Consider the following 57,671-nt stretch of genomic DNA (forward strand, 5'->3'; position numbering starts at 1 on the left):
CAGAGTAAACCAGATCAGGGATGAAATATTCACCGTCAGCAAAACGCCTGCCGACAACCTCCATCGCACTGCGGGCGTCATCCAGAATTTTAGCGGGGTCTTCATTGGCGTTAAGACGTTCTTCTACAATCTTTAACACCTCGTCTTCCTTGAGTTCCGCCATCAAACTGATCAAATCTCCTGCCATCGCAATTCTCCTTCCTTATCTAATTATGGTTATTATCTGATTGACCTTACAAATACATCGTTTTCGGAATACAATAGCGAAGCTTAGCTCCGCCGTTGTATTCCGAAAAAAACAGAAGCTCTGAGGCCTCACTCGCACTTATATTTGACAACCGGCGCTTTTGGATCCGCCGTCCATTCCTGTATTGAGCCGTCATATATCTTTACATTAGTATATCCCAACACTTCATGCAACTCAAACCACAATGTGCCCGCATATCCACCAACGCCACAATAGACAATGATCTCTTTGGATTTATCCTTACCAACCACATTTAGAGCCATTTCCCTTGTTATATTGGCATCTTTCCATGTTCCGTAAGTGACCGCGCCACTTTTATCTTTTGTTAAATTCCAGAACCAGGGTGTCGCCAGACATTTTGCCCCGGGGATATGCCCTGGTCTCTGTGCCCAGGGTTCCTGTATCAGCCCAAAATAAACATCGGCATCTCTGGCATCAACTAAAAGGGATTTTTTGGACCTTTTCTTCACATAGTCCTTTGAGACAAACATTTTTTTAAGTACTGCGCCGGCATATGTTACCGGGGTTGGCGTAACGACTTCGGCAGAGGCAGCTCTCCCTTCTGCCGCCCACTTGTCGTATCCTCCATCAAGGATGGCCACGTTTTTAACACCGGCATACACTATCGTGGCTGCAACCCTGGCAGCATCGGCCATAGCATAGACCCCCATTGGATCAGCAGTTCTGCCTACAACAACTACGATGGAATTGCCGGTTATCCCCGTTTTGCCCATGGTGGCAAAAAGGTCTTTCTCTTCAGGCAGTTCCATCCAGGGGAATTCCTTGCCGAAGAGATTTAAATACCAGTTGCCGAGACAGGGAACATTTACCGCGCCGAAAATATGACCTTTTGCATATTCGTCGGGATTTCGAACATCAAGGATGAGCAGGTTTGGAAAACCAATATTATCTGATAACCAATTAGTGGAAACAATAGGGTCAATCATGGATCGGGATGTTTGGGAAAAGCAATTATTACCCAGGGGCAAGACGATAAGTGCCAAAACCACCAAGCCAAACAATACGTCCTTTTTCATTTTCTTTCCTCCTTTCAAAGACTCATCAAATGGATAGAATGTGATCAAACGATCAAACGGGAAACGCCCCTGTTTGTAGAGCTTGATAACTTTTTATAAAAATTCCTTTAAAGACCCAAATATGCCTTTTTTATCATCTCATCTTGAAGGAGCTGCTTACTTTCTCCGGACAGGGTCACGCGCCCGTTTTCCAGCACATAGGCCCGATCTGCTATCTCCAGCGTCTGTTGTACATTTTGCTCCACCAGGAAAATTGAAATGCCTTCGTCCCTAAGCCTCTGGATGATGCTGAACATTTCCTCCACAACCAGCGGCGCCAGTCCGTTTGAGGGCTCATCGATGATGAGCAGTTTCGGTTTTGACATCAAGCCCCGACCGATGGCAACCATCTGCTGCTCGCCGCCGCTCATTGTCCTGGCCAATTGTGACTGTCTTGCCTTTAATCTGGGAAAAAGCTGAAAGACCTGTTCCATGGTCTGCTCCTTTTGATCCCAGACGCGCCGGAGATAGGCGCCCATCTCCAGATTCTCGCGGACCGACATTTCGGGAAAAAGCTTTCGCCCCTCCGGTATATGGGAAATCCCCAACTCCACGATAACATTAGGCTTAAATCCATCTATTCTCTTGTCCTGGAATTCCACACTCCCGGATGCCATGGGCAGCAAACCGGTTATTGCATTGAGCAAAGTGGTCTTGCCGGATCCATTGGTGCCAACCAAGGCGACTATTTCCCCCTGCCTGATGGTTAAAGAAACATCCCACAACACCTGAATCTTGCCATAAAAAACACTGACGCTGTTAACTTTTAACACGGGCCTTATCCCCCAGATATACCTTGATAACTTCTTCGCAGACAGCAATTTCCTCTGGCGTTCCTTCAGCAATCTTTGAACCATGGTGAAGCACAATGATCCGCCCGCACAGGTTCATGATGGCTTTCATGACGTGCTCAATCATAATAATGGTAATCCCCCTGCACCTGATTCTCGTGATCAAATCCATCGCCTGAACGACCTCGGTCTGATTTAATCCTGCCATTATCTCGTCCAGCAAAATGAGTTCCGGATCGGTTGCCAACGCCCGGGCAACTTCCAGCCGTTTCTGATTGCTCAGAGTGAGATCCCTGGCGGGGGTTAATATCGCCCCGGATAACCCGACAAATGCCAAAATTTCCGATGCTTTTGCAACGGCATCCGCTGATGACAGCCCGGGCGATATCCCAAAATAGGATCCCAACATAACATTATCAAGAACGGACATATTCGCAAAGACCTTGACAGTCTGAAAGGTCCTTGCTACTCCCATTCTGCATATCTTATAAGGACTTACACCGGCGATATCCTGGCCTTTAAATTTAATGCTTCCTGATTTCGGACTTAAAGCGCCCGATATCAAGTTAAACAACGTCGTTTTGCCTGCCCCATTGGGACCAATGAGCCCAACCGTTTCATTTTTTTCTACATGGAAGTCCACACTGGAAACAGCAGTCAGTCCTCCAAAATACTCGGTCACTCCTTGACCTTCAAGTATCGGCATTTTTCCTCTCCGAAATTCTTTTCCATGTTTTTTGTACCAACCCGACAATACCCTCCGGCAAATACAGGATCGCGACCAGCAGTATGACGCCAAAAATGAGCATGTAGTAATAGGGGAACCTGGTTATTAAAAATTCTTCCAGGTAGGTAAAGATAGCGGCGCCAATGACAGGGCCCAACAGATGTCCCATACCGCCAAAGATAGCCATCAGGACCGGCATGAAAGAAAGAATCGGGTTGAAGGCAATTCTCGGATCAATGTACGTCCATCTTGTCGCCATGATTGCCCCCGCCGTTCCCATAAAAAAGGCGCTGATCGCAAACATGGAGATTTTCAAACCCGTTACATTGATGCCGGTATGAGCCGCTGCCTCCTCATATTCCCCGATACTCTGCAGGGCTAACCCGAATCTGGAATTTTTTATAAAATGGGCGACAAGTATCAATATCACAAAAATAGCGAGCATATAGTAATAGACCGTGGTGTTGTCCGTGGTAGGAACCACCCTCCCGGTCGTGCCTGTTATATTTACTTCCCACCAAAGGACAAAATGGAGGAGGAATTGAACAAGCCCAAAGGTGAACATGACAAAATATATGCCCTTCAGGCGCAGGGTCAAAGCCCCAACCAGGATCGCCAGACAAAAACTGACCAGCCCGCCGATCACGACAACGACAGGCAAGGGTAACACAAACCCGAGCAGGGCCGACGTATACACGCCTGCCCCGAAGAAGGCCGCAGGGGCCAGTGAGACATAGCCTGTAGGCCCGGAAAACATGACCCAGCTTACCGTAATGATAATATACATTAAAATGCTGGTCAGCAGTATGACCGAATACCGGGGGGCATAGAGGGGTGACGTAATCAGCAGGATCAGGAAAATCAAAGATAAAACCAATCCCAGGTATTTTTTGCAGGCAACTTTCATAATATCCATTTTTCTATTTTCCCCAGATGCCGGTTGGCCTTGCCAGGAGCATAAGCATGAAGATTACGTAATAGGCAACCAGTGACAGACCTGGCTGGATAGAGGTTACAATGCTGCCCACGAGTCCCAGCAGAAAACCCCCGATGAAACTTCCCGGGATACTGCCCAACCCCCCCAAAACGATCACAATAAGGGCAATCATGGTGTATTCGAGCCCCATCGTCGGTTGAATCTGGAAGGACATGCTGATAAGTGAACCGCCCAACCCCGCCATCAAGGCGCCAAAGCCGAAACAGATGGCCAGCACCTGGTTGATGTTCACACCCATGAGTTCGGCTGCCGATGAATCCTGAGCTGCGGCCCTGATCGCTTTCCCGAAACGGGTACGGGCCATGAAAAGGTAAAAAACCAAACCAATTACCACTGCAAATCCCAAGGTTATCAGCCGATTAGCCGAAAACTTCGCTCCCCAGAAATTAACTGAAACAGCCAGGAAGGAGTAGCCCTTGATGTCGGCTCCCCAGATCAGGATGGCGACGTTCTGAATGATAAAAAGCAGGGCGAAGCAGGCCAGCATGGAGTTGCCCTCATAGGCGGCCGGGGTTGCAGCCGAAGTTCTGAGGCGTGTGAACAAGGTTCGATAAAGTATAAAACCAATGATAAATGTTACAGGTCCTGAAAAGGCCAGGGAAACCAGGGGATTGATCCCCCAAAGGGTGTACAGAGCCCAGGTGGTGAAGGCGCCGAGCATGATAAATTCGCCGTGGGCGATATTCAGCACCCGGGCAACCCCATATTGCAGACTTAACCCTACGGCAATAAGAGCATAGATGCCGCCCATCAGTAAACCGGCAATCACTACGTCCAGGATTCTTACAATCATTATGATGGTTCCCAGGTTCTATAAGTTGCGGCTGCATATTGTTCAAAAGGGGGATATAAACCCTCGGCGGGAAAACTTGCCACCGGGGTTTTTTTACCCCCTTTTGACACACTGCCTGCCATCAACGTTTTTAAGTCGTAACCTAAAAGTGCCCGCTTGTGTTAATTTCTTTACTTAGGCCACGCCGGTTTGGGGTATAAGGGCGGCGCAGTGCGCTTCTTTCCGACATCGATCACTTCAAATACGCCCTTTTGCCACTGGCCGATCTCGCCGGGATGATTTACGAAATATCGATCTTTATCGTACCAGAACGGTCCCAACGCCGTGTCAAACCTCTCTTTGGCCATGATATCCCTGATCTTTTTCTGATTCAGAGTTCCCGCTTTCTCGATAGCCTGCTGGAAATGCTGTAGCGACGACCAATAATAAAGACCTCCCCAATAGTCAGGTTCCACCTTAAATTTTGCCACATGCTTGGCTACGAGCTCTTTGGCGCCGGCAGAAATTTTTGCATTCCAGGCGCCTCCCCCCATGACTCCCTCCACCACGTTCTTGCCGAACGTATCTCTGTAGAGATTGGGAGAAAAGGGCAAAACAGTGATCAAGAAGGAGTTGAAGTTAATGCCAAGCTCCAGGGACTGCTTGGTCAGAAGCATGCCTTCATCAGGATAACCGGCAACAAAAAGGGCATCGACACCAAGCGAACTGGCCTCTTTCAAGAGTGGCGACAAGTCCTTGATGCCAGGGGGAAAGCTTTTCTTCATTTTGACTTCAATGCCGGCCTTTTTTAAATACGGGGCTGTGGCATTGCCATACTCTATGCCATGGAGGTCTCCCCGGTATATAAGCGCCACTGACTTCACGCCGACTTCTTTATAAATGTCGACGATCGCCGGGGCCTGAGTATCGGAAAAATTCAAAACCTGGAAGAAGTAAGGCAAACTGAGTTTCTTGAGTTCCAAGGCTCCGCCCGGTCCGCCGATCAGGATATAGCCGTATTTGTTGGCAACGGGAGCGGCGGCAAAGAGCCAGCCGGTGCCCCAAGGAGGGAAGATAAAATCGACCTTATCTTCCAGAATCAACTTTTCCAGCAAGTTAGTCATTGTGCCTATATCGCTTTTATCATCATATCTTTTAAGTTCAACGGGCAACTTTTTGCCATACTCCTTCACATATATTCCGCCTTTTTTGTTGACCTCCTCCACCCATAACTCGTAAATTGGACCACCCGCTATCGCTACCGCACCTGCTAAGGGACCGGAAAGAGAAATCGCCTGGCCAATGACTATTTTATCCTTGGCTCCGGCGGCGCCAACCAGAGACACCACAACAAAAACACACACAAACAAAACCAACAATACCCTTTTCTTCATTTTCTCCCTCCTTTTTAGAAAGTCTAAAAAATGATTTTAAAGTCTTGTCACCACAAATCGGCTCTCCGGCTCCCTTGGCATCTGCCCTTCGTTATCTGCTAAACATCAGTAATTCAAGACCCCATCAAGCTCTATCGGTTTAACATCGAATACAGCTCCTGTTGCCGGGGATTTTTCAGTGAGGAAGAATTCCGGCAGACGATCGCTTTCCGCTGCAAGCCCGGCAGCGACATTAAAGGCTTTTTCCCTTAAAAGGGATTGCCTCCCTATATCGAGAATCTTGTCAAAATCCCACTCCCCCCCGTAAACGCTGGCCACCAATTCCGGTATGGTTTCGGGCGAAGCGGCAGAGAACCAGGCAAACAGGCACATGAAGCTGTCCGCAGCGGCAGAAAAGGCTTGCATCATGGCGGAAGCGGCTGCCTGGGCTAACGGAGAAAGCGGATCAATTGGCGCTTCAAGAGTCAGGCCGGCTGTATGATCGGCTCCCATAGGCGAGGTGGCATAGGTAACACCTGTCCCCTTTAAATTTCTCGGGTCGTATGCAGCCATACCCTGCCCTTTTACGGTCGGGATTCTTTTTACTCCCAGAGCCTTGCCTGTTACAAAAGTACCTTGTCCCAACAGCTTGCCCAGTTCGGTTCCAGAGATCATCTCCTCGATCAGTCCGATGGCCGCTTTGCCATCTCCCCAGGGGATCTTCCCTGCTTCCATGCAAACGCCTATGGTTGCCCCCATCTCAATGGTATCAATCCCAAAATCATCGCACAACCGGTCCATACGAGCGATTACATCGAAATCGGCTATTTCACAGTTAGCGCCGAAAAGGGCGATGGTTTCATATTCCAGACTGGATGTTTCGTATTCTCCCTTGGCATCATTATAATGATTGGAGCAGCGTATAACGCAGCCTGCCTGACATGGCTCACCAGTTTTTCCGCCATTTTCTTTCAGCTTGTTCAAAAATCGTTCCGCATTTATGGAAGCCAGCTTGTCATAGAATTTTCCGCTGTAATTGCGGACGGGAAGAATTGCCCTGGAACCTGTAACATCAACGAGTGCGGGCGTGCCAATCTCGCGCAGCCATCTCATTCCTTCATTGTTCATCGCTATATTTGCAAATTTTTTTCTGGCAGCCTCATACCGCTTCTTGTCGGCGTATTGGAATACGCAAGGCTTTTCACATTTTTCAATTACTACGGCTTTTATTTTTTTTGAACCCATGACTGCGCCCATTCCGCCCCGGGCCAATGCACGAGATGGATAACCTGTGGTTGCATCCAGATTCTGCACTGTTGAGTTCCTGCACATCATTTCTCCCGCCTTACCTATGGAGATCACTCCGATCTTCTTGCCGTAGCGTTCCTTTAATTTTTCAACCAGCGGATAATTTGTGAGTCCCACGTAATCATCGGCGGGCACAAGTTCCGCTGTCCCGTCTTTTCCTATTTTCAGCAACTGCCACTTCTTGGAAGCCGGGAGGCCTTCCAGAATAATCATTTTAATGTCATGCTGTCCCAGCATGGTCGCAAAGGTGCCGCCCGAATTAGCTTCCTTGATCCCACCTGTAAGTGGACTTTTTCCCCCAATGGAGAGCCGGTGGGCTGTCGTCACCGTAGTTCCGGCCAGCAGCGTCGTACAGATAATCAGTTTGTTCCCGGCGCCCAAAGGATCGCAGGTTGGATCTACTTCATCGCTCATTACTTTAGAGATCAGGCTTCGGCCACCCAACAGCCGGTATTCTTTTTTCAGTTCCTCCTGCGAGATCGTCTTTTTCTTGACATTAACCCTGTATACTTTTGCCATTGCTATTCCCTCCTCTTTCTTAATATTTGTACACTTCCTTCAGCATAGACAATACCTGTTGGGCGGAAGCCCGTTTAGGTCCAAACATGGCGCCATCGTCTGTCAGGACGCCTCCGACTATTTTTTCCAGCGAGGCCTCCTTGATCTTAAATTCTTTCAAGCTGGGGATACCCACCTCCCGGTTCAAACTACGGATAGCTTCGGCAACCTTAGCGCCCAATTTTGCGGGTGAAAGTTTTTTAGAAAGTGAAAGACCCATAGCTTGAGCAATCCGTTCTACCTTTTCAGGAACGGCATCAGCCACGAATTCTATAGCTGCCGGCAGCGCCAGAGCGCAGCCTATGCCGTGCGGAATGTGATAATGGGCGCCGAGAGTGTGGGCAATGGCATGCCCCCAGTGGATCAGCGAATCGTTAAAAGAGATGCCTGCAATCAGCGCGGCAAAGGCCATGTTTGTCCGGGCTTCGAGATCACTGCCGTTTTTCACGGCCTTGCTGAGATTCTGGATAACAAGCACGATCGCTTTTTCAGCCAGGACATCCGACATAGGGTTCATTCCCTCAGAGGTCAAAGCTTCTGCCGCATGGGCAAAAGCATCCATCCCTGTAGATGCGGTGATACCGGGGGGAAGCCCCAGCATCAATTCCGGATCCACAATAGCCAGCGTTGCAACGGCAGCAGGGCCTATTACCCCTTTTTTGCTATTGCTCGCCGTATCCGAGACAACAGTAACCCCTGTCATTTCGCTGCCAGTCCCTGCAGTTGTGGGGATTAAAACAGTTATTTTCCCTGGTTTGTGCGGGGCGCCCGAGCCTACATAATAACGGCTGATCGGTGGCGGGTTGGTCAGCAGCACATTTATCCCCTTGGCGGTGTCCATCGAACTGCCTCCACCGACCCCCACGACCCCGTCAACTTTCCATTTATTGGCAATTGCCGCCGCCTCGTTCATCAAAGTATCCGGCGGATCTGCCTGTACGCCGTCAAATAGAACGATCTCAATCCCTGCGGCCTTTAAATTGTCGATAATTTTATCGCTGATCCCGGCACTTGCAACCCCCTTGTCATATACACACATGACCTTTTTCGCGCCCAGTTCCCTGACTTTCATTCCCGTTCTCAGCGAAGCTCCCGGCCCAAAAAGGACAGGCACCGATCTACTGAAACTAACAATCATTACTTGTTCCTCCTTTCCAAGATAAACAAAAAGTCGTTACCGAAAAGTTCGGTTTTCATACTCGGCGGGAACAATCTGTCAGATATTGTTCCCAATGAATGCACGCCGGTATCTACCCAATACCTAAAGCGTTTTCAGGCAGGATATAATATTGGTCTGTATTGTAATCAATTCGTGAACCATAGTTATACCGCACGATACATGCCAAAAAAGCATTACCCCTTGCATTTATCCAAATAATTGATATTAAAGAGTATCTCGGTATGGCGCGGCTGTGACAAAAAAGAAAATGTATCGCTCAGACTGCCGGTCTGGCAATATTTTGCCATATTGGCAAAAAGCAGGTTATGAGGTTTTCACTTATCTTAAATTGTAATGCAGGCATGAAAATGGAGGTTGTGCCGTCTACCGTATGCTGAAAGCTTTCATTTTTCTGTAGAAGGTACGCAGGGGAATGCCGCACGCTATGGCTGCCGCTTTCACGTTCCCGTGTTTCTTCAACGACTTGATCATAATATTTCTCGTTATCTCGTCTATATCCTGCCCCGAAACATCCTCTTCGGCGGATTCGCAGGGCAATACATCGGCAAGATCTTTAAGGGTAATGACATTGCCAGTACAGAAATTGAAGATGCCTTCCAGGCAATTTCTCAGCTCACGAACGTTTCCCGGCCATGAATACTGAAGAATCAACTGGAGTGCATCCGGCTCAATCCCTTGTATTGTCCGGTGAAATATGCCGTTCATCTGAAAAATGAAATGATTCACAAGGGCAGGGATATCCTCCTTCCTCTCTTTGAGGTTGGGAATTCTTAACCTCACTACATTTAACCTGTAAAGCAGGGCTTGAACAAACCGGCCATTCAAAGCCTCTTCTTCAAGCTTCACTGAACTTGCCGCGATGATGCGGATATCCAATGGCAGGGAACGTTTGCCGCCAATTCTGATCACGTTCCGATCCTCGATGACTCTGAGGATTTTGCTTTGCGCCGACAGATCCATTGCATGAATCTCATCCAGAAAAATGGTACCCCCGTTGGCCTGTTCAAATTTGCCGCTGTTGCCCCCTCGAAAGGCGCCTGTGTAAGCGCCCTTTTCATAGCCAAACAGTTCACTCTCTACCAGTTCGCGGGGAATAGCAGCGCAGTTGAGCGCAACAAAAGGTCCTTCGCGAAAGGGACTTTCATTATGAATGGCATGGGCAAACAGCTCTTTCCCCGTACCGGTTTCCCCCTCGAGCAGAACAGTCGATCTTCCCTGAGCTACTTTCTTCGCTTTGCCGATAACGTCAGCGATAGCGGGACTTGTTCCGATTATACTGTCAAACGTATACCGAGGCGTGTTCAACACGGCCTCTGGGATCGCCGCCTGGTAGATCTTCTGCTTTTCCTCCAATTTCAGCAAATAGACGACGCCATTGCCGGATTGGTCAGGGATGGGAATGGAGTCCACATGGAAATGATGGGAACAGCCTGCATCGAAAGACATCCCCACACCGCCACCGGAACCTCTCAGCAGGGATTCCACTCCTTGCGTTACCCCCAGCACATTCCTTATATCCTTGTGTTTCGTATTTTCCGAATTAATCCTGAAGAATTCCAGAGCCCGTCTATTCAGATCAATTATCTCACCCTTCGCGTTTACAAGCATGAGGATGCTTTGGGCGTATTCAAATGTTGAACGATAGTATGACTGAAAAAGCCGAAGCTGGTCCAATTTCATTTTTGAAGAGAGTTCAAACTGGATGGAATTGGCAGCACTCAGCAAAACCGGAATAAATCTTCTGAGCTTCTCGGCGTCATGAAAAGGAACGGTAAAATCGAGACAGCCCAGTAAATTCTGTTCGTAGTCAAATACGGGCGTAGCGATGCAACTGGCCCAGTGGATTCTCTTATTATAGTGTTCCTCGGCAGTGATGCAGGCAAAACGCTTTTCTTCGAGGGATATGCCGGGGGCGGTGGTGCCGACAATATGTTCCTTTATGGAACTGCCGATAAGATCGGTCGGCTGGCTCTCCTTCATAAGCCTTAATACCCTTTCGTCACCGGCAATGGAGAGGATATAGCCATCCGCATCGGAGAAAAACATAGCAAGCGGCTGAAAGGAAAAATATTTCTCGATATCCTTGTAATGAGCCTGGAGAATATTATGAAGATCAGGCTGTCCGTTAATTCGCTTGCTAATCGAGTTTTGATCGATCTCCATAAGAGCCATTTCGTTACAGAGGTTTACATCGGCTTTTTGACAACGCTCCCATGATGATTTAATGTGGGCCGGGACGTTTTCGCTGTCTCCGGTTGAGACAAACCTGTCCCACACTCTATAGAATTCTGTCCTTTCCGATAGTCTCCTGGACATAATGTCTCTCCTGGATCCACGTCGAGACTGAACGCAACACATTTAAACAGCTATCCCGAGTGTGTCCGAACAGCTTTATTGCAAGGACCCCGAATTACCGAGGCGGGGCAATGCCCAGCTCAATCAGCACACTTTTGACAAATTCCAGTCCGTCCGGTTTATACGCGGGAAGGATCCATGGCATTTCCTGCAAGGTCTGCAGGAGGGAGGGCAAAATGTCAAAAGGTATGGCGACGAGTTGATGGCCTTCCGGAAACAGGTCTCTTCGCTTCATGCCATGACCAAAGCCACAGGTGGTATAGTTCAGTTTCCCTGTCAAATAGGGATAAACATAAAGCCATGCGCAACCGATTGCGGCCGACATCTTACTCGACCACATTTCGCCGGTTCTATAGCTCATCGCGCGCAGCAGAATTTCTGATTGGCTGGCCCTGGCAAGGATAATCAAAACATCCGGATCGAAGGAAAGTTTGTCCAGCGGGGAAAAAGCAACGTAGTGAGCCACATTTTCCTTTATTCTGGGAATATATGAATACAGCCTGCTTGCGGCCCGCGACCCGTCGAAGATTTGCAGCCCGGCGCCAAATTGACCGCTTATAAAAGGTTCTGGAGCATCCGCCTGACCCAATACATACGTTCCAGCTTCACAAGTATGGCTCTCCTTATCGGCATAAAAGACATTCCCTGCCTGCGCCTTCTTGAGCATTTCGCACAGGGCCATTTTTTCGTTGAGTCTCTCGATATCTTCCGGTCGTTTGACAAGGAATTTAACGCCTACCGGCTGCACCGGAAATTCAAATTTGGACAGGATTGCAAAGTCTTGTTTAGTTAGTGTCATTATACCCCCTCTTTTCTGCTCCCCTCTGCCTATGAAAACATAAATTTTGACCCGACACTGTTAAGAACGAAAGCATCGGGGAAAGCTTCCGAGAAACGATGCATCGCCTTCCATCCCGTACAGTGCATGGGGACGATGAACTTTGGGCCAATTTTTAGAAGAGCGGAAACGGTGTCCTCGATAATCGGCTCAAAAAATGGCCCGGTAAGATGAAACCCGCCGAGAATCGCATAAACTTGTTCAATCCCGGTTATCTTTCTCGAATGGAGCACTGTATTGACGATTCCTGAATGAGCGCACCCTGATATTACCACCAGACCCTTCCCTTTCAAACAGACAACAAGAGCCTGATCATCAAGGATCGGGTCGGGAACCAATTCACCGTCCTGCACCAGCTTTGCAATAGGGAATCCCTTTTCAAAAGCTGTCGTTCGTTCTACCTCTCCGGTCACCAGGATCGTGCCGTTTGCCAGAGGCACAGGCATCCGGGATTCCACAATTTTGCCTCCCCGCTTCATCAGCTCTTCCCTGACCAAGGTATTCGGAAAGCGTTCCATGTGTCCGTCAGGAAATTTCAAAAACCGTGGGGCTGTAAAGACCGCAGGATGAACCACGAGAGGGACCGACCAGGAAAGTTTTTCCATGAGGGGATAAAGGGCGCCCGTATGATCCATGTGCGCATGACTAAGCACAACCGCCTCAACGGCGCCGATGTCGATACCCAGGATCTTCAGGTTGTAAGGAACGCCTGTCTTATTATGACCGGTATCGAAAATAATGCTGTGGGACTCTTCACCCTGAAAAGTTTTAACAAGCATGGACATCCCATGCTCGGCAATTACCGTTTCTCTTGAGATCTCGTCCCCGGTTCGAAAAACTGGGCGGGCAACAACGTCAGTGCTCCCCAGCAGGACATCGACATAATTATCCATGAGGACGGTTATCTCAACTCGATCAACCGCCTGGAGTGTTGCGGGCAATAAAGATACGCTTTTTTCTTCCATTGGGCCGCTCCCTTTATCCTATTTTGAGTAATCAGGCCACAGCGGGAAAAGTGAAGCCCCTCGCTAAAAATATTGCGGATATCCTCAATCATATCAAGGGTAAAGAAGAAACCGGAGGGCAAAAGCCCTCCGGCTAATAACTATTAATGTTTATAAATGTTGCGATAGGGCCAGACGCCTAACTTGACGACCTTGCCCTTCTGCACCTGATCCACACGTACCTTATCAACTCCCTCGATCCTGCCTGGGGCGTAAGTTATCGGCACACTGCTTATACCGCCGGTATCAAGGTTCTTAATCCGGTAAAAACCCTGTTCCAGTACATCAGACGATTTCAGCTTCTCAAAGGGCACCTTTTCCAAGGCAAGCCGCAGTGCTTCAACCTGGATCATTGCCTCAAGCATTCCCCCCATATACATGATATTGTTTGCCATTTTGTTGGGGTGATACTTCTTTTGGAGATCCAACTCGAACTTTACCCCCTCGCTGGTGTCGTCCCAGTTGGGGAAACTGCCGGCGCAGACATAACCATCGCCCAGTTCGCCCATAGAGGAAGCCAAGATAGCCGCATGACCAGGCGCACTCGTGCCAAAGGTCATCTTGTAGGCCAGATGGGGTCCCATCCCCAGTCTGACCATCTCTTTTACCGTAGGCTGTGAACCGGGGTTAATCATAACCCCAAGCGCCAGGTCAACTTTATTGTTCTTCAGCCACATAAGCTGGGTGGTAGGCGGCGCTGTAGGCACGAGAGGCACATACTGGGTGCCGACAAATTCATACCCTATCTTCTCAAGATAAGCCTTCATCTCCGGGATCTCAATTGACCTGCCCATGGCGTTATCCGCGGTAAGGTAGGCAACCCTTGGTTTCCTTTTTTCCTTCCAGTTTTCTTTGAACCAATCGGCGATGGCCGCCAGTTCATCGGTGTAGAGGGGATAATATGTGAAAACGGTCCCTGGCGGCGTCAACAGGTAAGGTCCTGTGGCCATTGTGGTTGCGCCCATTTTATCTGCCTTCAGCCTGTCTTTCAGCGCCAGGGCTATCGGCGAGCCGGAACATCTGTAAAGCAGTATTCCCTTGGCCTTCAGCTCCTCATAGATAGTCAGAGCCTTCGCCGGCTTGAGCTCATCATCCCGCCAGAGCACCTCCAGGGTGACATCGGCCGGCCACATATCCTTCCGCCAGGGCGCCAGTTTTTTTGTCTCATTTACATATTTGGCATAGTCCTCGAAGGCGGTCAGAACCGCTGCCGAATCCTCCGCAAATGGACCTGTAAGAGACTGAGTTCCTGAAATATACAGCTTTTTTTCAGCCTGAGCGCTGGCAGGCAGCAGCAACAGCGCCCCCATGACAACAATCACAAAACTTACCAACCATCTTTTCATCTTATCCATTTCTGTTTCTCCTTTCTTGTTGACAGCCAACAACCCCCGCCCGAGGGCGGCTTATGCTCCCGCTTCCTTTGGCACCTATGGGACAATTTCTTCTTCTTCGCTTTACAACACGCCAGGAAGAATTCCCCTTATCCGCTTCTCCATTACTTTATAGATATTGCAAGTCTGGTTTTAACCATGAATCTGGGAGTCTGTCGAGTAACGCTCCCGCAACTCGCGTTTCATGATCTTTCCCGCTGCGTTTTTGGGCAATGCCTCAACAAATTCTAATGATTTTGGAGCCTTGTAGCGTGCTATCTTTCCCCGGCAGAAGTCTGTAAGTTCTTCTGCTGTAACGTTCTCTCCGGGCCGCAAAACTACCACCGCATGCACCCGCTCTACCCAATATGGATCAGGCACGCCAATGACCGCAACCTCTAAAACAGCAGGATGTTGATAGAAAATATCCTCCACCTCCCGCGGGAAGACATTCTCGCCGCCCGAGATAATCATATCCTTTTTTCTGTCAGCTATGTATATATATCCCTCTTCGTCATAGTAGCCCACATCGCCGCTATGCAGCCAGCCGTCCACAATGGCCTTCGCGGTGTCCTCCGGCTTATGCCAGAATTCCGCCATGATCTGCTTGCTTTGAACTATTATCTCTCCTACTTCGCCAACCCCGACATCATTGCCTTCCCCATCCACAATCCTTACATGCACCCCCACATCCGGCTGGCCGGTGGACATGAGTTTTTTCTGTTCCTCCGCTGTTTTATCCAGAACATTGTGATCCTCTTTCGACAAGTGAGAAATCATTGGGCCACTTTCGGTCTGACCATAACCCTGGTTAAAAATCGGGCCGAAAACCTTCACGGCTTTCTTTATTACCACCAAAGGCATCGGGGAGGCAGCATACCAGATTAGCTTCATAGAGCTTACATCATACTTGTCAAGATCAGGCAGATTAAGCATGGCCACTATGTGGGTCGGCACAAGCTCTATCTGGGTGGCCCGCTCATCCTGGATAATCTGCAGCGTGGCTGCGGGGTCATAGAATTTTACGATAACGCTGCATCCGCCGCTGTATATGGCAGCCCGTAAATAGGTATTCCCCGCAATATGGAAGAGCGGCGATACTATAATATGTCTGTCCCCAGGCTGCATGCCTGTATCTATAATCCGCGTTTTACTGTCTTCTATGAAGCGACGATGAGTATATAGAGCTCCGCGAGGCACGCCAGTCGTCCCGCTGGTGTAAATTATGGAAACAGGATCGTCCTCTTCAACCTGGGTATCAGGCTCCAGCCCGGAATGCACTGCCAATAAATCATCGTAAGCTGTCATGCCGGAGGCAGCGCCTTCCATGGAAATAAAATGCTTAACCTTCGGCAGCCGCTCTCTCAAAGAACTGACCACCTCTGCTAATTCAGGCCCGACAAAGAGGATCTGGGCGTCTGAATAGTTAATGATATATTCCAATTCGCTTGCCTGCAGCCGGGGATTAAACGGCGAGGCAATAAATCCCCCTTTCATCGCCACCCCGTAAAGATCAACAAACGCCAGGCAATTCCATGACAAAATGCCTATTACATCGCCCTTTTGTACTCCCATACCGTGCAAGGCATCAATAAGCTTATTTATTCTCTCATTGTAAGCGGAAAAAGTCACCCTTGCCTCTCCGTACACGAAGGCTTCTTTATCTGCATATAAGAGTGCATTTCTATAGATAATGTCTGCAAAGGTGCCTATTTTGTATCGGCATAGCTCCTTTAGTAGATTTTTTGTAGCCACTTATTACCTCCACTCCCGGTGCTACTGTAAGGGCTAATTACCTGGCATGGATGTGTGATGAAGCGGAGACAAAACGTCCCCCATAAATTTCATTCTTCATGTGAGAAGGGCCATAGCTTGAAATACGCTTTGACGCTTCCCCAGAGGTGAGCCAGTCCTCTTGGTTCAAGAATAAGAAATATTATGATGACTAAACCGCGCACAATTAAAGCCATTGAAGCGGCGGCCTGCGCGGCAATGAACGCGGAGAAAACCGGGCCAAAAAAAGTCACAAGTTCATCGAGCAGCTTCAGAAATATTGCGCCAAGGATACCCCCGATAATGCTCCCCATACCCCCGACAATCAGCATGCCCAAATACCAGACGGAGTCCATGAAGGGAAACTGATCGATACTGGCAAAGCCAAAATAGTGAACCAGCAGCGCTCCGGCAACTCCTGCATAAACACAGCCGATAAAAAATGCCTGCAGCTTGTAGCTCCACAGGCTTATTCCCATAACCTCTGCAGCAAGGTCGTTATCCCTGATTGCAACGAAGGCCCTGCCGGCCCTGGTTCTCACGATGTTTACAGCCAGAAGCGTGGCCAGACAGGCAAATGTCATGACAAGATAGTAATAACTGGCCTTGGACTCAAACGCGAAACTGCCTATCCTGGGTTTGGGCACGGCCATGCCATCTGTGCCGCCGGTAATGCCCCGGAGCTGAATTATCAGCCAGATAATAATGAAATGCGCGGCAATGGTTGCCATAATCAGGTAGAAGCCCTTGATCTTCAAAGATGGCAAGCCGAAGATCAACCCGGCGAATCCCGCGGCCAGGGCGGCGCAGGGAAGGGCCGCCCAGAATGACCAGCCCCAATGAACCGTCAGGAAGGCTGAAGTATAGGCGCCGACAGCCATAAAGCCAACATGCCCTATGGAGATCTGGCCGCTGTACCCGGTCAGGATATTGAGCCCATGGACACTGATAATGGCAATGCCAATCATTGTCATTATGGTCACTATCCGGTCGCTGAGAAACAGGGGGCAGATTGCAAGTAAGACAAGAAAGGCAAAAATCACCCCCACATGCAGCCGGGTTTTATAGATAGCCGTATCCTGCGCATAGTTTTCGTGAAAGGTTTCGCTGCGCAAACCCATTTATTAAACCCTCTCTATTCTGGCCATTCCAAACAGACCATATGGCCTAAAGACAAGCACAATGAGCATCACCAAAAAGGGGAATATCTGCGACATTCCGCCGCCCGGCAGGAGCGGGTCCAGATAGCCGGAAGCCACATTCTCCAGCATCCCCAGTATTACTCCGGCCACAATAGCCCCTCCAATGGAATTTGCTCCCCCCAAGAGCACTACCGCGAATGCTTTCATGCCGATCTCGGCAAGCGGTATCGAAACCCCGGAGACGCCGCCCAACAGAATGCCGCCGATTACGCCGACAACACAGGCGATGCTCCATGAGGCGGCATAAACCGTGGTAGCCTTGATGCCGAGGCTCTGCACCACCTGCAAATCCTCGGCAGTGGCCCTCATTGCCAGCCCGATCTTGGTATAGCGGAAAAGAAGCGTAAAGATTCCCACGGTAACAACCGACACAATCAGCCCAATCAATGACTCCGAGGGCACCGATATTTGGCCAAGGTTCAGGGTCAGGGTCGGCAATACCCCGTGGTAGGTTTTATACTGACCGCCCCAGATCAGGGTTACAAATCCTTCCAGCACAGAGGCCAGGGCTATTGTCATCATGATGACGGCAAGTTCCGGCTGACCAATCAAAGGACGCAGAGCGAAGCGTTCTATTAATAAACCTAAGATAATAGCCACTCCCACTGAACACAGCAGGCTGGCCCATACCGGCAGGCCAAACGTTACCAGAAAAGTATAGCCTAAGTAGCCGCCTATTAACACAAAGTGTCCCTGCGCAATATTGAATACATTTGAACACTTGAGAATAATAACAAAACCTATAGCGATAAGGGCATAGACCATGCCGAGGGAAAAACCGGTTACTAATAATTGTATTAAGAAAATCATAAAGCAGCTCCTCCCACAGACCCGATGCTTAGAGTTGTTTTAGCTATAGCTGTCTGTCCATCCCTGGCGCTGGCCCGAGTTTCGATCAGCGCCTCTGTTTTATCTGCATAAATTGCCTCGATAAGCTCCTGATAACGCTCTTCCAAAACCGCCCTCCTCAGCTTCCTGGTCCTTGTCAACTCACCTTCATTCGGGTCAAATTCCCTATGCAGATTAACATACTTCATTATCCTGGAATCTACAGGCAACGTGATATTAATCTGTTCAATGGCGTGCTTCACCAGCTCCTGCACCTCCGGTCTCTGGGAAAGCTCGGCGAAGGTGGAATAAGCAACCCTTCTTTGGCCGGCCCAGCGGCCAACTGTATTGTAATCAATAATGATAATTACGGAGACATAGGCTTTCTCTTTTCCGGCGATTACCCAGGCATCCTTTATATAAGGATTGAACGTCAATTGACTCTCAATGAATTGGGGTGCAAGTTGGCGGCCATTGGGCAGCAAAATAAGGGACTTTATTCTATCAACAAAGACAATATGTCCGTCCCCCCTGATAAACCCGCCATCCCCGCTATAAAACCACCCGTCCTTAATAACTTCTTCGGTCTTTTTCTGGTCCTTGTAGTAACCGACGAAACCGCCCGGCTGCCGATAAACAAGCTCGCCTTCAGCGGTTATTTTTACCTCTGTTCCCCGATGGGCGGGGCCAACCGTCTCCAAACAAATATCATCATTGCCGGCGCCGGTGAGAGCGCCGCCTTCCGTTGTTCCATACAGGCTTTTGAGAGGAATATTTATTGCGTGGTAAAATTTGCAGGCATCCATGCTCAGCAAAGAGCCGGTAGTGTAGCAGATTCGGGAATTTGACAAACCAAGACTGCTCCTCAGGGAGCGAAACAGAGAAAAATCCGCTATGGCATGAAGCATTTTCAGAAACAACCCCGGGTTGATCTTTTTATACTTCAAGTCGGCCATCCGGTAGCCAATAGGCATGAGTCTGCGATAAGCAAACTTTTTTACGGCGCTGGCACTTTCAATCCGAGCCTGAACAGCAGATGCCTGCTTCTGCCACAGCCGGGAGTTGTAGAAGACAATATTCGGCTGAATTTCTTTGGTGTCCCGCTGCTGGGTATCTGCAGCCTCCGCAAAATTCAGGATGCATCCCGACAGCAGGTGGCAGCCTATGCCGAACCATTGCTCCGTCATCCATGCGGGGGGAAGATACGGGATAACATTATCATTTTCATGCCAGGGATCAAGACAGAGATGATAGTCGGCGCCGGCTTTCATGGTTCGATAGGTGTGCACAGCCCCCTTGGGCGCAGCTCCGGAGGTTCCCGATGTGTAAACGATGGCGCAGACATCATCCGCTTTTCCCTCATCCACCTTCCGTTCAAAGAGCCCGGGATGCTCCTTCTCATATTGCTCGCCGGCCTGCAGGATTCCCCTGTATCCCAGCAAAATAGCGTCATGGTAATGGGCCAACCCTTTGTAGTTCCAGTAAATAACCTTCTTCAGCAGGGGCAGTTCATCCTTAATTTGCAGGAATTTGTCCGCCTGCTCCTGATCTTCCACTACAGCAAAGCTTGCCTCGCAATTCTCAGCAATGTATTTAATCTCTTGCGGCGTTAAGTCTGAATACGTCCCCACAGAAACTCCATGGTTTGCCTGGGCGGCAAGTTCAGCATAATACCATTGGGGCGCATTGTCTCCCACAATCAGCAGTTTATTGCCCGGTTCGAAACCTATTGCGGAGAGCCCCAGCGCCAGGTATTTAACATTAAGATAATAGTCCTTCCAGGTATATGGCTTCCATATGCCCAGATTTTTATGGCGCATGGCCTTATGCTTATCGCCATATTTCTCATAATTATATCTAAGTATTTTGGGCCAGGTATCACCCTTTTCGCTATAGACCGGCTCTGTTACGGTTGTCATTCTCTACGCCTTTATATTTTTATTAGGTAAGCCATCTCTTTTTTTGCCGGTAGTGCTTGATATCGCGATAACTCTTTTTGGCGCCGCCCGTGGAGAGTCCCATATAAAATTCCTTGATGTTCTCGTTATCCTTCAATTTTTCAGCCGGGCCTTCCAGAACTATTCTGCCATTCTCCATAATATAGCCGTAATCCGCGATACCCAGGGCAGCTCTGACATTCTGCTCCACGAGGAGGATGGCCAGCTTTTGTTCAACATTGATTTTTTTGATTATTTTATAGATATCCTCCACCATCAAGGGGGCCAGCCCAAGGGAAGGTTCATCGAGCAGCATCAGCTTGGGGCGGGCCATAAAGGCCCTTCCAATCACCAGCATCTGCTGTTCGCCGCCAGACAGATAGCCACTCATCTGCCGGCGGAGTTGTTTAAGTTTGGGCAGCCAGGAATAGATCATTTCGAGATCTCTCTTCACCTCCACCCGGTCCTTGCGGTGGTAGGCGCCGATAATCAGATTTTCCTCAACACTGAGATGTTCGAGAACCCTTCGCCCTTCCATTGCCTGACTGATCCCCATGGTGGCAATGCGCTCGGGGCCATATTGATCTATTCGCCTGCCATCAAATTCAATGCTGCCCTCGCTCACATTCCCTTCTTCTGTCTTTAACATACCCGACACGGCTTTCAGGGTAGTCGTCTTGCCGGCCCCATTTGCCCCCAGCAGCGCGACAATCCTACCGTCGTCAACCTCCAGCGATACGCCTCGCAATACCTGAATAACATTCATATACACAACTTCAATATTGGTTATCTGCAACATTATTTCAGATCCTTATTTTTCTTTTCCCAGATAGGCTTTGATTACCTCGGGATTAGTGCTGACCTCTTCCGGAGTGCCTTCGCCAATTTTACACCCAAAATCGAGGACGACAATCCTGTTGGCAATATCCATTACCACCCCCATATCGTGCTCGACAAGGATGATGCAGCGGATGCCGTCCCGGAGTACCGCCGTATCCGGATAGGTCGCCCCCTGCCCCTCGAAAAGATCAATAATGAAGCGGGCAATGTCTTCCTTCTCCTCCAAGTTCATCCCGGCCATGGGTTCGTCAAGCAGAAGCACCTTCGGCTCGAGAGCCAGCGCCCTGGCCAGTTCCACCCTTTTTCTCATTCCATAGGGCAGAAGGCCGACGATCTTCTTTCTAATGGAGGCGATTTCAAGAAAGTCGATAATTTCTTCTACTATCTTCCGGTGTTCAATTTCCTCCTTGAGCGCCGAGCCCAGATATAGACCGCCGGTAACAAAGTTTTGCTTCATCAATGCATGCCGGGCAGCCATGATGTTGTCCTGAGTGCTCAAGCCCGTGTACAGTTCAATATTTTGGAAGGTTCTGGCGATGCCGAGTTTCGCCAGCTTATCCGGACGCATTCGGGTGATTTTTTGCTCATTGTAATAAATCTCGCCTTCTTGGGGTTTGTAAAAGCCGCTTATGCAGTTGAGCAAAGCAGTCTTGCCGGCGCCATTGGGCCCAATGAGAGCAAATATCTCATTATTCCTGACATTAACGCTCACGTTGTTGAGGGCTCTGACGCCGCCAAAACTAAGCGAGAGTTTGTCAATCCTTAAAGCAACATCGCTGCCAGTTTCCACCTATTGCGATTTCCTCCTCAAGTGTAATGCCAAGCTCATGGCTTCTCTAAAAATTGTTTTTTCAGCTCCCGTTTCAGAAGTTTTCCGGCCGGGCTTCTGGGAAAATCGTTCACCGTCACGTACTCTTTGGGAACCTTGAATGCCGCCAGACGAGATTTCAGGTAGGCGCGCAACTCTTCCTTATCAAATACCGTTCCGGGCTTCAATGTCAGAAAGGCCGCTACCCGCTCTCCCCATTCTCGGTCCGGAAGGCCGATGACGGCGCATTCCTGGATTTCCGGCCGGGTGTAAAGAATCTCTTCCACTTCGCGGGAATAGACGTTTTCTCCACCGGTTATAATCATGTCCTTGAGCCGATCCACGATATAAAGGTAGCCATCTTCATCAAAGAGTCCAATGTCGCCGGAACGAAACCACTCCCCGAACCAGAAAGCGGTTTCATTGGCTTCGGGGTTATTGAGATAGCCCTTCATGATGTTGCGGGCCCTGATGCAAATTTCGCCCCTCTCTCCTACAGAGACCTGCGCGCCGCTTTCATCCCTGATTTGCACCTCCGCCCCGGTCACCGCTGTCCCCACGGAGCCGGCAATATGGCGGTGATAGTGATTATAAGTAATCATGGAGGCCGACTCGGTCATCCCGTAGCTTTCATAAATCGCCAGACCGGTTCGCTCCTGCCACTGACGCACGACCTCTGCCGCCATGCTGGCGGCTGCCGAAAAACAATAACGCACAGCGCCAAGTTTTTCCTTGAGTCCCTGCTCCGCAAGCAGGCGGACATAAAGCGTGGGCACGGCAAAGAGCTTGGTAACACGACCATTTGCCATCAGATGTAAAACCTGTTCCATATCAAAGGTGGGGATCATTTCCAGACAGCCGGAACTCAAGACAGTGGCATTCATAATGTGCATCTGGCCGAATACGTGGTTGAGTGGTAAAAAAAGCAGTCCCCGGTCCTTTTCATTGGAGCGCTCATGGAAGATGACACTCTGGATGGCCGTATTGATGTTTTCATGGGAGAGCATCACCCCCTTCGGCGTCCCCGTTGTTCCCCCTGTATAGAGAATGGCGGCGATCTCGGAGCGGTCCCGATCAATCGCCCTGAATGAACTGGTTCCCATACGCAACAGCTGTTCAAAATCCATATCGCCATGGGGGCTGATAACCTTATCCAGCCATTCCTCCCCTCGAAAACCGCCTAAATCATCCAGCTTCTCGTCAAAGGTATAAATGACTTTGGGCCGACTGTGACTTACCAAAAGAGAAAGCTCATCACGCTTCAGCATGCTGGAGAGGGTCACGGCTACAGCGCCGGTCTTCAGCGCTCCATAGTAAAAGGCAATCCATTCGCTGGAATTGGGCGCGCAGAGGCCAATATGGTCACCAGGCTTAATGCCCAGATTGATGAGCGCGGTTGCCACACGATTGGCTTTTTCATTGAGCTGGGAATAACTTGTTTCTGACGAGCCTTCGCTTAAAGCAGGTCGCTCAGGAAAGCATAATGCGGATTGTTCCAGGTTTTTTGCGACATTCATCCTTGACCCCATTTTGTGTTACTGAAGAAGAGAGAATCCTCCACGGGCTCCTCTGTTTAAATGCAAATAATAACTACCGGGGAAATAACGCCAAACCTCTTGCAACAACAGTTCGGTGGCCTATATACCCGGGGAATGGCCCTGTCAATATTTTTGTATAATATCTGGTCATTTGATATATTAGACCAAGCAATTCTAATTATTGAGCAGGCAATGTTCACAAAACCGCCAAAACTCGCCGTTGTGGAGCTAACTCGCCTTTCAGTTATATTCCATTTTGGTCTCAAACTTTTCATAGGTGTCAATGTCGGGGGTTTCAACCCAGATTGTCCCGTCTTCGTTCAGCCGCAGCATGGTTCGCGCCGTCGGGATCGAATACCAGGCGCCAAGCGGCGCGCCTTGAGGGGTTGTCAATTCAAAACCATAGAGATACTGGCTTAACTCGGAAGTCTTTGCTTTCATGTCTCCAACCAGTTCTTTCATCTTCTCCGGGGTCATCGCCACACTTTTCCACAAGGTCCCGGGAGCAAGTTGCAGCTCCTTGGGCAACCCCAGGATGGCGTTGGGATACAAATCGGCGCCGCTTACATAATAGCGCCATTCAGTTTTTACTTTAGAGCGTTCAAAATCGCCGGTCGCCCCTTCGCTGGGGTTTATCATACCGTAATTCCTGAGTGAGCCCGAGCAGGAGATCATCCCCGCCAAGATAACGATCAGGGCATAAATAGAATAATATTTAGCAATTACAGATAATTTCATTTTTTGCCTCGTAGAAAAAACGCAAATCAACAACCGCCGTTCGTGGGAAAATGCCTTAACAATCGGCCCGGCCACCAGGCCGCTGATTTTAAAATAGCTTAATGACTGACGGATGTCAACATTATGGTTGCTTGGCAGGAATCGGAAAAATGAGGACAACAGCCTGATAATATTTTTAAAATACACAAAAATAATCTTGACTTATAACTTTTCGTAGAATATATTTGCCCAAAACAACGTCACGAATGAAACCTTGAAATCCTCTATCATCAGAGGCATGCTATGCAAGCGACAGAAAAATCCTCCCTTGATATCCTCCCGGAATTTAAGCCATGATCCACAGAAAGCCATCAGACGAAAACGCTCTCACCCTGTCTAACCTGCTGCGACGGATCTGCCGGCGTACCTTCAAGGCGAATATCATCTTTCTTTTTTGCGCAGTGATCATGGCGACAGTGCTCGTCATCTCGATCTTTTCCTACCGCCGAAATAGCGCCGCGGCTCTCGAAATGACGAACCAATTGGTGGAAAAGCTGACCGACGGCATGATCCGGCACACCACCGGATATATGAAGCCCGTGCAAGGAATTACCGAAGTCAGCGCCCAACTGCTCGCCAATCCGGACAAGCCCATCTCCCCGGGCTCCGAAATGGAAAAATATCTTATGAGAATCCTCCTTGTCCTGCCGCAGATCGACTTCGTCTATTTCGGCACCGAGCAGGGAGAATTCGTTCAGGCCCGCTTTCCCAAGAGACCGGGGCCAATGGTTACCCGGTTCATCCGTAAAAAAGGGGCCGAATTTACCGAGCTCCTTCGCCACTATGATGAATCGGGTAAATTTCTCCGGGAGGAACTGCTGCCTCCGCCTTCTTACGACCCCCGTGACAGGCCCTGGTATAGCGGGAGCCGGCAGACGGGAGGCGCCTTCTGGACAGATCTCTATGTCTTTTCCTCTACCGGGAAACCCGGCATAACTGCATCCTTTCCGATCACCGACCCAAACGGGAGGTTTATCGGAGCTGTAGGCGCGGACATAACCCTGAACGGCCTTTCCGTCTTTCTCCGGGAGAACCGGATCAGCAAGCACGGTCTTTCCTTTATCATGGACAAACAGCGACGCTTTGTGGCATTTCCTGATCCAGAGCGGATGCTAAAGGTAGAAAAAGGCGCCATTGTCCCCATTCAGGCGGTGGACCTCGGAGAGCCGTGGGTCACGGAGGCAGTGCGGAGGTTCGAGGACACCGGGAAACGAAAGTTCTCCTTCTCCACCCAGGGAAACAGATATCTCGCCTACTTTACTCCTTTTCCTGCCGACTTCGGAAAAGATTGGACAATCGCGGTGCTGGCGCCGGAAGACGACTTTTTGGGACCCGTGAAACAGGCATTTCGCGAAAGCCTGATGATCTCGGGGCTCGTTCTGCTGATCGCAGTCGGCATCGGTTATTTTTTTGCACGCAGCCTGTCCCGGCCACTCGAGACCCTGAGCCGGGAGGTGGAAAAGGTACGAAACTTCGACTTGGAAGGGGAAGTGAAAGTATCCTCCTACGTCAAGGAAATCAAAATGATGTCAGATTCGGTGTCCTCCATGAAATCAGGGCTGAAAGCCTTCCGCCGCTATGTTCCCGCAGACCTGGTGCGTCAGATGCTCGCTGCCGGCACAGAAGCCGAACCGGGCGGAAAGGAGCTTGAGATCACTCTCTTCTTCTCAGACGTAGAGGGATTCACATCCATTTCCGAGCAGATCCCGGCCCGGGATTTAATGCTTTCCCTTTCCGAGTACCTCGATCTGATGAGCAGGGCGATCAGTCAAGAAAAGGGAACTGTGGACAAGTATATCGGCGATGCTGTCATGGCGATCTGGGGCGCGCCGCTCGCCGACGAAAATCACGCCATCGGCGCCTGCCGGGCCGCGGTTCGCTGTCAGCAGGCCTTGGATGCGCTTACCCCCAGATGGCAAGCGGAAGGCAAACTTCCTTTTCGCACCCGCATCGGAATCCACACCGGGTTTACCATCGTGGGCAATGTCGGTTCCAAGGAACGTCTCAACTATACGGCCCTCGGGGACAACGTGAATTTGGCAAGCCGCCTCGAAGGGGTGAACAAGCGCTACGGGACGCGGATACTCATCAGCCAGGCGACCTACCGGTATGTTCGCAACCAATTCATTCTCAGACCTCTCGATATCATTGCGGTAAAGGGAAAGATCAGCAGCGTCCTTATTTATGAGCTTATGGGGGATGCCGAATCAAAAGACGCTGAAGGGCTCGCCTCTCTGGCCAACGGTTTTACGCAAGTTTTTGATGAATATCGCGCCCGGAAATGGGAATCTGCCCTTTACCTCCTGAAGGGCTTGGGGGAGCGCTTCCCCGGTGACGTTCCGGTATCAATCTATGCTGAGCGCTGCCGCGCCTACTTGCAACAGGAACCTCCTGCCGACTGGAGCGGAATCGTTCGCTTGGATACAAAGTGAAACAGGGAGAGCGCCGAACCGTCATCATGTTGCTTCTCAAACAATCAGAAATGCACTGGACAGTCAGGGGAGCAAAGTGCGTTGTCGCCTCCCCTTGCACTGCAGCATCATAAACCATAGATAGAAAGATTTTGGGAAGCATCTTGCGGCGGCGTAAAAGTCATTCTGATAGAGTTGTCGCAAACCCGAGGGTGATCGTCTGCTTGCAAATTTTATTGTCGTCTGGTATCTGCATCAAGCAATGCAATCAGTAATCGCATAAGTAAAAAAGGATGAAGAATGGATATTATTTTGGCAATGCCTCCGGCAAATAAAAAGAAGCGGCTGACAGAGACCTCTCATGGCTCAGGGTGAGCATGCAAGATAGGTCCGGAGGACCTGCACGAAGCGCTTAAGGATCTGCCGCTGATTACAGATCCCAATCTTATCATTGGTATGGAGAATGCCGATGACGCCGGGGTATATCGCCTGCGTGATGATCTGGCGATCATCCAGACGGTGGATTTTTTCACCCCGATTGTTGACGACCCTTATACCTTCGGACGCATTGCCGTAACGAACGCGCTGAGCGACGTCTATGCAATGGGCGGACGTCCGCTGACAGCGATGAACATCGTCTGCTTCCCGATAGGAAAGATGGACATCTCCATCCTCCGCGAGATTCTCCGGGGCGGTCTCGATCAGATGCGCGAGGCGAACGTTGTGCTCGTGGGCGGCCACAGCGTCGAGGACGACGAACCGAAATACGGGCTCTCGGTGACCGGCATCGTCCATCCCGACCGGGTTCTGGCCAACCGGGGGGCAATTCCCGGAGATCGCCTTATCCTGACCAAGGCCCTTGGCTCCGGAATCGCCAGCACCGCGGTTAAAGGCGGGGTTGCCGATTCCGCTTTGCAGAAACGCAGCGTCGCCGCGATGATTGAGCTCAACCGGAAGGCGGCGGAACTTATGGCAAAAAGAGACGACATTCACGCCTGCACGGACATCACCGGATTCGGCCTTCTGGGGCATGCAATGGAGATGATCGAAGGAAGCGAAACAGGAATAAAAATATACGCCAACGCTGTCCCATATTTTGAAGGCGTCCAGGAGCTGATCGAAACGGGAATCATTCCCGGCGGCCTGGTCCGGAACCGCAAATTCCGCGAGCAGCAGATCGAAAAGGGGGCCAACTGCCCCGCCTGGATTATTGATCTGCTCTTCGATCCGCAGACCTCGGGGGGGCTTTTCATCTCCCTGCCGGAAGCCGGCGCCAAAGAACTGCTGACGGAAATGCGCAAGGCGGGGCTCCTCGATGCGACAATCATCGGCGAGGTGGTCTCTGCCCCGCAGGGGAAAATCGTTATCGAATGAAGTGTGAAGTTCTTGTGATATTCGCCTCTGCCGTTATTTCTCGCCGGGAGGAACGGGAAAGTCCAGGACGCCGCTATTCTCGAAATTCAGATCAACAAGAAGCCCGGTAAAAAGACGACCCCGGATGCGATAAGATACGGAATTTTTGCCGTCCCGCCTAAGCGCCCCTATCTGACGCAGAATGGCTGACAAATCGCTTACCGCGGCGACTTCCATTATCGTTTCGCTCAAACGGGGCAATGTCGCGGTTTTGTTGCTCACCCCTCTGGCAAACGGCTCATCGTTGATCGTTACCTCAAAACTCATTCCTTTGACGGGGATCTCCCGGTCATTCGGATTCTGAACCCGCAGCTTGAAAACAAAGCGCTGCGCAAGCAGGCTTGCCTCGACCACCTGCAGGTCGGCCACCGTCACTGAAGGCGCCTGCAGCTTTAAGCCCGCGCAACCAATCACGAGAAGGGCTGCTGCCAGAATCGCCATAAAGCATGTCTGCCGACGCACGTTTTTCTCCTTTCAGGGAAGCTTCTCCAGAACAAGTTTTTCCTTCAGTGCCTCGTTTGCCGCCCGGAGCCTTTCTTCCGGCGCGAAGACGGCGACGACCGCGCGTTTTCCGGCCTCCGCAAAATAGCGGCTTGCCGCCGCCTGAAGCTCTGCGGTAGTCACCGCCAGCACCCCCTCCCGAAAAATGCTGCGCAACGCATCCGTCAGACCGGAAAACTCCCTGATCATTGCGGTGTAGCCCCTCCCTGCCGGGTCAAGCGGACGGTCGAGGGCGCCGATTGTGCCAATGATGGCCTTTTCCACTTCTTCGCCGGGGATCGGATTAGCGCTGACGAAATCCATTGCCTCTTTGTAGATTTCCAGCGTCTTGGTCAAGTGCGGATCACGGTAGGAAAGAAAGGCGAAGACCCCGCTTGACGGCTCATACCGGCAAAAACCGCCGTAAGCGCCTCCCTGAACCCGTATCCGCCGGTACAGGTAGCCGTTGGAGAGCTGCTTTGCCAGAACAAAAAGCGGCGCCGCGCTCGTATCGGTATAGGGCGGCGCCTTAAGGGCAGAGGCCACATAGCAGACATCGGCCGGGATCGCGATCCCGACGTGAACAGGCCGACTGTTTTCGGTTTTCGCCCCCTGCAATTTTTTCCCCTCCGGAAGGGCGGAAAGCAGCGCCTCCGCCGCCGTGCCGAGTCCTTCCAATCCCTGCCGATCTGCCGTCATATTCAAGAAAAGTCGGTGGCTGGTAAAGATTGTCTCTCGGAGGCGCACGAGTTTATCAACAATTTCCTCGCGAACCTCGCCATAACGGTTCGCCGTTTCGGTGATTGTGCGCAACTGACTCCTGCCATACCACTGTTCGGAACGCCGGGCCGAAAGGGAGATGCTCCTTGCCGCCGCCATCTGGGCGAAGAGGTGTCCGGACGGAATGACCGCCGAATGGAGTCCGTTCTTTTTTTCAAAAATCAACTCCTTCATCCGGGCAGCTTCGTTGAGATCGCCCCTGGTCAGGATATCCCGGACAATCGCGATCGCCTCGTCTGTGTTGCGGTAGAGCGCCTTTACCGACAAAATCATCTTCTGCCAGCTTTTGGTTCCGTCGGCGGTTTCGCCGGCAATCAGACTGAAGCCCAGTCCCCCGGTATAAAGCGCGATGCGCTTTGCCATCGCCTCATAAGAAAGCCCTGCCGCCCCCATTTCAGTCGTCAACTTGCCCAGGAGCGGCAGATAGGGCTGAAGCTCTTCCGGGATATCCGAGACGTCGAAGGCCAGATCGAGATAGGCGATGCCATTCGTGAAGATATCGTGGCTAAGCAGCGGAACTCCTTTTAAATCAATCATTTCCGAAGGAATTGTCTCGACCTGCCGCGAGATATCGGCAATCGTCAATTTGGGAAGCGATGCCGCCGCCTCCGGCAGGTCCGGCTCGGTCTGAAACTTCTTCAAGATTTCTGACTCCTTACGGATATTTTCCTTTTCCCCCTCGGAAAGAGACGCCAGGAGCTCAGCCATCCGTTGGCGCGCCTTCTGCTCTTTTTCCTCCTGATACGCTGAGCTCGGCTCCATCACCGACACAAGCCGGTGCGGGTTTTCCAGTAGCCATTCCCGAACCGCTCTCTGGAAAAGAGCGGGATCCTTTTTCCACTGCGAGCGGATTGAACTGATGATCCGCGGAAAATTCATATCCTTCAGCGGATCGCCATCGTAAAGCCAGGTGTGGTACGCCCGTCCCATCAAGACGATCCCATACGGAAAGTTTTTGCGGGTTATTTCCCGGCCGTGGAATTCCACCTGGTGGAGCGTTCCCTCGATCAACTCCGATTCAAATCCCTTTTCCACGGTATTGCGAAGCGTCTCGAGAATAAGCTGCTCTATTTGACCCTCCCGTTCAGGATCCGTTCCCCTTAGCCCGACGGCAAAAACGATCTGCTGCAGATCCCGCTCCAGCCCCGTGACCGGCGACAGGTCTTCGCCAAGTCCGGAGTCTATCAGGGCCTTGCGCAGCGGAGAAGCGGCGCTGCCGGCAAGGAGATCGCCGATAATCGTCAGCAGCATCGCTGTCTCGCTTGATGTGTTTTCCGCCGTCATCCAGGCCATATTGACCGTGCTTTTACCCTTTCCTGATTCATCCTTATCAATCGGGAAAAAGTCGTGGATACGCCGGGGCACCTTCCAGCGGGGCTGAAGAGAAATGGAGGAGTTAAGCTCGACCCGCTCAAAACCTTTTAGAATCTCCGCAAGAAAGGCCAGGTGTTCCGCGGTCGGGATATCCCCGTACAGGAAGAAGCGGGCGTTGGTCGGCGAATAATAGGTGCGGTGGAATTCGCGAAACTGTTCATAGGAAAGATCGGGAATGCTTTCCGGATTTCCTCCCGAGTCGTGGGCATAGGGGGCGTCGGGAAAGAGATTCTCCAGGATGGCATTGTACATCAGCGTTTCCGGAGAGGAATAGGCGCCCTTCATCTCGTTGTAAACAATGCCCGAAACCGTCAGCTCGCCGCTCTCGGCAAACTCGTAATGATGCCCCTCCTGGAGAAAGGTTTCCCGCATCAGCCGGGGACGTAGAACCAGATCGGCATAAACCATTGCCAGGTTGAAGAAATCCCGTCTCTCTATGCTTGCGACCGGATAGATAGTCTTGTCCGGATAGGTGAAGGCATTGATGAAGGTCTGGAGCGTACCACGCACCAGTTCGTTGAAGACATCCTTCAGCGGATAGCGCTCGGAACCCGCCAGGACGGAGTGTTCCAGGATATGAGGAACGCCTCGGGAATCCCGGGGCGGCGTCCGGAACCCGATAGAAAAGAGGTTTTCCCGATCATCGGAATGCAGATGCAGCAGTTTCGCCCCGGTTTTTTCATGCTCTATTTCATAGGCGGAAACCATGATCTCCGGAATCTGCTCAACGCGCAGTATATGGAAACCATGCAGCTTTTCTCCTGGGGAAAGCGTCAGGGGCGGACAGTTGTTTCTTGCGTGCATTTTTACCTCCACTATTTTTTTGCTCTCAACGATCGCATTTTCGCCTGATACATACGTATGTTAGATAGAAAAGTCAAACAACGGCCGACTTGTCTCGCCGGGGGCAAAAGACGCTGCCGTTTAATCCCAAGGCATCAGCGTGCCTTTGTCGTCAAATTTCCACTCGCTTTTTCCGATTGTCTCGAGTTTTGCATTTTGAACGTTATTCTTCCATTCGGCATCATATTGGGCAAGCGCCCCCGCGGAAAGGGCAATCTCTTCCAAATGACTTGTGTTTTTTATCCAGGCAATCCGTGTCCGCTCCTCCGTCAAAAGCGAAAGCGTGGAAAGCGCCTTATCTATGGTTTCCCGGTCGCTGCCGCCAATGATCGGGATCATCCCGCGCTGGAGGTAGGTCGAGGTAAGGGTGTTCTTATAGGTCACCGCAAGATCAATATCCTTAAAAAGCCTTTCGGTTATCAGATCGGCAAGACCAACCCCCTGGGCATTTCCTTGAGACGAAGGTTCCAGTGCGAGAACGACGATCCTCCCGATTCTGGGAAAGCGGGGCTCTACTTCCCCGGCAATGCGCCACCGCCCGATCACATTGGGATCCATTCCGGTACCGCTGTATTTTTTCCCCATTTCTTCAACAACGAGGAGATCAAGCTCCGAAACAGGCAACCCTGCTTTGAGGTGCGAAGCCTCTTCCAGAAGACGGGCGTCGGCGGCAGGAAAATCCTCCGGATGGACCAGCTCCAGCCTGGCGATTTCTCCGTAGGCATTCTCGACTATTCCAATCCCGGCAACAATCGGCGCATGGGTCGCAAGGAAAGAGGCAACCGCCGGGATCATCTCTCCCATCCGCGACAGGCCGTAACGGTGCAGGCGAGAGGCGCCATTGATTTTTCCTAAGCCAATTGCGCACATCTTGCAGAGTCCGCTCTGGACCGGACCGGTCACCGCCGTATGCGCCTTGATCCGGTTCATCACGATGATATGGTCGGCGCCTGCCGCGTTGCGATCGCAGAAAACCGGAAAACCATCCCCCAACTCGCCCATTATGTCAACATCCATACTGACTATTACCGGGCAGCCGACAGATGACTCTGTTATCCCGAGCGATTCCAGTATTGCAAGCTGCCCCTTGGCAGTCGCGCCGCCGTGGCTTCCCATCGCGTTTACCACAAATGGCTTGGCCCCAATCTCTTTTATGGACCCAACAAGCGCCCTCATCAGGACATCTATCGCTGCGATGCCCCTGCTGCCTCCGGTTATCGCCACCGTCTGCCCAGACTTGATTTTTCCCGGCAGCCAGCTTGGCCGGATCACCTCGGCAATTGCCGTAGCGGGATTTGTAATAGCTTCACGAGAAAACTTCTGACGGCACAGGCTCATTTCAGGCAACTGCATTTATTCCCTCCCTAAGGCGCAAAAACGCCCTTGCTTATTTAAGGGGAGCATATTGCCCCTTCGCTCCCGGATTTTTAAACACTTATTTGACGTCAACTGTCAAGTAAATTACCATAAATGACTTTCGTCCGGCAGATATGCAGGGATATTACCGGCAAAGAAAGTACCCTTAAAAAATACTTTTAAAAAAAATCCCTATTGTGGTAGATAGTCATGGAGGGCGTTTGTATGAGGATCCCCTTGATAAGAATCCTCAAGATTATGGCAACATAAAGAAAGGAACGAAATTGAAAAAGGATAACGTAATTCTTTTCAGCGGTGGCGCGGACGGGGCAGAGGCGGAATTTGGAGCAAACGCGGAACGCTACGGAATTGAAGAGGTGAATTTTACCTTTGATGGACATACCCGCTGCAGACAGCGAGGCGTGCGCGTTCTGAATCATGAAGAGTTGAAAAACGGCGATGTCAGTCTTGAATATGTGTCAAGATTAATGAATCGCCGCTATACAGAAAGCCCAATTTTGCGCAAGGTTCTGCAGACAATCTGGTATCAGGTTAATAACGGCCAGTCAATTTACGTTGTCGGAGAGATCCTGCCCGACAAGACCGTTAAAGGCGGAACAGGGTGGGGCGCCGAATTCGCAAAGATCTGCAATAAGCCTTTATTTGTGTTTGATCAGAAAATTAACGCCTGGTTTCAGTGGGATAAAACTGACTGGGTGGAGCGCGAAAGGGGGAACGAACCGGTCATAACCCATCAGCATTTCGCGGGAACGGGCACGAGGTTCCTTGCGGAAAACGGCAAAAAGGCGATTGCCGAGCTGTTTGAAAGAACCTTTTGTTAACCGCTGAAAAATTTATCCGCATGTAAAAAGTGCTGCTTGAAGCAAGCAGGTCGGCGGCAGAGGAAACTAAAATGCAAACGGCGTCAGAATTGACGCCGTTTGTTCTTTTTTACTTTGTATGAAAATCCCCCCATCCCCCCTTTACCAAAGGGGGGGTAAGGGGGGATTTTCATGCTTCGTTGAGCCCGCACCGGGCATGGGGGTCTATGCAAACCAACCTTACAGCGCCGGTACCGGGCTTAGGGCCTGTCCACAAATAACCTGAACATCTTGCATCTCATCTTTGGGCCATCTTTGGCTGTGGCTCAATCACAAAATCCTCAACGTAGCGCTGCTACGTCTGCGGTTTTGTTCAATCGCCGCAACCAAATCCAACCCAAATCTGAGCGCAATCTTGTCCAGGTTATTTGTGGACAGGCCCTTAGACAAAATCAGACAGCCGAAAGCAGTTTCTCCCAATACTTATTGGCGCCCTCCATATACTTATCGTAGGGAACTATCGGTTTCTCCAATTCTGCCTGCGTATTTTCCGATAACTTTCCGTCAGTTGCTATTTCCCGGCCGGCCTTTTTCAGAATTTCCTTGTATTTTTCGACCAGGGGAAGCAGCACGGGAATGTCCATCTTGAGAACTTCGCCTCCCCCCCGATATATTTCCGCAATCAATTCCGAGTGCATATTGCGGGCAATTCTCTTGAACAAGAGACTAAGAACCTGGAAGTGGGTCTGCTCCGCGAATCCACAGTTTGAGATAACGGCTATCTTGGGGATTTTTTCATATCGCTTGCGATGTCGGTATTCCCCCTGCGGATCCTTTTCAAAATACGGTTCGGTAAGTGGAATCATTCTGTCCATAAATGTCTTCATTATTCCGGTCACATTGTCAACATAAAGGGGCGTCGCGAAAACGATCAGATCGGCCTTTATGAAAAGTGGCAAAAGTCCTTCCATATCGTCCTTCTGGACACATTTCCCCGGCGTTTTCAACCAACAGTCAAAACAACCCAGGCAGGGCTTTATCTTTTTTCTAAAAAGGAAAACATTCTCAACCTCTGCCCCCGCCTCCCTCGCCCCTTGTAGAAACGCCTCCACCATCACATGCGTATTGCCTTTTCCCATATGCGGGCTGCCATTAAAGACGACTATTTTCATCTCTCTCCTCCTTTAAGACAGAAACTCTCATTACATCTATTTTTGTTGCCGAGGGTCGTCGCAGGCCCCATTCAACCGGGATGCCGTCGCGTTATCCGTAGATCGTCGGAATCATTGCATAGATTGGGGAAACAATCAAGATAAAGCGCCCTCTTTAAATTCCAGCGATCTTGAGCTCTACCTCCCCGGGTCCTTGCGGATGCGGGCGCCCTGACAAAAATATCCCCCGACTGCTCTCAGAAGGGGGATATTTTTCTTATATTTCAGGTTGTCGTTTATGAAAATATGTTCCTCATCCGATTGCCTTATTTCCGGTGTCGCCAGTACGCACCCGGATGCACTGTTCAAGGGGCAAAACAAATATTTTACCGTCGCCGATCGTTCCCGTTCTGGCCCCTTTTATGATCGCATCGATGGTCGGCTGAACAAATTCGTCGTTCACGGCAATCTCAAAGCGCACCTTGTCCAGAAGATTCACCTCCGTTATAACACCCCGGTATGACTCGGAGTGTCCGCCCTGAGACCCGCAACCGATAACGCTGGAGACGGTCATTTTACCGACCTGTGCATCGAACAGCGCCTGTTTTACATCGGTAAGCTTTTCCGGTTTGACAACCGCGATAACCATTTTCATGTTTTCTTCTCCTTTCACTATGCCGGGATGTCCCGGATATTATTTTGTCAAAAACCCCTGGAAATCGGGATAAGCCTTCATGCCATGCTCTCCAATATCCAAACCGGCGAGTTCCTCTTCCCGCGATACCCGAAGTCCCATAACGGCTTTGATCACATACCATACGGCGAATGCCGCGACAAAGGTAAACACTCCAACCGCAACGACTCCGGCCGCCTGCGCCAAAAGCAGTTTCACCCCGCCGCCGAAAAAAAGACCGTTGCCGGTGGCAGTCCCGGTAATTTTGTCTTGGGCGAAAAGCCCGACCGCCAGGGTTCCAAATACGCCATTCACCAAATGTACGGAGAGGGCGCCTACCGGGTCGTCCAGCTTCAGCTTGTCAAAAAACAGGACGGCGAGCACCACGAGCACCCCGGCGATCAGGCCGATAATAGCGGATGAGCCCACGCTGACAAAGGCGCAGGAAGCGGTTATGGCGACCAGTCCGGCCAGGGCGCCGTTGATGATCATCGAAAGATCGGGCTTTTTCTGCACCAGCCAGGAGACAATGGCTGAACTTAGAATCGCCATCGCCGCCGCAGTGTTGGTTGTTACAGCGATATGGGCAATCGCGCTGCCGTCCCCCACACCCATCGTCGAACCGGGATTGAACCCGAACCAGCCGAACCACAAAACGAGGCCGCCGAGGGTCACCATGGACATGTTGTGACCCATGATCGGTTTGATCGATCCATCGGCACGATACTTCCCGTAACGGGAGCCGAGCAGGATAACCCCGGCCAGGGCCGACCATCCTCCCACGGAGTGCACAACCGAAGAACCGGCAAAATCAAACATCCCCATTGTCTGGAGAAAGCCGCCGCCCCAGATCCAGTGGCCGGTGATGGGGTACAAGATCCCTACCAGGATAAACGAAAAGACGATGAAGGAAATGAATTTTACCCTTTCCGCAACGGCGCCGGAAACGATCGTCGCGGCGGTTCCGGCAAAAACAAGCTGAAAGAAAAACTTTGCCCATAAAGGAACGCCGGTCCAGTTCAAAGCGGCGTACGCGCCTTTATAGGCCTCCCCGATGGCGGGGCTGTTGTCGGGGCCGCCGGCGAAGAAAAGCCCCTCCAACCCCATGAAGGAGCTGCCGTTCCCGAACATCAGCCCCCAGCCGATCACATAAAATGATATTGAGGCAATCGCGAAAACGATGAAGTTCTTCGCCAGGATGTTCACCGTATTTTTCGCCCTGCACAGACCGGACTCAACCATCGCAAACCCGAGGTTCATAAAAAAGACCAGAAACGCGGCTATCAGCACCCAGAGAGTGTCAACGCCAACCTGTAAATTTTTCAGGGATTCCGCCAATCCCTTTTCCCCCAGGACAACCGCGGGCGCCGGGGACATTGCTGATGGTTGGTTCAAAACTATAGAACCATCCTGCACGGGCAATGCCTGCTGAGCAGCCGCCGGGAAACCCGCGCTTAAAAAAATGCCTGTTAACAAAACTAATACGCCGATCAATTTCTTCATTTTCCAACCTCCTCAGTTTTTTAAAACCCCCGCGGCAAGTGCGGGATGCCCTTTTCCTTCCTGGCTTCTCAAGAACCGGGCCAACCGGGCAGTTATTAGTTAACTATCTTAATACAGGATGGTTTTTTACTGACAATCGCAGAGGGGGCCATCCTGCATACCGGACAAATTTGTATCTTCTTGCGCTTACGCTCAACGAAAATGTGCTAAACAATAAAACGACGGCAAATGATCTCTTAAAATGACACTCATCAGACTGTTTTATACAAGCAAAGCTTTAGACAGGAAAAAGGATTGAACCTCGAAAGAAAATGCGTTATACGATGAACGGGATTGGAAAAATAATTTTGATGTTATTGATTATATGAAATAAGTCGGAGGATACGGGTTTGCTTTTTGATTTTATTTTGGGGAAATTTTCCAACGACCTGGCGATTGACCTGGGAACGGCCAACACGCTGGTTTATGTCAAGGGAAAGGGGATTGTGCTCAACGAACCCTCCGTTGTCGCCGTTCACCAGAATGCCCGCGGGGAAAAGAAGGTGCTGGCGGTAGGCGCCGAGGCCAAGAAGATGCTGGGAAGAACCCCCGGCAACATCGTCGCCATCCGCCCCATGCGCGACGGGGTAATCGCCGATTTCGACATCACCGAGGCGATGCTCCGCCATTTCATCCTGAGCGTTCACAACCGGCGCGCCCTCGTTCGCCCCCGCATCATCGTTTCCATCCCCTCGGGGATAACGCAGGTGGAGAAGCGCGCCGTCCGGGAGACGGTGGAATCCGCAGGCGCCCGGGAGATATACCTGATCGAGGAACCGATGGCGGCGGCCATCGGGGCGGGTTTGCCGGTAACCGAGCCGATCAGTTCGATGGTTGTCGATATCGGCGGCGGGACAACCGAGGTGGCGGTGATCTCGCTTACCGGCATCGTCTATTCCAAGTCGGTCCGGGTAGCCGGCGACAGGCTGGACGAAGATATTGTTCAGTACATAAAGCACAAGTACAGTCTGCTTATCGGCGAGCGCACCGGAGAGATCATCAAGACAACCATCGGCAACGCCTACCCCGATCCGGAGGGGGAAGTCCGCACGATGGAGATAAAGGGGCGGGATCTGATCTCCGGCATCCCCAAAATCCTGGAGATAAACTCCGGCGAAATCCGCGAGGCGATCGGCGAATCGCTCGGCCTGATCGTCGATGCGGTGAAAAACGCCCTCGAGAATGCGCCGCCTGAACTCTCCGGCGACATTGCCGACCGGGGAATCGTGCTGACCGGCGGCGGCGCGCTCCTCAGAAACCTCGACCTGCTGATCAAAGAGGAAACGGGGCTTCCGACCATCATCGCCGACGACCCGCTCACCACCGTCGCCCGGGGCGCCGGTATGGCACTGGATCACATCGATATCCTCAAAGAGGTCACCTTTCAAACATGAAACAAAGGAGTCTAGACAATGCCGGGGATTGAAGAAGATAACAAGCAACATGATCGTGAATTTTCACGCATAAAAACAGCTCTTTCCATGAGAATGCGCGTTGTATCTGCTGAGGAGAAGGCTGCCATGGAAGGCCGGATAGGGGGAATTTCGGAAATCCAGTTTAATCCTCCCCAGCCTTTAAGCGACCCTGCGCTTTATGAGTGGGTAAAATTTCTTGATGCAAAGTTAGACCAGATTTTACAGTTAATCTTTGAAAACAAGAAAGAATGTCAAATGCCCATGGAAGTATGCGATCTAAGTGGAGGCGGCATGAGCACCCTCTCGCAGGAGCAGTTTGCCCCAGGCGACACCCTGGAAATAAGCATCCTTTATCCTTTTTCTCCGCCGCAGATACTGCGCTTGTATGGAGATGTCTTACGTTCAGAAAAAAGCGCAGACGGTTATTGGACTGCGGTAAAGTTCACCATGATCGATGATTCGACCCGGGATAAGATATTTAAGCTGGTCTTCGAAAAGGAACGAGAAATTATTCGGAGCAAAAGAGGAGAATAGCTGAAATATGTTTGCAATAATTGGCTTCCTAATCGTTACGGGCGCTGTTGTCGGCGGCTATCTTCTCGAACACGGCAATCTTTCCATTCTTTTTCAGCCGACAGAACTGCTGATAATCGGCGGAGCAGCTCTGGGCTCCCTTGTCGTCGCCGCTCCGCTCAAAACAATCAAACTTCTTGTCGCCTCCGTCATAAAAGTTTTCACTTACAAATCATATACGAAAAATGATTACATCGAAGTGCTGCTCCTGCTCAATGCCATATTTTACAAGATAAGACAGCAGGGGCTTGTGGCGGTCGAATCCGACGTTGACAATCCCGAGGAAAGCGCTATTTTCAAACAATATCCGGGAATCCTTAAAAAACATCATACGCTGACATTTATAACCGACACGCTCCGCACCGTCATGACGACGACAATCCCGCCGCACGAACTGGAAGCGCTCATGGACAATGAATTGGAAGCCCATCATGAGGAAACAATTATGCCTTCGGATCTGCTGAGCTTTGTCGCCGATTCGCTTCCCGGTCTTGGCATAGTAGCCGCTGTTCTTGGGATCGTCATCACAATGGGGAAAATAAGCGAGCCGCCGGAAGTTATTGGTCATAGCGTTGGCGCTGCCCTGGTTGGAACGTTTTTGGGAATCCTGCTGAGCTATGGCTATGTGGGACCTTTGGCAAGAAACATCTCCCTCCTTGCCGCGGAAGACTTGCAGTACCTTACGGTAATCAAGGTTTCCCTGCTTTCCTTCATCGGCAGCGGCGCCGCTCCCAAAGTGGCAATCGAATTCGGCCGAAGGGTTGCGCCCGGGGATGCCAAACCTACTTTTACAGAGATGGAAGAAGCTCTGCGGGCAAAGAAATAGAAAATGGAGAAAAATTCTCAACCAATAATCATCAAGAAAAAAAAGGGCGGCCACGCCGGACATCATGGCGGGGCGTGGAAGGTCGCCTATGCGGACTTCGTTACCGCGCTTATGGCATTTTTTCTGGTCATGTGGCTGGTTGCCTCGGTAGCCCCGGAAAAAAAGGCTCGAGTTGCACAATATATGAGAAATTACAGCATCTTTGCTGAATCGGGAAAATCCTTCATGACAGGCACTTCTCAGGTATTGAACCAGCCGGACAAGGGCTTTAGACCAACGCCCCAGGATACTGTCCGGGGCAGTGGCGGAGGGGGAGTGACGCAGGAGGAGATGGTAAAGAAAATGAAGAAAGCCATCGAAGAAAAGCTCGCATCGGTAAAGAATCAGGTTACCGTCGATATCATTGAGGGGGGAGTAAGGGTACAGATAACCGACACGGAGGGGGGAATGATGTTCCCTTCCGGCAGCGCCGATCTAACCGAAAAGGCAAAAGAAATATTGAGAATCGTGGCAGAAAACATAAAAAATGTCCCTAATCGCATTGCCGTCGAAGGCCACACCGACGCCGCACCCTTCAAGGGCGCCGAGAGGACAAACTGGGAACTTTCCACCGCTCGCGCCTCCGCCGCCCGAAGGATGCTGGAAGAATACGGCATTGAATCGTCAAGGATAGCGCGCGTCGTTGGCTATGCCGATCAGGAATTGATCGTGCCTGAGAATCCCAATGATCCCAGAAACCGCCGGATCAGCATCATTCTTATAAACGACAAATCTACACCCCCGGCTGAAGCGCCGCTTACCAAATAATGTGATATTGCGCCCTACTTTGCTTCGACGATGCATATATCAACGACAAATGAACCTGACGCTGTCGTAAACGGGATGATGATGCTCGGTCCTCCCATCACATGGGTTATATTATGATCCTTTCCGGAGATGACCGTCGGCAGGGCTGAGTAGATGGAAAATCCCGTGGCCTCCATGTTTTTTCGCGCGGCCCCGGAAACCATGTTGGTAATCTCCCCAACTGCATCGCATATCTCGGCATTTATCCCGGTTATCTTCTCACCCAACATGCTGGAAACAATTTCCAAAATACAAGGCTCCTCGAAGCTCAGGGCCAAAGAACCTTTAACGGAGCCTGCCAACCCGATAATGCCGCTTATATCGCCGTGCGCCACAGCATCCTTTTTTAAATATGGGTTCCCCGCTATCGGCTCTACAAAGGCCATGGTTTTAATAACGTTGATTGTCCCGTCCAGAAAGGCATTAATAATTTTTACATCCATACCGGTTCACACTCCTTACGTCCCGCTATTTACTGGTTCATTTTTTCCATAATTTTCATAATCTTCTCGTTGAGAACCTCTGCGGTAAACGGTTTGACAATGTAATTGCTAACCCCGGCTTTTACAGCGGCAACCACATTATCCTGCAGAGCTTCTGCGGTAACCATCAAAAAAGGGGTGCTGGCCAGGTCCTGGTCGGCCCGGACAGCTTTCAGAAGTTCAATCCCCGTCATGTTGGGCATATTCCAATCGGAAACAATAAAATCAATCCTCTGCGATTTCAGAACGCGCATCGCCGCAACTCCGTCTTCCGCCTCTACAACATTTTCAAAACCAGCCTGTTTTAACAGATTTTTCACTACCTTTCTCATCGTCGCAAAATCATCGACTACCAAAATTTTTATCTCTTTTCCCATAATAAACCCCTTGCAGCAATTAGTTGTTTATAACGACCTCATGAGAGGCTCTGATCACAGAATAATTTTCATTCCGCTTAATATTACTGTCTCTCTTGTAAAGTTTCACTCATTTCAAACATCCCTTCCGCATCAAGAATCAGGCCAATCCTCCCATCCCCGAGAATTGCACCGCCGGAGACGCCCCTTACCTTGCCAATGCCGCCGCCGAGGTTCTTGATAACCACCTCTGCCTTGCCTATAATCTTGTCAACCAAAAGGCATTTTGAACGGTTTCCGCTTTCCAGCACCAGGACAATGGCATCCCAGGGGTCTTCGTGCTCGGGCATTATCCCAAACAACACATGCAGCCTTACAAGCGGAAACAATTGGCCCATGGCGCTGATCATCTCTCCCCTGCCGACAACACTGATACAATCTTCCCTGCGGGGGCGCAAGGCCTGCCTCACGGCAGTCATCGGGAGGATGTAATGCTGAGAGCCTGCCCTTATTATCATTCCATCAATAATCGCCATTGTCAAAGGAAAAGCCGCCATAAATTTCGAACCCTTCCCCGGAGAGCTTTCTATATCGATTTTCCCTCGCAATTTCTCGACGGCCTGTTTGACGACATCCATGCCCACCCCCCGGCCGGAGACATCCGTTACCTTTTCCGCCGTTGAGAGTCCCGGCATAAAAATCAGCCGGTATATATCCTGCTCGGAAAGCCCGTCCCCCGAGGCGATAAGCCCATTTCTGACAGCCTTGTCCAGTATCTTATCCTTATTGAGACCCCTTCCATCGTCGCTGATTTCTATTACTACACTGCCGCCGCGGTGATATGCGCTCAGCCGAATCATCCCTTCCGCTGTCTTGCCTGCCTTCATCCGCTCTTCGGGACTTTCCAGGCCGTGATCCACAGAGTTTCTAACCATATGAACCAGCGGATTGTATATTTCATCAACCATATTTCGGTCAATTTCCGTATCCTCGCCAACGAGATCAATATTCACTGCCTTGCCGCTATTTTTGGCAAGATCACGAACCAGTCGCGACATCCTCTGAAATGTCTGTTTAATGGGAACCATGCGCAAGCTTGTTGATATTCGCTGCAACCCGGAGGTGATCCGAAAAAGCTGACCGATATCCCTGCTCAGATTACGGTCAAGATTAGCCTCTTTCTTGATATCTTCCTGAACCATCGTCTGATTGATAACAAGTTCCCCAACCATGTCAATCAGGTCGTCTAATTTTCTGGTATCGACCCGAATGCTCGACATGTCGCCCGCCTGCTCCGCCTGTTTCCGCAGCGCCTGCGAAACCTGTTTTGGAGTCGCCTTCCCTTCTTTTATCAGGGTTTCGCCAATTTTCCCTCCAGGTTTTTTCGCGTTGCTTTTCAGCCCTTCTTGAAGATCGGCGTTTGTAATAACCCCATCTTCAAGTAGAATTTCGCCGATCTTTTTTACTCCGGAAGGCTCATTTCCTCCTTCTTGAACCAATTTAACCCTTTTCATCAGGGAGGGAACATCAGTATCTATATCTTCCCCGGCAGAAACATTCCCCTCCAGCCGGCCTTTCAGATGACCGATAAGAACTTTAAGCGCATCAGCCCCTTCCAAAACAACATCGATAACCGGAGGGGTTACCGCCAGTTCCCCATTCCTCGCCTTGTCAAGCAGATTTTCCAGCGTATGGGCCAGATCACGGATTTGGTCGAGATTAAGAAAGCTTGCCACACCCTTGATGGAATGAAAGGGGCGAAAGATAGCATTTATATAGTCCTTATTATCCGGATCTTTCTCAAGATTAAGAATATTTACCTCTATCTCATCAATGTACTCCAGCCCCTCTACGATAAAATCATGCAATAAAGATTCATCCTCGATCTGCAACTCCGCCGCAGACTGCTGTTTATTGCCGGAGGATGTCTTATTGCCTCCTTCGGCAGGAGATTTCCCCTCGCTATCGGCAGTTTCAGCACTCGGATCTCTATTCTCCTGCATTGCCGAGTTATTGCCGTCTTCATTAAGAGCGACCCCCGTCAGCAATGATATTTTACTCCCGAAATCAAAGATGTTGCCGCTATATTTTCCGGAATTTGCATAGGCGTCAACTATGCCCTGCAAAAGGGCAATTCCTTCACCCAATGCCGAAAAGCCCTCCTCTTTGTCAGACAAGGCATCCAGGACAATTTTTTCCAGCAATGTATTCAGCCAGCTTGCCACCTCTCTGACTGAATCTATTTTTCCTTCAGAGGCCTTCTCCGCAATCTTGTCAAGGTTGTTCATAAACTTGCCGGCAGCGGGCACATCAACCTCCGGCCCGGTCAGAAACATATAGTCGGAAGCCATGTCATTCAATAAATTAATTAACGATTCATAAGACATATCTTACACCATCCTTATTATTTGAGCGGCAATCTGCTCAATCGGCAATATTTTATCCACGGCGCCCAATTTAATGGCTTCTTTGGGCATGCCAAATACGACACAACTATTTTCATCCTGGGCAACGGTCCCGGCCCCCATATTCTTCATCTCCAAAAGACCGGCTGCGCCATCGGCGCCCATACCGGTAAGAATAACCCCGATCGCATTTGCCCCCGCGTATTGAGCCGTCGATTTAAATAGCACATCAACCGCCGGCCGCTGATGGTGGACCATGGGACCGGTTTTTACTTCCACATAATACACAGCGCCGCTTCTGCGGAGCAGCATATGATAATTGCCCGGGGCAATCAACGCCAAGCCATTGCTAAGCCTGTCGCCGTCCTTCGCCTCTCTGACGGAAATCTGGCAGATGCCGTTGAGCCTTTCGGCAAAGGCGGTCGTAAAATTTGCCGGCATGTGCTGCACGATGACCATGCCGGGAGAGTTGGGCGGCATCTGCGTCATAAGGACTTTCAGGGCCTCCGTGCCGCCGGTAGAGGCGCCGACTGCAATTACCTTATTCGATGTCTGGGCAAGGGCCTTTATAGGCTGCTGTTTTATCGCCTCGGCGCCGCCAATGTCCTTTTTTACAATTTTTGCCCGGGCCGCCGCCCTGATTTTCTCGGCAAGCTGCGCGCTCATATCGCCCACAGTGTAGGAAGCTCCCGGTTTGGCGATGACGTCAACCGCCCCGGAATCGATCGCCTCCAGCGTCAATTTCCCCCCCCTTGTTGTAAGCGAGCTTACGACAATAGTCGGCAAAGGATAGTATCTCATCAATTTCTTCAGGAATGTAATGCCATCCATCCGCGGCATTTCTATGTCCAGTGTGATTACATCCGGTTTGAGACTGACAATCTTGTCCCTGGCAACATACGGATCCGGCGCTGTTCCTATAACCTCTATATCAGGATATTTTGATAATTCCTCGGAAAATATTTTTCTGACTATCGCCGAATCATCAACGATAAGAACCCGGATCTTATTCAATTTTCACCCCTGTCATTCACGTATGGATACCAATCGCTGCCGCGCAAACCGTTTACCTTGTAAACAATCGCCTCATTTTTTTCGGTATTGTAAACAATCTTTCGGCCCATACTTCCCCCCGTATCTTCCGAAATAATCTCAATGCGAAGTTCAAGCATGATCTTTTTTGCAATACTTACATTTCTGCGGGCAATACGAATACACTCCCGCTCTTCTGTCTCGGCGCCCCCAAATATCTGGGCCTTGATATCTTTTCTCTTTGTTCCTTCCTGCACCAGCATTCTGGCCAGATGCCTTATTGCAACATTCCCATATCGCGATGTTGCGGCATCGCCAACACCGCAGTCCGGATAGAGATAATTTGCCATACCGCCACGTTTTTTATTTTGATCCCACAGGGAAACGGCAACATTCGAACCAAGCACCGTTGATATCAAAGAGGGCTCTGCGTTCAGAAAAATATATCCCGGAAGCAGCAAATACTCAAACAAAACAACATCTTTATTAAACATCCCCTTACCGCCGTAACAAGCTTTATTCAACTGAACATTAAAACGACTCCCAGCATACCGCTGCCGGATTCAAAGTGGAAGACAATTTTATCGTCCCCGTTATCATCTGTTACTGTTTCTCCGGCAACTGCATCAAAAAGGGGCAGGGAAAGATCAAAAACTCGGGAGGAGTCAAATTTTCCGAGAAAATTGCCGCATATCATATTCACTGACTCTTTAATACAGTCCTCCCGCAACTTTTCCGTTAGTTCGCCAGCCGCAATGTTCAGCATGTTCTGAGCCATAACCTCGGCGATCCCCTCTGAAAAATAGACAATAAGTTTACCGCTCTTATATCCGGAAAAACTTATTGAAGCAGCCCAACGATATTTAAGATGTTTAATATCTGAACGCTCAAGAAACACAAAAAACATCTTCTCAAAAACATCAAAAATCGAGTTCTGAAGAGTCTTCCTTATCATTTTCATATTCTCCATCATTGCCTACCCCAATAATTTCGTGCAACTTTCGTTTCAGCTCCTCCGGCACAAACGGTTTCTTGATGAATCCTCCGGCGCCCAGGGCAAAGGCCTCATGTATTCTTTCTTCGCTACCCTCGGTCGATATCATGATCACCGGAATTTGCCTGTAAAGGTCATCCTTCTTCAGTCGTGAAAGCATCTCCAGGCCACTCATCTCCGGCATGTTGATATCGGAAATTATTACATCCACCCACTCTTTGGCCAATATTGACAATGCCTCTTTGCCATTTCCTGCCTCAAGGCAATTATCCATCCGGAAACCGGAAATCGAAATAATCTTCTTGATAACCGACCGCATGGCATTCGAGTCATCGACAATCAGTACATTGAACGACATATCCGTCTCCCCACAAAAAGCATTGCCAACTTAGCCCCCTTGCCCCTCCACATTAGCCCTCTACCAGCGCTGTGAAAAAAATAGTGTCTCTATACAATGCCCAGGACCTCTTCGGCATGTTTCAATTCTTCGACAAGCTGAATCATCCCCAACTCAAGGTCTCTTTCATGAAAGTCAAATTTTTCCATAATTTCATTTACCCCTCTGTGTGCAAGACCGTCAAACCCCCCCGTGTATCCGGAAATCAGGCACACCTGATCGGCAAGATAAACAAGCCAGGCCATCATATTTTCGTCGCCTTCCAGTAAATCCGGGCGGTGATGAAAAGAGATTGCATCGACGACGTCCCTTGGGAAGTTCCATTTTTCGGCGATTTTTCCCCCCAATTCGGCATGATCTATGCCGATAATCTCCTTCTCCGCCTCAAGAAAGGAATAACCCCCACCGGAAACAAGCTTTGAAATTTCAGCAAATGAGTCGTAAACCAGCTCCCCCATAACCATCTTCCCAACGTCGTGCAGAAGGGCGGACAAATAAAGCTTGCCATCCTCTTTCTTGAATATTTTTCGCGAGAGTATCTGAGACATCAAAGCAACGGCAACCGAGTGTTCCCAAATCTCGCGCGCCTTTTCCACATATCCCCGGCCTTCCTTTTTGAAAAAACGCGAAACGCCGGCAGTCTGAACAATTCGCAGCAGATTTTCCCTGCCTAAAAAAACAACGGCGTCCCGCAGCGAGCCAATCCTCTGCCGCGCTCCGAAGTATGGAGAATTGCTCATTTTTACAATGTTGGCAGCTATTGCCTGATCATATTTGATCAAATCTACAATATCTGAGGCGGAATAATCATCGGTACGGAGTAGCTCGCCAACCTTGAAAACCGTAAGCGGGAAGGAAGGCAGCTTATCAACAGATTTAAGAATCTCGTCTATCCTCATAGTTCGCATAACCTCCCCTCCTTTCCTTTAACCTGCGCCAAACCGGTTGCAATGTCTAAACGCACGGTACGATTATAGTTTTTACCAGTATCCTCCTTGTCTATCAGAACGTTGTTTTTCCAGAGCATTTTCCTGAGCGCCATAATGTTTTTCTCGCCGATGCGAAAATAGTTGGAATCGTCAAGGATTCTGGCGCCGCCGGCGATTTTTACTATAATCCGCCTCTTTTCAGCGCCCAGTTTATAACAGGATTTAAATAAAAGAGGGATGCCGGTGTCGGCAAACATTGCGGGATTTTCCTGCGCCTTGGTTACATCAAGGCTGGAATCCGGCAACATATAATGTAAAAGTCCACCGACCTTCACCGTCGGGTCATATAAGATAACCGCAATGCACGAACCAAGGGCATAAGTCACTAAAACATCGTTTAAGTTATTGCTGACCTTTATATCAGCAATCCCGACCACTATTTCGCTCATTAAGTTTTTCTCTATTTTTTGTAAACGCTTGGTTCAACGTATTTAAAAGAATGGCTAAGACCTGTCAAGCTCTCCGAATGTCCGATAAAGAAATAGCCGCCCTTCTTCAAACTGTTGAAAAAGTTGCCCACAAGCCTCTGCTGTGTCTGTTTGTCAAAGTAGATCATTACGTTACGACAGAATATGAAATCAAAATGCACTTCCGAAGGCGGAGACTGCATCAGATTGAATAACTTGAAATTCACCATCGTTCTGATCTCTTTTTTGACGCGCAGATAGCCAGCCCGTTCACCTGCCCCCCTCTGAAAATATTTATTCAACAAAGGAGCGGGAATATTTTTAACCTTATCAGCGGGATAAATTCCTGCAGCCGCCTTCTTTATAACCGTTGTGGATATATCAGTGGCCAATATTCTAACCTTTACGGACGGCACACGAAGTGACTCGCGAACGGTCATCGAAACCGAATAAGGCTCTTCGCCTGTAGAACATCCGGCACACCAAATAAGTAATTTCGGATCACCTTTTTCTTGTGCCGCACTCTCCGAAAAAACAGACAATAGCTCGGAAAGTTTGATAAAATGGCTTTCTTCCCGGAAAAAATAGGTAAGGTTGGTGGAAATTGAATCAATCATCAGGACTAATTCTTCAGCCCCTTGCTCACCCGTTATATGCTTGTAATAATCCGCAAAAGAGGCGAAGCCTCCTTCACGCAGTCTCTTCCCCAAACGGGCGCTTACAAGCTCTTTTTTTCCGCTATGCAGGTTTATTCCACATTTATTGTAAACGAGTGTGCTGATCTTCTCAAAATCGCTGTCTTTAAGTTCGTATTCCGCCATCTCCGATATTTTTCTCTTTTTACAAACTAAGGACTGAATCATTTAGCAGACGCTAAAATTATGCCGCCGTCTCCATCATTGCCAGCTCCTCGCTGCTTAGCGCCCGGTCGATGTCGAGCAGTATCTTTACGCTATTGCCAATCTTGGCCATTCCCAGGATGTATTCCGTATTGAGTTTCGCCCCGAAGACAGGTGTGTCCTCAATGTCAGCGCCCTTTACGTTTAAAACCTCGGATACGGAATCAACGATAATCCCGATCAGGATACGCCCCCCTTCGCCGGATATCTCGACGACAATGATGCAGGTGCGCTCCGTGTATTCTGCCTCAGCCATCGCAAATTTAAGACGTAGATCGATCACAGGAATCACCTTTCCCCGCAGGTTGATCACCCCCTTTACGTAGGGAGGCATCCGGGGAATCGTCGTGATCGCCATTAGCCCTATAATCTCCTTCACCTTCAGTATCCCTATTCCGTACTCCTCCCCGGACAGAGAAAAGGTCAGGTACTTGCCCTCCCGATTAGCGCTCTGCGCCCCCTGCTGCATTGTTTCAACTTTATTTTCCATGGAAAACCTCCTCAAGGGAACCGTAAGTTTAAGTAAAAACAGTTGATAGCATCTAAAAAGTTGTCTGCGATCATATAGAAAAAAAAGTTTTTGTCAATGATCATTAAATCTGGTTTCGAGAAGCAATTATCTTGAAATATTCTGACAGCGAGAGTAGTATCGTGCAGCTTAAGAAAAAGTAACTGATGGGGGCCTGAAACCCGTTGCATCAGCCTTATCTGTAAAATCCTCCACGGAGCTGACATCATGCTGACAACGGAGAAGGTCTCACCCTCTATTTTAGAATGCGATAGAAAGGAAATTGCAAAAAACAATTTAATGGATGAATTAGATTTTGGAGAACTGATCGGTCGCAGTGAACCTATGTTGAAGGTCTTTGAAACAACTGCAAAGGTCGCAAACTCAGAAAGTACTGTCATCTTATATGGAGAAAGCGGAACCGGCAAAGAGCTCGTTGCACGGGCAATCCATTGCAACAGTAGTAGAAAAAACAGTAAAATTGTTGCCGTAAATTGCGGCGCCATTCCGGAAGAACTGCTTGAAAGCGAACTGTTCGGCCATGAAAGGGGGGCATTTACCGGCGCCATCCGCAGCCGCGCAGGACGATTTGAGCTTGCACAAGGGGGGACTATTTTTCTCGATGAAATAGGCGATATGAGCCCAGCGCTGCAGGTAAAACTGCTGCGCGTCATTCAGGAAAAGGCGTTCGAAAAGGTGGGAGGCGTCAAAACAATAAAAGCAGATGTCCGCATTATCTCAGCAACAAATAAGGATCTGGAAAAGGCAGTGGCCGATAAAAAATTTCGGGATGATCTCTTTTATCGCGTGAATGTAATCCCAATCTATATGCCGCCGTTACGGTCAAGAAAGATCGATATCCCCATCCTTGCCTTGTATTTTCTTGATAAATTTAACAACCTTAACAATAAGAACGTGACTGGAATAAAAGAAGCAGTAATGCGTATTTTTCAGAATTATCCTTGGCCGGGAAATGTCCGAGAGCTGCAGAATCTGATCGAGCGAATCGTTGTCATTAAGGAAAACGGAGAAGTAACCGTCGATGACCTCCCTGCCAAAATGATTGCTGCTGCGGAGAGGATATGCCCCGCGGAATCTGATTGCGGTTTCCCTAAGGAAGGCATTGATTTAAACAAGGCCGTTGAAGATTTTGAAAAGGATTTACTCTGTAGGGCGCTAAAAAAAACCGCCGGTGTCAAGAGCAGAGCGGCAACCCTTTTGGGAATAAACAGAACAACCCTGGTGGAAAAATTAAAAAGATTCAAAATAACATGAGCATAGAAATGAAGCATGGATCTACTCACACTGATTGAAAAAATGCCCGCTTTTCCGCAAAGTGTTCAGCGGCTCATGGATTTAACATCCGACATAAATTGCCCACCCCGGGAGGTGGTGGATGTAATACAGCGCGATCCGGTCTTGATGATGAACCTTCTCAAATTAGTAAACTCTTCCTATTTTGGATTGTCGCAGTCGGTAACCTCCGTCAACCACGCTGTCGTTTATATAGGCATCAATACAGTAAAAAATATTGCCTTGCTTACGGCAGCGCTGGGCGTACTTCCCCGGAAAAATAAAGCCGGTTTCAATATAGATGATTTTTTGCTGCATTCATTATCCACCGCCGCCATATCAAAAACATTGGCGAAAAAAGTTGCTGTTCCCGAACGGGAATTGTCTGACTTTTTCCTTTGCGGCCTGCTTCATGATTTCGGTAAAATAGTTTTTACAAACTTTTTACCGGGGGAGTATCAGAAAACGCTGCTTGTCGCCAAAGAACAAGGTCTGCCCCTCTACGAAGCGGAGATGCAGGTTCTGGAAACCGACCATGCGCAGGTAGGGTCTTTACTCGCAGAAAAATGGCGCCTCCCCTCCCCTGTCGTTGAATGCATTAAAAATCATCATTGTCGGGACTCTCGCCAGCAGTTAATGACTGATGCGGTCTTTGCGGCAAACCAGATAAGCAAGAAAACCGGAACAGGATACAGCGGCGATAACATTGTTCAGGAGCTCCCCGATAAAATTTATGACCTTTTAGGAGCTGAAGACATCGAGAACGTCATATTGTCTTTAGGAGATGTAACTGCAACTTTAGACAAATCTTTTTTGCGGCAGTAGTTAGGGAGAATTACCGTTATTTTCCAACCGCACGGGCGGATCGGCAGCAGGCAATCAGCCTGCTGATCGGGAAATCAGCTTTTCTGCAAGAAGAGGGGGACAGGGAATTTGAAAATACAATTCTGGGGAGTGCGCGGTTCGATACCTTCGCCAGGGGCAAAAACCGTCAGATACGGCGGCAACACCACCTGCATCGAGGTAAAAACCGACAGCGGGCAGACAATCATCCTTGACGCGGGCACGGGAATATATCCACTGTCGCAGCAGCTTCTAAGCGTAATGCCTCTCACCTGCCATATATTTATCACACACACACACTGGGATCATATCCAGGGTCTTCCCTTTTTCCTTCCGCTTTTTATATCCGGCAACGATATCCGGATTTACGGAGCATTTGATCCCCTGCTGCAAAAAGATATCGGGGATGTGCTGCGCGATCAAATGGCGTACTCCTACTTCCCCGTCAGAGAAACGGAACTTGCCGCTGATATACAATACACTTCACTTCGCGAACGGCAAACAACAGAAATTGGGTCAACTCTGGTTACAGGCATAATAACGAACCACACCGCCCTTAATTTCGGATATCTTATCGAGAGCAATGGGAAAAAGGTTTTTTTCACCGGCGACAATGAAGAATTGTTCAATATTTACAGTCCTGAAGACGACTCATATGAAGAGTACAACCAAATTATCCAGCATAAAAACGATTTTCTTCATGATTTCATAAGGGGCGCCAATGTTATTATTGCCGATTCCGCATACACCAGTGAAGAATATCTGGCAAAAAAAGGATGGGGGCACGGCACTTATGAGTACTGTATCGAGATGGCAAAAAAAGCAGAAGTCCCATCCCTGTACTTTACTCACCATGAACCTCTGCGCAGCGATGATGAGCTTGACCGGATTAAAAAACAGTTGGAGGCGCGGTTTTCATCATCCCCCGGAACGCCTCTCCTTTATATGGCGTACGAAGGTCTCGAAATAAATCTTTAAGCATAAGAACCTGTGAGGCGTCTCATGTTGACAAAAGCGGTTATCGATCATCTCAGGAACCGCGTCGGTGCGAAAAACGTTTACCATGAAAAAGAAGATCTTCTCGTTTACGGGTATGACGCAACCCCAGAGGTCAGCGCCCTTCCTGACGTGGCAGTGTTTCCGGAAAATATCGAGGGTCTGAAGGCGGCGCTTGCCATCGGCCGCGAAGAAGGCCTCTCTGTCACGCCCCGCGGCGCGGCAACGGGGCTCTCCGGCGGGAGCACCCCGATCAAAGGCGGCATGGTTCTCGGCCTCACCCGGATGAATAAAATCATTGAGATCGACGAGGAGAATCTGACCGCCACCGCCGAAGCGGGCGTCATTACGATTGATCTGTTCAATGCCGCATCTGCGCGGGGGCTTTTCTACCCGCCCGACCCCGGTTCGCAGAACGTCTCCACGCTCGGCGGCAACGTCGCGGAAAACGCAGGGGGGCTCCGCGGCCTCAAATACGGCGTAACCAGAAACTACGTGATGGCCCTGACCGGCCTCCTTGCCGACGGGACGGAGTTCAAAACCGGGGGAAAATGCGTCAAGGATGTAGCCGGCTATTCGCTGCGCGACCTCCTCGTCGGCAGCGAAGGAACCCTCGGGATCATCACCGAAATCACGGTCCGTCTGATCAGCCCGCCCCAGGAGAAGCGCACCCTGCTTGCCTATTTCCGGGACATCCGCACCGCCGGCGAGGCGGTATCCCGAATCATTGCCGCCCGGATAATCCCCGCGACCCTCGAGATTATGGACAAAATGACGATCAACTGCGTCGAGGACTACTCCGCCATAGGACTTCCCCGCCAGATGGAGGCTCTCCTCCTGATCGAGGTTGACGGTCACCCCGCGGTAGTCGCCGAGGAGGCGACCGGGGTCCGGAGAATCCTGGAAGAGGTCAGGGCTGATGAAATCCATCAGGCAAAAACCCCCGCCGAGGCGGCCCGCCTTGCCGCCGCCCGGAGAACCGCCCTTTCGGCAGTGGCCCGCGTCTCGCCCACCACGATCCTGGAAGACGCCACCGTTCCCCGGAGCCGTCTGTCCGAAACCTTCGCGGAGATCGAAAGGCTCAAGGAGAAATATCAGGTCCGGGTGGCCACCTTCGGCCATGCGGGGGACGGCAACCTCCACCCTACGGCCCTTGCCGATGAACGCAACCGCACGGAGATTGAACATGTTCATGCCTTCTTCGCCGAACTTTACGAAAAGGTCCTGGCGATGGGGGGAACGGTCTCCGGCGAACACGGAATCGGGATCGCCAAGAAAGGCTATCTGCTCCGTCAGTTTGGCGAGGGCGGCATGGCCGTCATGCGCCGGATCAAGGACTCCTTCGACCCGGGAGGTCTGCTCAATCCGGGGAAGATCTTCATAGATGATGTATCTTCTAACAAGGTCCGGACTAAGGGAGAAGTCCATGACTGAGTCATCCCCTGTGGGCAATTTCAATCCAGCCGACGCCCCGAGCTATGAATCGATCCTGCAGTGCATGCGCTGCGGCTTCTGTCTGGCCGTCTGCCCCACCTACGCCCTGACCAATCGGGAGCGCTCCAGTCCCCGGGGCCGCGCGGCACTGGCCCGCGCCGTGGCGGAGGGACGGCTGGAATTCACTGCCGCCGTCGGAGAGGAGGCGTTCTTCTGCCTGGACTGCAAGGCGTGTTCAACGGCATGTCCCTCGGGAGTGCAAGTCGGGACGATAATGGAATTCTGCCGCAGCCAGGAACAGAGTTTCCACCCCCTCCCCCTCCCCGCCGGCATCCTGCGCGACTTCATCCTCAAGCGGATGCTCCCCTCGCCGGATCTGATGGAGACATCCCTGCTGCCCGTCCGTCTTTACCAGCGACTCGGCGTGCAATGGGCCGTTCGTCGGATCGGACTGAACCGCTTTCTCCCTGACACCCTGGCCAAGATGGAGGGGATACTGCCCACCCTCGGCCGGCCGCTCCGCCTCGATATTCCGGCGGTCATCCCGGCGCAGGGGAAGAAACGGGGCCGCGTGGCCTTTTTCCTCGGATGCGCCATGAGCCTGGTCTTCCCCGATGTATCGCGGCAAACCGCCCGCATCCTTTCCCAACAGGGATTCGAGGTCGTCACCCCTGCCAAGGTAAAATGCTGCGGCGCCCCTCACCTGGCCGAAGGGGATCGCGAAACCGCCCGGCGCCTGGCCCTGATCAATCTCGATCTCTTTCTCGGACTGGATTGTGAATATATCGTCACGGACTGCGCCGGATGCGGCTGTGCCTTGAAGGAGTATGAGGAGCTCCTCGCCGGGCATGCCGATCACGAGCGGCTCCGGCTGTTTCGCTCCAAGCTCCGCGACATCTCCGAATTTCTCGCGGAGGTGGGAATCAGGACCGAGGAGCTCAAAGAAGTGCCGCTCAGCGTCACATATCATGAGCCCTGTCACCTCGTTCACGGCCAGGGCCTTTCCGTACCCCCGCGCCAGGTGATCCGGCAGATCCCCGGCGTTGAGCTCCGGGAGATGAAGGAGTCGAGCTGGTGCTGCGGGATGGCGGGTTCCTTCGCCCTCAAGGAGATCGAGACCAGCCGCAAGCTGCTCGAGCGGAAACTCGCTAACGTCCGGGACACCAACGCCGACATCCTCGTCACGGCTAACCCCGGGTGCCATCTCCAACTCGCCTGGGGCGTCCGGGAGCTGGGGTTGAAACAGCCAGTCCTGCACATCGTGGAACTCCTCGGACGCGCCCTTCCTAAATGAGCAATTTATCTAACAAAAATGGATTAAAATGGAGGGACGCGCTCCGTCGCGTCCGTAGTGGTTCCCTGAAAAGAACCCACTATAACTCAACAATTTATGCACGCATTTTCATATGAAACTATCCAACACCCAGGTCGAAGATAAATTCCGAGAGCTGCTCGCTCTGGTCGCCCGGTTGCGATCTCCCGACGGCTGCCCCTGGGACCAATCCCGCAAGCAGGAGGATATCGCCCGTTACCTCCTCGAGGAGTCCTATGAGGTCGTCGATGCCATTGAAGGCGGCTCGCCGCCGGCGCTCATGGAAGAGCTCGGAGACCTTCTTTTTCAGATACTCTTCCTCGCCCGGATGGCCGAGGAGGCGGAAGAATTCTCCATTGCCGACGTTCTGAATGCGCTCACCGAGAAGATGATCCGCCGCCATCCCCATGTCTTCGGCGACGCCAAGGCTAAGAATGTCGAGGAGGTCCGCGTTAACTGGGAGCGGATCAAAAAGGAGGTCGAACACAGGGGAACCGGCGATGCCCGTCTGTTCGCCGACATCCCCCGCTCACTTCCCACGCTGACAAAGGCCCAGCAGATCACCGCACGGGCCTCAACGGTCGGATTTGATTGGAACAACACCGCCGGGGTGCTGAAAAAAGTCGATGAGGAACTCGGCGAATTCCGAGCCGCCCTGGAAAAAGGCGATCAAGCGGCAATGCACGATGAGGCCGGCGACCTCCTGTTCACACTTGTCAACCTCTGCCGCTTTGTCCGCGTGGATGCAGAAGCGGCCCTCCGAAGCTCCCTCGGAAAGTTCAACCATCGGTTCGTCCATATCGAACAGGCTCTTGCCTCACAAGGAAAAACTCCGGCGGACTCCTCCCTCGTCGAAATGGAGCGGCTCTGGAACGAAGCGAAAAATAAATCAGCAGGGGAACCCTGAACGATCATGGACGATCTTCTCTGCCTAAGCTGTAGCCTCACTATTTCGTTTGGTGCCGGAGGGCGGAATCGAACCGACATGAAGTTGCACTCGGGGGATTTTGAGACGGTGACTTAAGATAGGCGATTCCCCATCAAATATTATTCGCTTACGTATTATATAGTTAGAAAGAGCGCTTTGGATTAGAGTGGATTTCGCGGGGTTATTTTCGGATGCGACGGTTACAATTCAGTTACATCGCCAACGATTATTTATAGCATAGAGACAGAACCTTTCCCCTAATACCCTTCCCTTGATCAACGGCTTCTTGCCGCATGGTTATTGCTCATGGAAAAACCGTTTTTTTATTAAATATTGATACCTTTATCCTGTCTTTTAACAGCATCCTGATATCTTAGATGTTATCATAATTGCGAAAGGGCTGATTTATGGACATTCCATTCCTTTGCGGAATTGGAATTTTTTTCGCGATCGCCTGGGTCTGATCGAGGAGATCGCCAATCATTAAGGAGTGCGGAGATGACATTCATCTATATTATCGGATTGATCATCGCGGTGGGGCTGGTCGTTTATCTCTTCATCGCCTTGCTTAAACCGGAGGTATTCTCGTGACCCCCCAGGGAATTTTTCAGATCGGGCTCTATTTTGTCGTGCTGATTGCGGCGGCAATCCCCTTGGGGCACTACATGGCCAAAGTCTATGCCGGAGAACCCGTGTTCTTGAGCAGGCTGGCCGGTCCCTTGGAAAGATTGATCTATCGATGCTGCCGGATCGACCCGGAAGAGGAAATGAACTGGAAGGCATACGCCGGAGGATTGCTCATTTTCAGTCTGGCGGGTTGGCTTGCCGTCTATCTGTTGCAGCGGCTCCAGGGATCCTTGCCGTTCAATCCCCACGGATTGCCCGCCGTGGCCCCTGATCTGGCCTTCAATACCGCTGTCAGCTTCGTCACCAATACGAACTGGCAGGCCTACGGCGGCGAAACGACGCTGAGTTTCTTGACGCAGATGGCGGGACTGACGGTCCAGAACTTCGCCTCCGCCGCTTCGGGAATGGCCGTGCTGCTGGCCCTGGTAAGGGGGCTGAAGAGAACCCTCTCCGGGACCATCGGCAACGTCTGGGTGGATCTGACGCGCTCCATCGTCTATATCCTTCTGCCCCTGTCGCTGGTGATGGCGCTTTTCCTCGTCTCCCAGGGGGTGGTGCAGACCTTGCAAAGCCCGGCTACGGTCCAACTCCTGGAGCAGGGCCGGGACGAAAAGGGCAATGCCGTGTCCACGCAGGAGATCGCCTTGGGGCCGGCGGCAAGCCAGGTGGCCATCAAACAACTGGGCACCAACGGGGGCGGATTTTTCAATGTCAATTCGGCCCATCCCCTGGAAAATCCAACGCCCCTTTCCAATTTCGCCGAGATGCTGGCCCTTTTGCTGATCCCGGCGGCGCTGTGCATCACCTTCGGCAGGATGCTGGGCGACAGGAGGCAGGGATGGGCGCTATTGGCTGCCATGATGCTGATTCTCATCCCGCTTTTGGGCGTAAGCGTGTTCAGTGAACAGGCAGGGAATGTCTCCTTCAGCCAGATGGACGTCGATCAGTCCGCCGGCCCCCTCC

At 50.7% G+C, this 57,671-nt stretch carries 53 protein-coding genes (1 of these 53 running past the window's edge); 15 read left to right on the forward strand and 38 right to left on the reverse strand.

The genetic code is table 11. The features are described 5' to 3' along the window. The 21 genes from M0P74_08650 to M0P74_08750 form a co-directional block, all read right to left on the reverse strand. Positions 1–187, reverse strand: a 187-nt coding sequence (locus M0P74_08650; GenBank protein MCK9363648.1) for a B12-binding domain-containing protein, incomplete at its 3' end; no start/stop codon positions are given. 128 nt (positions 188–315) lie between these two features. Next, the gene (locus M0P74_08655) at positions 316–1,284 is read right to left on the reverse strand and encodes a rhodanese-like domain-containing protein (protein ID MCK9363649.1); all 969 of its coding nucleotides are present in this window, start codon (positions 1,282–1,284) and stop codon (positions 316–318) included. A 107-nt stretch (positions 1,285–1,391) separates the two neighbouring features. Then, complete coding sequence (locus M0P74_08660; GenBank protein ID MCK9363650.1) at positions 1,392–2,096, reverse strand: ABC transporter ATP-binding protein; 705 nt, start codon at positions 2,094–2,096, stop codon at positions 1,392–1,394. Then, positions 2,083–2,820 (reverse strand): ABC transporter ATP-binding protein, encoded by a 738-nt coding sequence (locus tag M0P74_08665; GenBank protein ID MCK9363651.1) that lies wholly within the window; start codon positions 2,818–2,820, stop codon positions 2,083–2,085. Before M0P74_08665 ends, M0P74_08660 begins: the two co-directional genes overlap by 14 nt. Beyond that, complete coding sequence (locus M0P74_08670) at positions 2,807–3,757, reverse strand: branched-chain amino acid ABC transporter permease (protein ID MCK9363652.1); 951 nt, start codon at positions 3,755–3,757, stop codon at positions 2,807–2,809. Before M0P74_08670 ends, M0P74_08665 begins: the two co-directional genes overlap by 14 nt. A gap of 4 nt (positions 3,758–3,761) precedes the next feature. After that, entirely contained in the window at positions 3,762–4,631 is an 870-nt protein-coding gene (locus M0P74_08675) for a branched-chain amino acid ABC transporter permease (protein ID MCK9363653.1), read from the reverse strand. Between the two features lie 170 nt (positions 4,632–4,801). Next, on the reverse strand, positions 4,802–6,004 hold the full coding sequence (locus M0P74_08680) for an amino acid ABC transporter substrate-binding protein (GenBank protein ID MCK9363654.1): 1,203 nt from the start codon (positions 6,002–6,004) through the stop codon (positions 4,802–4,804). A gap of 105 nt (positions 6,005–6,109) precedes the next feature. Beyond that, positions 6,110–7,810 carry an aldehyde ferredoxin oxidoreductase gene (locus M0P74_08685; GenBank protein MCK9363655.1) on the reverse strand — a complete coding sequence of 567 codons (1,701 nt, stop codon included), beginning with the start codon at positions 7,808–7,810 and terminating at the stop codon, positions 6,110–6,112. 19 nt (positions 7,811–7,829) lie between these two features. After that, positions 7,830–8,987: an iron-containing alcohol dehydrogenase gene (locus M0P74_08690; GenBank protein ID MCK9363656.1), complete on the reverse strand. Its 1,158-nt coding sequence runs from the start codon at positions 8,985–8,987 to the stop codon at positions 7,830–7,832. Positions 8,988–9,392: 405 nt separating this feature from the next. After that, positions 9,393–11,345 carry a sigma 54-interacting transcriptional regulator gene (locus M0P74_08695; protein ID MCK9363657.1) on the reverse strand — a complete coding sequence of 651 codons (1,953 nt, stop codon included), beginning with the start codon at positions 11,343–11,345 and terminating at the stop codon, positions 9,393–9,395. A 94-nt stretch (positions 11,346–11,439) separates the two neighbouring features. Continuing rightward, positions 11,440–12,183, reverse strand: a complete 744-nt coding sequence (locus M0P74_08700; protein MCK9363658.1) for a DUF169 domain-containing protein — start codon at positions 12,181–12,183, stop codon at positions 11,440–11,442. Positions 12,184–12,212: 29 nt separating this feature from the next. Then, positions 12,213–13,187, reverse strand: coding sequence for an MBL fold metallo-hydrolase (locus M0P74_08705; GenBank protein MCK9363659.1), 975 nt, complete (start codon positions 13,185–13,187; stop codon positions 12,213–12,215). Between the two features lie 143 nt (positions 13,188–13,330). Beyond that, positions 13,331–14,581 (reverse strand): ABC transporter substrate-binding protein, encoded by a 1,251-nt coding sequence (locus tag M0P74_08710; GenBank protein ID MCK9363660.1) that lies wholly within the window; start codon positions 14,579–14,581, stop codon positions 13,331–13,333. 171 nt (positions 14,582–14,752) lie between these two features. Beyond that, positions 14,753–16,354, reverse strand: a complete 1,602-nt coding sequence (locus M0P74_08715) for a long-chain-fatty-acid--CoA ligase (protein ID MCK9363661.1) — start codon at positions 16,352–16,354, stop codon at positions 14,753–14,755. 89 nt (positions 16,355–16,443) lie between these two features. Then, positions 16,444–17,493: a branched-chain amino acid ABC transporter permease gene (locus M0P74_08720; protein ID MCK9363662.1), complete on the reverse strand. Its 1,050-nt coding sequence runs from the start codon at positions 17,491–17,493 to the stop codon at positions 16,444–16,446. A 3-nt stretch (positions 17,494–17,496) separates the two neighbouring features. Continuing rightward, positions 17,497–18,384: a branched-chain amino acid ABC transporter permease gene (locus M0P74_08725; GenBank protein MCK9363663.1), complete on the reverse strand. Its 888-nt coding sequence runs from the start codon at positions 18,382–18,384 to the stop codon at positions 17,497–17,499. Then, positions 18,381–20,321, reverse strand: coding sequence for an AMP-binding protein (locus M0P74_08730; GenBank protein MCK9363664.1), 1,941 nt, complete (start codon positions 20,319–20,321; stop codon positions 18,381–18,383). The genes M0P74_08725 and M0P74_08730 overlap by 4 nt, the downstream gene beginning before the upstream one ends. A 22-nt stretch (positions 20,322–20,343) precedes the next feature. Then, positions 20,344–21,138, reverse strand: coding sequence for an ABC transporter ATP-binding protein (locus M0P74_08735; GenBank protein MCK9363665.1), 795 nt, complete (start codon positions 21,136–21,138; stop codon positions 20,344–20,346). 12 nt (positions 21,139–21,150) lie between these two features. Beyond that, positions 21,151–21,969 carry an ABC transporter ATP-binding protein gene (locus M0P74_08740; protein ID MCK9363666.1) on the reverse strand — a complete coding sequence of 273 codons (819 nt, stop codon included), beginning with the start codon at positions 21,967–21,969 and terminating at the stop codon, positions 21,151–21,153. Positions 21,970–22,004: 35 nt separating this feature from the next. Further along, positions 22,005–23,504, reverse strand: coding sequence for an AMP-binding protein (locus M0P74_08745; protein MCK9363667.1), 1,500 nt, complete (start codon positions 23,502–23,504; stop codon positions 22,005–22,007). Positions 23,505–23,765: 261 nt separating this feature from the next. Next, positions 23,766–24,263 carry a hypothetical protein gene (locus M0P74_08750; GenBank protein ID MCK9363668.1) on the reverse strand — a complete coding sequence of 166 codons (498 nt, stop codon included), beginning with the start codon at positions 24,261–24,263 and terminating at the stop codon, positions 23,766–23,768. 332 nt (positions 24,264–24,595) lie between these two features. Here M0P74_08750 and M0P74_08755 point away from each other — a divergent pair, with 332 nt between their 5' ends. Together M0P74_08755 and selD are read left to right on the forward strand one after the other, a co-directional pair. Continuing rightward, positions 24,596–26,734 (forward strand): Cache 3/Cache 2 fusion domain-containing protein, encoded by a 2,139-nt coding sequence (locus tag M0P74_08755; GenBank protein ID MCK9363669.1) that lies wholly within the window; start codon positions 24,596–24,598, stop codon positions 26,732–26,734. Between the two features lie 408 nt (positions 26,735–27,142). After that, positions 27,143–28,087, forward strand: coding sequence for a selenide, water dikinase SelD (gene selD / locus M0P74_08760; protein ID MCK9363670.1), 945 nt, complete (start codon positions 27,143–27,145; stop codon positions 28,085–28,087). A 33-nt stretch (positions 28,088–28,120) separates the two neighbouring features. On the opposite strand, the gene M0P74_08765 is transcribed toward selD, so the two are convergent. The 3 genes from M0P74_08765 to M0P74_08775 form a co-directional block, all read right to left on the reverse strand. Further along, the gene (locus tag M0P74_08765; protein ID MCK9363671.1) at positions 28,121–28,588 is read right to left on the reverse strand and encodes an LEA type 2 family protein; all 468 of its coding nucleotides are present in this window, start codon (positions 28,586–28,588) and stop codon (positions 28,121–28,123) included. A gap of 12 nt (positions 28,589–28,600) precedes the next feature. Further along, positions 28,601–31,564 carry an insulinase family protein gene (locus tag M0P74_08770; protein ID MCK9363672.1) on the reverse strand — a complete coding sequence of 988 codons (2,964 nt, stop codon included), beginning with the start codon at positions 31,562–31,564 and terminating at the stop codon, positions 28,601–28,603. 120 nt (positions 31,565–31,684) lie between these two features. After that, the gene (locus tag M0P74_08775) at positions 31,685–32,956 is read right to left on the reverse strand and encodes a DUF362 domain-containing protein (protein ID MCK9363673.1); all 1,272 of its coding nucleotides are present in this window, start codon (positions 32,954–32,956) and stop codon (positions 31,685–31,687) included. A gap of 224 nt (positions 32,957–33,180) precedes the next feature. Here M0P74_08775 and M0P74_08780 point away from each other — a divergent pair, with 224 nt between their 5' ends. Next, the gene (locus M0P74_08780; protein ID MCK9363674.1) at positions 33,181–33,801 is read left to right on the forward strand and encodes a hypothetical protein; all 621 of its coding nucleotides are present in this window, start codon (positions 33,181–33,183) and stop codon (positions 33,799–33,801) included. Positions 33,802–34,232: 431 nt separating this feature from the next. On the opposite strand, the gene M0P74_08785 is transcribed toward M0P74_08780, so the two are convergent. The 3 genes from M0P74_08785 to M0P74_08795 all read right to left on the reverse strand — a co-directional run bounded on the left by M0P74_08785 (position 34,233) and on the right by M0P74_08795 (position 37,107). Next, positions 34,233–34,952, reverse strand: a complete 720-nt coding sequence (locus M0P74_08785; protein ID MCK9363675.1) for a flavodoxin family protein — start codon at positions 34,950–34,952, stop codon at positions 34,233–34,235. Positions 34,953–35,244: 292 nt separating this feature from the next. Continuing rightward, on the reverse strand, positions 35,245–35,586 hold the full coding sequence (locus M0P74_08790; protein MCK9363676.1) for a P-II family nitrogen regulator: 342 nt from the start codon (positions 35,584–35,586) through the stop codon (positions 35,245–35,247). Between the two features lie 39 nt (positions 35,587–35,625). Next, on the reverse strand, positions 35,626–37,107 hold the full coding sequence (locus tag M0P74_08795) for an ammonium transporter (protein MCK9363677.1): 1,482 nt from the start codon (positions 37,105–37,107) through the stop codon (positions 35,626–35,628). A gap of 389 nt (positions 37,108–37,496) precedes the next feature. Between M0P74_08795 and M0P74_08800 the strand changes: the two genes are divergently transcribed. The 4 genes from M0P74_08800 to M0P74_08815 are packed head-to-tail and all read left to right on the forward strand — an operon-like array spanning position 37,497 to position 40,767. Then, on the forward strand, positions 37,497–38,540 hold the full coding sequence (locus M0P74_08800; GenBank protein ID MCK9363678.1) for a rod shape-determining protein: 1,044 nt from the start codon (positions 37,497–37,499) through the stop codon (positions 38,538–38,540). An 18-nt stretch (positions 38,541–38,558) separates the two neighbouring features. Beyond that, positions 38,559–39,095: a PilZ domain-containing protein gene (locus M0P74_08805; protein ID MCK9363679.1), complete on the forward strand. Its 537-nt coding sequence runs from the start codon at positions 38,559–38,561 to the stop codon at positions 39,093–39,095. 7 nt (positions 39,096–39,102) lie between these two features. Then, positions 39,103–39,960: a flagellar motor stator protein MotA gene (gene motA, locus M0P74_08810; protein ID MCK9363680.1), complete on the forward strand. Its 858-nt coding sequence runs from the start codon at positions 39,103–39,105 to the stop codon at positions 39,958–39,960. A 3-nt stretch (positions 39,961–39,963) separates the two neighbouring features. Then, positions 39,964–40,767 (forward strand): OmpA family protein, encoded by an 804-nt coding sequence (locus tag M0P74_08815; GenBank protein MCK9363681.1) that lies wholly within the window; start codon positions 39,964–39,966, stop codon positions 40,765–40,767. A gap of 14 nt (positions 40,768–40,781) precedes the next feature. Here the strand turns inward: M0P74_08815 and M0P74_08820 are convergent, their stop codons facing one another. From M0P74_08820 to M0P74_08870, 11 genes are all read right to left on the reverse strand, one after another. Next, positions 40,782–41,249, reverse strand: coding sequence for a chemotaxis protein CheX (locus M0P74_08820; GenBank protein MCK9363682.1), 468 nt, complete (start codon positions 41,247–41,249; stop codon positions 40,782–40,784). Positions 41,250–41,278: 29 nt separating this feature from the next. Continuing rightward, on the reverse strand, positions 41,279–41,665 hold the full coding sequence (locus M0P74_08825) for a response regulator (GenBank protein ID MCK9363683.1): 387 nt from the start codon (positions 41,663–41,665) through the stop codon (positions 41,279–41,281). Between the two features lie 83 nt (positions 41,666–41,748). Then, entirely contained in the window at positions 41,749–44,031 is a 2,283-nt protein-coding gene (locus M0P74_08830; protein MCK9363684.1) for a chemotaxis protein CheA, read from the reverse strand. A gap of 3 nt (positions 44,032–44,034) precedes the next feature. Next, on the reverse strand, positions 44,035–45,063 hold the full coding sequence (locus M0P74_08835) for a chemotaxis response regulator protein-glutamate methylesterase (protein MCK9363685.1): 1,029 nt from the start codon (positions 45,061–45,063) through the stop codon (positions 44,035–44,037). Continuing rightward, positions 45,060–45,575, reverse strand: a complete 516-nt coding sequence (locus M0P74_08840; GenBank protein MCK9363686.1) for a chemotaxis protein CheD — start codon at positions 45,573–45,575, stop codon at positions 45,060–45,062. Before M0P74_08840 ends, M0P74_08835 begins: the two co-directional genes overlap by 4 nt. 26 nt (positions 45,576–45,601) lie before the next feature. After that, entirely contained in the window at positions 45,602–46,036 is a 435-nt protein-coding gene (locus M0P74_08845; GenBank protein ID MCK9363687.1) for a chemotaxis protein CheX, read from the reverse strand. Beyond that, a complete protein-coding gene (locus tag M0P74_08850) occupies positions 46,002–46,433 on the reverse strand; it encodes a response regulator (protein MCK9363688.1) in 432 nt (143 codons plus the stop codon). The genes M0P74_08845 and M0P74_08850 overlap by 35 nt, the downstream gene beginning before the upstream one ends. An 89-nt stretch (positions 46,434–46,522) precedes the next feature. Next, complete coding sequence (locus M0P74_08855) at positions 46,523–47,380, reverse strand: HDOD domain-containing protein (GenBank protein MCK9363689.1); 858 nt, start codon at positions 47,378–47,380, stop codon at positions 46,523–46,525. Next, positions 47,368–47,850: a chemotaxis protein CheD gene (locus M0P74_08860; protein MCK9363690.1), complete on the reverse strand. Its 483-nt coding sequence runs from the start codon at positions 47,848–47,850 to the stop codon at positions 47,368–47,370. The genes M0P74_08855 and M0P74_08860 overlap by 13 nt, the downstream gene beginning before the upstream one ends. An 11-nt stretch (positions 47,851–47,861) precedes the next feature. Next, complete coding sequence (locus tag M0P74_08865) at positions 47,862–48,689, reverse strand: protein-glutamate O-methyltransferase (GenBank protein MCK9363691.1); 828 nt, start codon at positions 48,687–48,689, stop codon at positions 47,862–47,864. Between the two features lie 58 nt (positions 48,690–48,747). Beyond that, positions 48,748–49,257 (reverse strand): chemotaxis protein CheW, encoded by a 510-nt coding sequence (locus M0P74_08870; GenBank protein ID MCK9363692.1) that lies wholly within the window; start codon positions 49,255–49,257, stop codon positions 48,748–48,750. 318 nt (positions 49,258–49,575) lie between these two features. Between M0P74_08870 and M0P74_08875 the strand changes: the two genes are divergently transcribed. The 8 genes from M0P74_08875 to kdpA form a co-directional block, all read left to right on the forward strand. Continuing rightward, positions 49,576–50,550, forward strand: a complete 975-nt coding sequence (locus M0P74_08875; GenBank protein ID MCK9363693.1) for a sigma 54-interacting transcriptional regulator — start codon at positions 49,576–49,578, stop codon at positions 50,548–50,550. 75 nt (positions 50,551–50,625) lie between these two features. After that, positions 50,626–51,393, forward strand: coding sequence for an HDOD domain-containing protein (locus tag M0P74_08880; protein ID MCK9363694.1), 768 nt, complete (start codon positions 50,626–50,628; stop codon positions 51,391–51,393). A gap of 108 nt (positions 51,394–51,501) precedes the next feature. After that, positions 51,502–52,389, forward strand: coding sequence for an MBL fold metallo-hydrolase (locus M0P74_08885; GenBank protein MCK9363695.1), 888 nt, complete (start codon positions 51,502–51,504; stop codon positions 52,387–52,389). Between the two features lie 24 nt (positions 52,390–52,413). Beyond that, on the forward strand, positions 52,414–53,841 hold the full coding sequence (locus M0P74_08890) for an FAD-binding protein (GenBank protein MCK9363696.1): 1,428 nt from the start codon (positions 52,414–52,416) through the stop codon (positions 53,839–53,841). Next, positions 53,834–55,135, forward strand: a complete 1,302-nt coding sequence (locus M0P74_08895; protein MCK9363697.1) for a (Fe-S)-binding protein — start codon at positions 53,834–53,836, stop codon at positions 55,133–55,135. The genes M0P74_08890 and M0P74_08895 overlap by 8 nt, the downstream gene beginning before the upstream one ends. Positions 55,136–55,247: 112 nt before the next feature. Further along, the gene (mazG, locus tag M0P74_08900) at positions 55,248–56,060 is read left to right on the forward strand and encodes a nucleoside triphosphate pyrophosphohydrolase (GenBank protein ID MCK9363698.1); all 813 of its coding nucleotides are present in this window, start codon (positions 55,248–55,250) and stop codon (positions 56,058–56,060) included. Between the two features lie 519 nt (positions 56,061–56,579). Further along, positions 56,580–56,672 carry a K(+)-transporting ATPase subunit F gene (gene kdpF / locus M0P74_08905; protein MCK9363699.1) on the forward strand — a complete coding sequence of 31 codons (93 nt, stop codon included), beginning with the start codon at positions 56,580–56,582 and terminating at the stop codon, positions 56,670–56,672. After that, positions 56,669–57,671, forward strand: the 5' portion of a protein-coding gene (gene kdpA / locus M0P74_08910; GenBank protein ID MCK9363700.1) for a potassium-transporting ATPase subunit KdpA. The gene runs 740 nt beyond the window's last position; 1,003 of the gene's 1,743 nt are visible here — the first part of the coding sequence; its start codon is at positions 56,669–56,671; the stop codon falls past the right edge of the window. Before kdpF ends, kdpA begins: the two co-directional genes overlap by 4 nt.

The organism is Syntrophales bacterium (assembly GCA_023229765.1).
Lineage (GTDB): Bacteria > Desulfobacterota > Syntrophia > Syntrophales > UBA5619 > DYTH01.

Excerpts from the sequence above, each read along its gene's own strand:
- M0P74_08655 (MCK9363649.1), bottom strand. The coding sequence starts at position 1,284 with ATGAAAAAGGACGTATTGTTTGGCTTGGTGGTTTTGGCACTTATCGTC.
- M0P74_08665 (MCK9363651.1), bottom strand. The coding sequence starts at position 2,820 with ATGCCGATACTTGAAGGTCAAGGAGTGACCGAGTATTTTGGAGGACTG.
- M0P74_08670 (MCK9363652.1), bottom strand. The coding sequence starts at position 3,757 with ATGGATATTATGAAAGTTGCCTGCAAAAAATACCTGGGATTGGTTTTA.
- M0P74_08675 (MCK9363653.1), bottom strand. The coding sequence starts at position 4,631 with ATGATTGTAAGAATCCTGGACGTAGTGATTGCCGGTTTACTGATGGGC.
- M0P74_08680 (MCK9363654.1), bottom strand. The coding sequence starts at position 6,004 with ATGAAGAAAAGGGTATTGTTGGTTTTGTTTGTGTGTGTTTTTGTTGTG.
- M0P74_08685 (MCK9363655.1), bottom strand. The coding sequence starts at position 7,810 with ATGGCAAAAGTATACAGGGTTAATGTCAAGAAAAAGACGATCTCGCAG.
- M0P74_08690 (MCK9363656.1), bottom strand. The coding sequence starts at position 8,987 with ATGATTGTTAGTTTCAGTAGATCGGTGCCTGTCCTTTTTGGGCCGGGA.
- M0P74_08695 (MCK9363657.1), bottom strand. The coding sequence starts at position 11,345 with ATGTCCAGGAGACTATCGGAAAGGACAGAATTCTATAGAGTGTGGGAC.
- M0P74_08700 (MCK9363658.1), bottom strand. The coding sequence starts at position 12,183 with ATGACACTAACTAAACAAGACTTTGCAATCCTGTCCAAATTTGAATTT.
- M0P74_08705 (MCK9363659.1), bottom strand. The coding sequence starts at position 13,187 with ATGGAAGAAAAAAGCGTATCTTTATTGCCCGCAACACTCCAGGCGGTT.
- M0P74_08710 (MCK9363660.1), bottom strand. The coding sequence starts at position 14,581 with ATGGATAAGATGAAAAGATGGTTGGTAAGTTTTGTGATTGTTGTCATG.
- M0P74_08720 (MCK9363662.1), bottom strand. The coding sequence starts at position 17,493 with ATGGGTTTGCGCAGCGAAACCTTTCACGAAAACTATGCGCAGGATACG.
- M0P74_08725 (MCK9363663.1), bottom strand. The coding sequence starts at position 18,384 with ATGATTTTCTTAATACAATTATTAGTAACCGGTTTTTCCCTCGGCATG.
- M0P74_08730 (MCK9363664.1), bottom strand. The coding sequence starts at position 20,321 with ATGACAACCGTAACAGAGCCGGTCTATAGCGAAAAGGGTGATACCTGG.
- M0P74_08735 (MCK9363665.1), bottom strand. The coding sequence starts at position 21,138 with ATGTTGCAGATAACCAATATTGAAGTTGTGTATATGAATGTTATTCAG.
- M0P74_08745 (MCK9363667.1), bottom strand. The coding sequence starts at position 23,504 with ATGAATGTCGCAAAAAACCTGGAACAATCCGCATTATGCTTTCCTGAG.
- M0P74_08750 (MCK9363668.1), bottom strand. The coding sequence starts at position 24,263 with ATGAAATTATCTGTAATTGCTAAATATTATTCTATTTATGCCCTGATC.
- M0P74_08755 (MCK9363669.1), top strand. The coding sequence starts at position 24,596 with ATGATCCACAGAAAGCCATCAGACGAAAACGCTCTCACCCTGTCTAAC.
- M0P74_08770 (MCK9363672.1), bottom strand. The coding sequence starts at position 31,564 with ATGCACGCAAGAAACAACTGTCCGCCCCTGACGCTTTCCCCAGGAGAA.
- M0P74_08775 (MCK9363673.1), bottom strand. The coding sequence starts at position 32,956 with ATGCAGTTGCCTGAAATGAGCCTGTGCCGTCAGAAGTTTTCTCGTGAA.
- M0P74_08785 (MCK9363675.1), bottom strand. The coding sequence starts at position 34,952 with ATGAAAATAGTCGTCTTTAATGGCAGCCCGCATATGGGAAAAGGCAAT.
- M0P74_08790 (MCK9363676.1), bottom strand. The coding sequence starts at position 35,586 with ATGAAAATGGTTATCGCGGTTGTCAAACCGGAAAAGCTTACCGATGTA.
- M0P74_08795 (MCK9363677.1), bottom strand. The coding sequence starts at position 37,107 with ATGAAGAAATTGATCGGCGTATTAGTTTTGTTAACAGGCATTTTTTTA.
- M0P74_08805 (MCK9363679.1), top strand. The coding sequence starts at position 38,559 with ATGCCGGGGATTGAAGAAGATAACAAGCAACATGATCGTGAATTTTCA.
- motA (MCK9363680.1), top strand. The coding sequence starts at position 39,103 with ATGTTTGCAATAATTGGCTTCCTAATCGTTACGGGCGCTGTTGTCGGC.
- M0P74_08815 (MCK9363681.1), top strand. The coding sequence starts at position 39,964 with ATGGAGAAAAATTCTCAACCAATAATCATCAAGAAAAAAAAGGGCGGC.
- M0P74_08820 (MCK9363682.1), bottom strand. The coding sequence starts at position 41,249 with ATGGATGTAAAAATTATTAATGCCTTTCTGGACGGGACAATCAACGTT.
- M0P74_08825 (MCK9363683.1), bottom strand. The coding sequence starts at position 41,665 with ATGGGAAAAGAGATAAAAATTTTGGTAGTCGATGATTTTGCGACGATG.
- M0P74_08830 (MCK9363684.1), bottom strand. The coding sequence starts at position 44,031 with ATGTCTTATGAATCGTTAATTAATTTATTGAATGACATGGCTTCCGAC.
- M0P74_08840 (MCK9363686.1), bottom strand. The coding sequence starts at position 45,575 with ATGTTTAATAAAGATGTTGTTTTGTTTGAGTATTTGCTGCTTCCGGGA.
- M0P74_08845 (MCK9363687.1), bottom strand. The coding sequence starts at position 46,036 with ATGATAAGGAAGACTCTTCAGAACTCGATTTTTGATGTTTTTGAGAAG.
- M0P74_08850 (MCK9363688.1), bottom strand. The coding sequence starts at position 46,433 with ATGTCGTTCAATGTACTGATTGTCGATGACTCGAATGCCATGCGGTCG.
- M0P74_08855 (MCK9363689.1), bottom strand. The coding sequence starts at position 47,380 with ATGCGAACTATGAGGATAGACGAGATTCTTAAATCTGTTGATAAGCTG.
- M0P74_08860 (MCK9363690.1), bottom strand. The coding sequence starts at position 47,850 with ATGAGCGAAATAGTGGTCGGGATTGCTGATATAAAGGTCAGCAATAAC.
- M0P74_08865 (MCK9363691.1), bottom strand. The coding sequence starts at position 48,689 with ATGGCGGAATACGAACTTAAAGACAGCGATTTTGAGAAGATCAGCACA.
- M0P74_08870 (MCK9363692.1), bottom strand. The coding sequence starts at position 49,257 with ATGGAAAATAAAGTTGAAACAATGCAGCAGGGGGCGCAGAGCGCTAAT.
- M0P74_08875 (MCK9363693.1), top strand. The coding sequence starts at position 49,576 with ATGGATGAATTAGATTTTGGAGAACTGATCGGTCGCAGTGAACCTATG.
- M0P74_08880 (MCK9363694.1), top strand. The coding sequence starts at position 50,626 with ATGGATTTAACATCCGACATAAATTGCCCACCCCGGGAGGTGGTGGAT.
- M0P74_08890 (MCK9363696.1), top strand. The coding sequence starts at position 52,414 with ATGTTGACAAAAGCGGTTATCGATCATCTCAGGAACCGCGTCGGTGCG.
- M0P74_08895 (MCK9363697.1), top strand. The coding sequence starts at position 53,834 with ATGACTGAGTCATCCCCTGTGGGCAATTTCAATCCAGCCGACGCCCCG.
- mazG (MCK9363698.1), top strand. The coding sequence starts at position 55,248 with ATGAAACTATCCAACACCCAGGTCGAAGATAAATTCCGAGAGCTGCTC.
- kdpF (MCK9363699.1), top strand. The coding sequence starts at position 56,580 with ATGACATTCATCTATATTATCGGATTGATCATCGCGGTGGGGCTGGTC.